Source organism: Brevundimonas sp. TWP2-3-4b2 (assembly GCF_049897345.1).
Taxonomy (GTDB): domain Bacteria; phylum Pseudomonadota; class Alphaproteobacteria; order Caulobacterales; family Caulobacteraceae; genus Brevundimonas.
In genome coordinates, this window is the sequence record NZ_JAFCWB010000001.1 from 339128 (window position 1) to 395149 (window position 56022).

General features: G+C 68.0%; 50 protein-coding genes and 1 tRNA gene (2 of these 51 only partly in view). 20 read left to right on the plus strand and 31 right to left on the minus strand.

Features of this window, described 5'->3' with window-relative positions:
• The 3 genes in view from ACP7AS_RS01580 to ACP7AS_RS01590 are tightly spaced (each overlapping or abutting the next) and all read left to right on the plus strand, a layout consistent with a single transcriptional unit that may run on beyond the window.
• Nucleotides 1-707: the 3' portion of a cytochrome b/b6 domain-containing protein gene (locus ACP7AS_RS01580; protein WP_426027071.1), read on the plus strand. 115 nt of this gene lie to the left of the window's left edge; only the last 707 of its 822 coding nucleotides appear in the window; its start codon lies off the left edge, out of view; its stop codon occupies nt 705-707.
• Entirely contained in the window at nt 704-1462 is a 759-nt protein-coding gene (locus ACP7AS_RS01585; RefSeq protein ID WP_426027072.1) for a molybdopterin-binding protein, read from the plus strand. Before ACP7AS_RS01580 ends, ACP7AS_RS01585 begins: the two co-directional genes overlap by 4 nt.
• Nucleotides 1444-3015 (plus strand): carboxylesterase/lipase family protein, encoded by a 1572-nt coding sequence (locus tag ACP7AS_RS01590; RefSeq protein ID WP_426027073.1) that lies wholly within the window; start codon nt 1444-1446, stop codon nt 3013-3015. Before ACP7AS_RS01585 ends, ACP7AS_RS01590 begins: the two co-directional genes overlap by 19 nt.
• Nucleotides 3016-3022: 7 nt before the next feature.
• On the opposite strand, the gene ACP7AS_RS01595 is transcribed toward ACP7AS_RS01590, so the two are convergent.
• The 4 genes from ACP7AS_RS01595 to ACP7AS_RS01610 all read right to left on the minus strand — a co-directional run bounded on the left by ACP7AS_RS01595 (nt 3023) and on the right by ACP7AS_RS01610 (nt 7812).
• Entirely contained in the window at nt 3023-4066 is a 1044-nt protein-coding gene (locus ACP7AS_RS01595; RefSeq protein ID WP_426027074.1) for a ribonucleotide-diphosphate reductase subunit beta, read from the minus strand.
• A gap of 255 nt (nt 4067-4321) precedes the next feature.
• A complete protein-coding gene (locus tag ACP7AS_RS01600; protein WP_426027075.1) occupies nt 4322-6445 on the minus strand; it encodes a response regulator in 2124 nt (707 codons plus the stop codon).
• Nucleotides 6446-6544: 99 nt separating this feature from the next.
• Nucleotides 6545-6964, minus strand: a complete 420-nt coding sequence (locus tag ACP7AS_RS01605) for a VanZ family protein (protein ID WP_426027076.1) — start codon at nt 6962-6964, stop codon at nt 6545-6547.
• 77 nt (nt 6965-7041) lie between these two features.
• Nucleotides 7042-7812, minus strand: a complete 771-nt coding sequence (locus tag ACP7AS_RS01610; RefSeq protein WP_426027077.1) for a phosphatase PAP2 family protein — start codon at nt 7810-7812, stop codon at nt 7042-7044.
• Between the two features lie 269 nt (nt 7813-8081).
• On the opposite strand from ACP7AS_RS01610, the gene ACP7AS_RS01615 reads away from it, so the two are divergent.
• Nucleotides 8082-9962, plus strand: coding sequence for a ribonucleoside-diphosphate reductase subunit alpha (locus ACP7AS_RS01615; RefSeq protein ID WP_426027078.1), 1881 nt, complete (start codon nt 8082-8084; stop codon nt 9960-9962).
• 158 nt (nt 9963-10120) lie between these two features.
• Nucleotides 10121-11002, plus strand: coding sequence for a lipid A-modifier LpxR family protein (locus ACP7AS_RS01620; RefSeq protein WP_426027079.1), 882 nt, complete (start codon nt 10121-10123; stop codon nt 11000-11002).
• 96 nt (nt 11003-11098) lie between these two features.
• Here ACP7AS_RS01620 and ACP7AS_RS01625 read toward each other — a convergent pair whose 3' ends face one another.
• A complete protein-coding gene (locus ACP7AS_RS01625) occupies nt 11099-12865 on the minus strand; it encodes a gamma-glutamyltransferase family protein (protein ID WP_426027080.1) in 1767 nt (588 codons plus the stop codon).
• A 195-nt stretch (nt 12866-13060) separates the two neighbouring features.
• On the opposite strand from ACP7AS_RS01625, the gene ACP7AS_RS01630 reads away from it, so the two are divergent.
• The 3 genes from ACP7AS_RS01630 to ACP7AS_RS01640 all read left to right on the plus strand — a co-directional run bounded on the left by ACP7AS_RS01630 (nt 13061) and on the right by ACP7AS_RS01640 (nt 14959).
• Nucleotides 13061-13137, plus strand: a tRNA-Arg gene (locus tag ACP7AS_RS01630).
• 140 nt (nt 13138-13277) lie between these two features.
• Nucleotides 13278-14450: a DNA cytosine methyltransferase gene (locus ACP7AS_RS01635; protein WP_426027081.1), complete on the plus strand. Its 1173-nt coding sequence runs from the start codon at nt 13278-13280 to the stop codon at nt 14448-14450.
• A 74-nt stretch (nt 14451-14524) separates the two neighbouring features.
• A complete protein-coding gene (locus ACP7AS_RS01640) occupies nt 14525-14959 on the plus strand; it encodes a surface-adhesin E family protein (RefSeq protein WP_426027082.1) in 435 nt (144 codons plus the stop codon).
• Nucleotides 14960-14974: 15 nt separating this feature from the next.
• On the opposite strand, the gene gyrB is transcribed toward ACP7AS_RS01640, so the two are convergent.
• The 12 genes from gyrB to ACP7AS_RS01700 form a co-directional block, all read right to left on the minus strand.
• Complete coding sequence (gene gyrB / locus ACP7AS_RS01645; RefSeq protein ID WP_426027083.1) at nt 14975-17425, minus strand: DNA topoisomerase (ATP-hydrolyzing) subunit B; 2451 nt, start codon at nt 17423-17425, stop codon at nt 14975-14977.
• Between the two features lie 927 nt (nt 17426-18352).
• Nucleotides 18353-19486 (minus strand): DNA replication/repair protein RecF, encoded by a 1134-nt coding sequence (recF, locus tag ACP7AS_RS01650; protein ID WP_426027084.1) that lies wholly within the window; start codon nt 19484-19486, stop codon nt 18353-18355.
• A gap of 69 nt (nt 19487-19555) precedes the next feature.
• Nucleotides 19556-19840 (minus strand): GIY-YIG nuclease family protein, encoded by a 285-nt coding sequence (locus tag ACP7AS_RS01655; RefSeq protein ID WP_426027085.1) that lies wholly within the window; start codon nt 19838-19840, stop codon nt 19556-19558.
• 69 nt (nt 19841-19909) lie between these two features.
• Nucleotides 19910-21028 carry a DNA polymerase III subunit beta gene (gene dnaN, locus ACP7AS_RS01660; RefSeq protein WP_426027086.1) on the minus strand — a complete coding sequence of 373 codons (1119 nt, stop codon included), beginning with the start codon at nt 21026-21028 and terminating at the stop codon, nt 19910-19912.
• Nucleotides 21029-21217: 189 nt separating this feature from the next.
• A complete protein-coding gene (dnaA, locus tag ACP7AS_RS01665; RefSeq protein WP_426027087.1) occupies nt 21218-22702 on the minus strand; it encodes a chromosomal replication initiator protein DnaA in 1485 nt (494 codons plus the stop codon).
• Between the two features lie 442 nt (nt 22703-23144).
• Nucleotides 23145-23414 carry a 30S ribosomal protein S20 gene (rpsT, locus tag ACP7AS_RS01670; protein WP_300469773.1) on the minus strand — a complete coding sequence of 90 codons (270 nt, stop codon included), beginning with the start codon at nt 23412-23414 and terminating at the stop codon, nt 23145-23147.
• A 94-nt stretch (nt 23415-23508) separates the two neighbouring features.
• Entirely contained in the window at nt 23509-24264 is a 756-nt protein-coding gene (locus ACP7AS_RS01675) for a DUF4241 domain-containing protein (RefSeq protein WP_426027088.1), read from the minus strand.
• 3 nt (nt 24265-24267) lie between these two features.
• Entirely contained in the window at nt 24268-25056 is a 789-nt protein-coding gene (locus ACP7AS_RS01680) for an enoyl-CoA hydratase-related protein (protein ID WP_426027089.1), read from the minus strand.
• 145 nt (nt 25057-25201) lie between these two features.
• Complete coding sequence (locus tag ACP7AS_RS01685) at nt 25202-25651, minus strand: hypothetical protein (protein WP_426027090.1); 450 nt, start codon at nt 25649-25651, stop codon at nt 25202-25204.
• Between the two features lie 10 nt (nt 25652-25661).
• Complete coding sequence (locus tag ACP7AS_RS01690; RefSeq protein ID WP_426027091.1) at nt 25662-26201, minus strand: DUF1697 domain-containing protein; 540 nt, start codon at nt 26199-26201, stop codon at nt 25662-25664.
• A 136-nt stretch (nt 26202-26337) separates the two neighbouring features.
• A complete protein-coding gene (gene mutM / locus ACP7AS_RS01695; RefSeq protein WP_426027092.1) occupies nt 26338-27201 on the minus strand; it encodes a bifunctional DNA-formamidopyrimidine glycosylase/DNA-(apurinic or apyrimidinic site) lyase in 864 nt (287 codons plus the stop codon).
• A 99-nt stretch (nt 27202-27300) separates the two neighbouring features.
• A complete protein-coding gene (locus tag ACP7AS_RS01700; RefSeq protein WP_426027093.1) occupies nt 27301-27753 on the minus strand; it encodes a cytochrome c in 453 nt (150 codons plus the stop codon).
• A gap of 172 nt (nt 27754-27925) precedes the next feature.
• Between ACP7AS_RS01700 and ACP7AS_RS01705 the strand changes: the two genes are divergently transcribed.
• The 3 genes from ACP7AS_RS01705 (at nt 27926) to ACP7AS_RS01715 (ending at nt 32787) form a co-directional block, all read left to right on the plus strand.
• Nucleotides 27926-29983: an OPT family oligopeptide transporter gene (locus tag ACP7AS_RS01705; protein WP_426027094.1), complete on the plus strand. Its 2058-nt coding sequence runs from the start codon at nt 27926-27928 to the stop codon at nt 29981-29983.
• Between the two features lie 172 nt (nt 29984-30155).
• Entirely contained in the window at nt 30156-31988 is a 1833-nt protein-coding gene (gene typA, locus ACP7AS_RS01710; protein ID WP_426027095.1) for a translational GTPase TypA, read from the plus strand.
• A gap of 280 nt (nt 31989-32268) precedes the next feature.
• Complete coding sequence (locus ACP7AS_RS01715) at nt 32269-32787, plus strand: superoxide dismutase (RefSeq protein ID WP_426027096.1); 519 nt, start codon at nt 32269-32271, stop codon at nt 32785-32787.
• A 72-nt stretch (nt 32788-32859) separates the two neighbouring features.
• On the opposite strand, the gene ACP7AS_RS01720 is transcribed toward ACP7AS_RS01715, so the two are convergent.
• Nucleotides 32860-33114 carry a GlsB/YeaQ/YmgE family stress response membrane protein gene (locus tag ACP7AS_RS01720; RefSeq protein WP_426027097.1) on the minus strand — a complete coding sequence of 85 codons (255 nt, stop codon included), beginning with the start codon at nt 33112-33114 and terminating at the stop codon, nt 32860-32862.
• A gap of 184 nt (nt 33115-33298) precedes the next feature.
• Between ACP7AS_RS01720 and ACP7AS_RS01725 the strand changes: the two genes are divergently transcribed.
• Both ACP7AS_RS01725 and hisN read left to right on the plus strand, forming a co-directional pair.
• Complete coding sequence (locus tag ACP7AS_RS01725; protein WP_055827004.1) at nt 33299-33676, plus strand: helix-turn-helix domain-containing protein; 378 nt, start codon at nt 33299-33301, stop codon at nt 33674-33676.
• Nucleotides 33677-33720: 44 nt separating this feature from the next.
• Nucleotides 33721-34506: a histidinol-phosphatase gene (gene hisN / locus ACP7AS_RS01730; RefSeq protein WP_426027491.1), complete on the plus strand. Its 786-nt coding sequence runs from the start codon at nt 33721-33723 to the stop codon at nt 34504-34506.
• Here hisN and ACP7AS_RS01735 read toward each other — a convergent pair.
• A complete protein-coding gene (locus tag ACP7AS_RS01735; protein WP_426027098.1) occupies nt 34503-35153 on the minus strand; it encodes a TetR/AcrR family transcriptional regulator in 651 nt (216 codons plus the stop codon). The two genes, hisN and ACP7AS_RS01735, sit on opposite strands and share 4 nt — an antisense overlap.
• A 75-nt stretch (nt 35154-35228) precedes the next feature.
• Between ACP7AS_RS01735 and ACP7AS_RS01740 the strand changes: the two genes are divergently transcribed.
• On the plus strand, nt 35229-36341 hold the full coding sequence (locus tag ACP7AS_RS01740) for an aldo/keto reductase (protein WP_426027099.1): 1113 nt from the start codon (nt 35229-35231) through the stop codon (nt 36339-36341).
• Between the two features lie 2 nt (nt 36342-36343).
• Here the strand turns inward: ACP7AS_RS01740 and ACP7AS_RS01745 are convergent, their stop codons facing one another.
• The 3 genes from ACP7AS_RS01745 to ACP7AS_RS01755 all read right to left on the minus strand — a co-directional run bounded on the left by ACP7AS_RS01745 (nt 36344) and on the right by ACP7AS_RS01755 (nt 39220).
• Nucleotides 36344-37378: an alpha/beta fold hydrolase gene (locus ACP7AS_RS01745; protein WP_426027100.1), complete on the minus strand. Its 1035-nt coding sequence runs from the start codon at nt 37376-37378 to the stop codon at nt 36344-36346.
• Nucleotides 37375-38286, minus strand: a complete 912-nt coding sequence (locus tag ACP7AS_RS01750) for a class I SAM-dependent methyltransferase (protein ID WP_426027101.1) — start codon at nt 38284-38286, stop codon at nt 37375-37377. The genes ACP7AS_RS01745 and ACP7AS_RS01750 overlap by 4 nt, the downstream gene beginning before the upstream one ends.
• 106 nt (nt 38287-38392) lie before the next feature.
• Nucleotides 38393-39220 (minus strand): class I SAM-dependent methyltransferase, encoded by an 828-nt coding sequence (locus ACP7AS_RS01755; RefSeq protein ID WP_426027102.1) that lies wholly within the window; start codon nt 39218-39220, stop codon nt 38393-38395.
• Between the two features lie 279 nt (nt 39221-39499).
• Here ACP7AS_RS01755 and ACP7AS_RS01760 point away from each other — a divergent pair, with 279 nt between their 5' ends.
• Complete coding sequence (locus ACP7AS_RS01760; RefSeq protein WP_426027103.1) at nt 39500-39967, plus strand: Hsp20 family protein; 468 nt, start codon at nt 39500-39502, stop codon at nt 39965-39967.
• A gap of 127 nt (nt 39968-40094) precedes the next feature.
• Here the strand turns inward: ACP7AS_RS01760 and ACP7AS_RS01765 are convergent, their stop codons facing one another.
• From ACP7AS_RS01765 to ACP7AS_RS01775, 3 genes are all read right to left on the minus strand, one after another.
• Nucleotides 40095-41354 carry a pentapeptide repeat-containing protein gene (locus tag ACP7AS_RS01765; protein ID WP_426027104.1) on the minus strand — a complete coding sequence of 420 codons (1260 nt, stop codon included), beginning with the start codon at nt 41352-41354 and terminating at the stop codon, nt 40095-40097.
• A gap of 74 nt (nt 41355-41428) precedes the next feature.
• Nucleotides 41429-42067 (minus strand): bifunctional diaminohydroxyphosphoribosylaminopyrimidine deaminase/5-amino-6-(5-phosphoribosylamino)uracil reductase RibD, encoded by a 639-nt coding sequence (ribD, locus tag ACP7AS_RS01770; RefSeq protein ID WP_426027105.1) that lies wholly within the window; start codon nt 42065-42067, stop codon nt 41429-41431.
• Entirely contained in the window at nt 42064-42789 is a 726-nt protein-coding gene (locus ACP7AS_RS01775; RefSeq protein WP_426027106.1) for a 2,3-bisphosphoglycerate-dependent phosphoglycerate mutase, read from the minus strand. The genes ribD and ACP7AS_RS01775 overlap by 4 nt, the downstream gene beginning before the upstream one ends.
• Nucleotides 42790-42960: 171 nt before the next feature.
• Here ACP7AS_RS01775 and ACP7AS_RS01780 point away from each other — a divergent pair, with 171 nt between their 5' ends.
• Nucleotides 42961-44460: a phosphomannomutase/phosphoglucomutase gene (locus ACP7AS_RS01780; RefSeq protein ID WP_426027107.1), complete on the plus strand. Its 1500-nt coding sequence runs from the start codon at nt 42961-42963 to the stop codon at nt 44458-44460.
• Between the two features lie 381 nt (nt 44461-44841).
• Here ACP7AS_RS01780 and ACP7AS_RS01785 read toward each other — a convergent pair whose 3' ends face one another.
• A complete protein-coding gene (locus ACP7AS_RS01785; protein WP_426027108.1) occupies nt 44842-45396 on the minus strand; it encodes an ActR/PrrA/RegA family redox response regulator transcription factor in 555 nt (184 codons plus the stop codon).
• Between the two features lie 71 nt (nt 45397-45467).
• Complete coding sequence (locus tag ACP7AS_RS01790; RefSeq protein ID WP_426027109.1) at nt 45468-46967, minus strand: ActS/PrrB/RegB family redox-sensitive histidine kinase; 1500 nt, start codon at nt 46965-46967, stop codon at nt 45468-45470.
• 53 nt (nt 46968-47020) lie between these two features.
• Here ACP7AS_RS01790 and ACP7AS_RS01795 point away from each other — a divergent pair, with 53 nt between their 5' ends.
• The 3 genes from ACP7AS_RS01795 (at nt 47021) to ACP7AS_RS01805 (ending at nt 49716) form a co-directional block, all read left to right on the plus strand.
• A complete protein-coding gene (locus tag ACP7AS_RS01795) occupies nt 47021-47641 on the plus strand; it encodes an SCO family protein (protein WP_426027110.1) in 621 nt (206 codons plus the stop codon).
• Nucleotides 47642-47759: 118 nt separating this feature from the next.
• Entirely contained in the window at nt 47760-49040 is a 1281-nt protein-coding gene (locus tag ACP7AS_RS01800; RefSeq protein WP_426027111.1) for a polyhydroxyalkanoate depolymerase, read from the plus strand.
• Nucleotides 49006-49716 carry a M48 family metallopeptidase gene (locus ACP7AS_RS01805; RefSeq protein ID WP_426027112.1) on the plus strand — a complete coding sequence of 237 codons (711 nt, stop codon included), beginning with the start codon at nt 49006-49008 and terminating at the stop codon, nt 49714-49716. The genes ACP7AS_RS01800 and ACP7AS_RS01805 overlap by 35 nt, the downstream gene beginning before the upstream one ends.
• A gap of 159 nt (nt 49717-49875) precedes the next feature.
• Here ACP7AS_RS01805 and ACP7AS_RS01810 read toward each other — a convergent pair whose 3' ends face one another.
• Both ACP7AS_RS01810 and ACP7AS_RS01815 read right to left on the minus strand, forming a co-directional pair.
• Complete coding sequence (locus ACP7AS_RS01810) at nt 49876-51978, minus strand: transglycosylase domain-containing protein (protein WP_426027113.1); 2103 nt, start codon at nt 51976-51978, stop codon at nt 49876-49878.
• A gap of 209 nt (nt 51979-52187) precedes the next feature.
• Entirely contained in the window at nt 52188-53144 is a 957-nt protein-coding gene (locus ACP7AS_RS01815) for an alpha/beta fold hydrolase (protein WP_426027114.1), read from the minus strand.
• Between the two features lie 117 nt (nt 53145-53261).
• On the opposite strand from ACP7AS_RS01815, the gene ACP7AS_RS01820 reads away from it, so the two are divergent.
• Nucleotides 53262-54383: a Rieske 2Fe-2S domain-containing protein gene (locus ACP7AS_RS01820; protein WP_426027115.1), complete on the plus strand. Its 1122-nt coding sequence runs from the start codon at nt 53262-53264 to the stop codon at nt 54381-54383.
• Between the two features lie 61 nt (nt 54384-54444).
• Here the strand turns inward: ACP7AS_RS01820 and ACP7AS_RS01825 are convergent, their stop codons facing one another.
• Together ACP7AS_RS01825 and ACP7AS_RS01830 are read right to left on the minus strand one after the other, a co-directional pair.
• On the minus strand, nt 54445-55110 hold the full coding sequence (locus ACP7AS_RS01825) for a TetR/AcrR family transcriptional regulator (RefSeq protein ID WP_426027116.1): 666 nt from the start codon (nt 55108-55110) through the stop codon (nt 54445-54447).
• A 215-nt stretch (nt 55111-55325) separates the two neighbouring features.
• A protein-coding gene (locus tag ACP7AS_RS01830) for a cation:proton antiporter (protein WP_426027117.1) crosses the window boundary here: on the minus strand, nt 55326-56022 show its final stretch. It continues 1136 nt past the right edge of the window; the window shows 697 of its 1833 coding nt (coding positions 1137-1833); the start codon falls outside the window, past its right edge — the gene reads right to left on this strand; the stop codon is at nt 55326-55328.

Here is a 56022-nt window from a genome sequence, read left to right on the forward strand (position 1 = left end):
GGCTCAGCCACTGGCTGAACGTGATTGCCGTAGTGGTTCTGATCATGAGCGGGCTGAACATCCTGCTGGCCCATCCGCATCTTTACTGGGGCGTGCGTTCGACCTTCGCCGATCCGTGGATCAGCATTCCGCGTCTGCCGGACTGGCTGCTCATCCCCCAGGGCCGCAACCTCGCCGAGGCCCGCAATTACCACTTCCTGTTCGCCTGGGTCTTCGTCATCAACGGCCTGATTTATCTGGCCTATGGCTTCCTGACGCGGCGGTTCGGTCGCCGCATCTGGCCGACCGTGACCGAGTTGAAGGGCTTCGGGCCGTCGGTGGTCGAGCACGCCCGTTTCCACTTCCCGACCGACGACCACGCCCGCACCTACAATGTCATCCAGAAGCTGACCTATGCGACGATGATCCTGGTCATCCTGCCGATGATGCTGATCACCGGGCTGTCGATGTCGCCGGGCTTCAATGCGATCGGCGGGATCCTTCTGGAGATCATGGGCGGGCGGCAGTCGGCGCGGACCCTGCATTTCATCTCGGCCGGCCTGATTGTCGGCTTCATCGCCATCCACGTCGGCCTGGTGATCTGGACCGGCCTGTTCAACAACATGCGGGCGATGATCACCGGCTGGTTCGTGATCGAGCCGGCGGGCTCGACCGCTGGACCCAGGCTCAGGCGCAAAGCGCCGACCGACGAGGGAGACGCCTCATGAACCGCCGCCGCTGGCTGACCGGCGCGTTTGCCACCGCCGCCACCGCCATGCTCTCCGCCTGCGGGCAGGCCGGGATCAGCCTGGCCGAACAGGCCCGGCGCATGGCCGAGGGCCTGACACGACGGGCCCAGCGCCTGGTCGTGCCGCGCGAGGCCCTGGCCCCGACCTACAGCCGGGCCGAGATCTCGCCGGACTTCAAGGCCAATGGCTCAATCGACCCGTCAGCGTCGGACTATCTGGCGCTCAAGGCCAACGATTTCGCCGATTATCGGCTGATCATCGACGGTCTGGTCGAGCGACCGCTGTCGCTCAGCCTGGCCGACCTGCGCGCCCGCCCGTCGCAGAGCCAGATCACCAAACACGACTGCGTCGAGGGCTGGACCTCGATCGGCGAATGGACCGGGGTGCGGCTGGAGACACTGCTGGACCAGGCGGGGCTGAAACCCGAGGCCCGCTACATCGTCTTCCACTGTTTCGACGCCCTGACCCAGACCGAGGACGGCGAGCGCTACTATGAGAGCATCGACCTGATCGACGCCCGACACCCGCAGACCATCCTGGCCTATGACATGAACCAGCAGGTCCTGCCGGTGCCCCACGGCGCGCCCCTGCGCCTGCGGGTCGAACGCCAGCTGGGCTACAAACACGCCAAATATATCCGGCGTATCGAGGCCGTCGAAAGCTTCGCCGACCTGGGCCAGGGCAAGGGCGGCTATTGGGAAGACCGGGGCTACGAGTGGTACGCGGGCATCTGACCCGACGGGGGCTGGGGCTGGCGGCGGGGGCGGCGCTTATCGCCCCGGCGATACCGGCCAGAGCCCGGTCGGACAGTGTGTTCGCGACGACCCGCCACGGCCCGGTCAGCGCCCGGTTCGATGGCCAGGTTCTGGCGTTCAAGGGTGTCCCGTACGGGGCGGACACGGGCCCGCGGCGTTTTCAGCCGCCGATCGTGCCGGCCTCATGGCGCGAGCCCCTTCCCGGCGGAGACTACGGGTCAGCCTCCCCCCAACGCGGGAACGAGCCGAACCAGTCCGAAGACTGCCTGCGGCTCAACGTCTGGACGCCGAAGCTGGACGCCGGGCGGCGACCGGTGATCGTCTACATCCACGGCGGGGCCTATGCGACCGGCTCCGGCTCCAGCCCGCTGACCAACGGGGCGCAGCTGGCGGCGAAGGGCGATGTCGTCGTGGTCACGGTCAATCACCGGCTGGGACCGCTGGGCTATGCCTCGCTGGCACGGCTGGCGCCGGGGTTTGAGGACAGCGGCAATCTGGGCCAGCTGGATCTGGTGCTGGCGCTGCAGTGGGTGCGGGACAATATCGCGGCCTTCGGCGGCGATCCCGGCTGCGTCACCGTGGTCGGCCAGTCGGGCGGCGGAGCCAAGATCGCCACCCTGATGGCCATGCCGGCCGCCGCCGGCCTGTTCCACCGCGCCGTGACCATGAGCGGGCAGCAGGTGACGGCCTCGGGGCCGATGAACGCCACGCGCCGGGCCGAGGTCTGGCTGGAGGCGCTGGGCCTGACGCCCGACCGGATCGAGGCGGTCCGCACAATGCCGGTCGAGCGGCTGATCGAGGCGGCTGGCGCGACCGACTCCATCCTCGGCGGCTCGCTGTATTTCGGGCCGGTGCTGGACGGGCGCAGCCTGGCGCGGCACCCGTTCTGGCCCGACGCCGCGCCGCAGTCGGCCCATGTCCCGACGATGATCGGCAACACCCGCGAGGAGACCCTGATGTTCCTCGGCGGCGATCCGGCCAATGCGGGCCTGACTTGGGACGCCCTGCCCGCCCGGCTGACGCCGTCGCAGATGCGGATCGATGTGGCCCCGGAGGAGGTCGTCGCCTGGTATCGGACGAACCACCCGGCGATGAGCCCCGACCAGGTCCTGATCCGGGCCACCACCGCCGCCCGCAGCTGGCGCGCCGCTGTGATCGAGGCCGAGATGCGGGCCGCGCAGGGGTCGCCCGCCTTCGTCTACCAGCTGGACTGGGCCAGCCGCCTGCCCAACGGCCGGACCGGCGCCTTCCACACCTCGGACATTCCGCTGATGCTGGACAATGTCGCCGCCGAGGGCTCGGGGGCCGTCGGCCCGGAGGCACAGACCATGGCCGACCGGATGAGCGACGCCCTGCTGGCCTTCGCCCGCACGGGCGACCCGAACCACGCCCGCCTGCCGCGCTGGACGCCCTATTCGCTGGAGCGGCGCGAAACCATGATCATGGACCTGCCGCCCCGGATGGAGGACGATCCGCGCGGGGACGAGCGGCGGTTCTTCGGGCGGATTCCGTACATCCAGCCGGGGACGTGAGGGCCGATCAGGCCTCCGCGCCCTCGGCCCGCTTCTGCATCATGGCGTCGAAACTGCCCCAGACGCCTTCGGCTCCATGCCAGGCACCGGTGGTGGCGGCCTTGGAATACTCCGTGGCGCGGGCCTCGAAGAAGTTGGCGTGTTCGACGCCTGACAGCAGCGACTGCAGCCACGGCAGGGGGTTTTCCTTGACCCCGTAGACCTCGGGCAGATGCAGCTGGCGCAGGCGCCAGTCGGCTATGAAGCGGATGTATTGCTTGATGTCGTCGGGAACCATGCCGTTGACCGGCCCCATCTCGAAGGCCAGGTCGATGAAGCGGTCCTCCATGTCGACCACCGTCTTGCAGCAGTCGACGATGTCGGCGGCGACCTCGGGCGTGACCGCCCCGGTCTCCTTGTTGAAGGCGTGGTACAGTTTGATGATCCCGTCGCAGTGCAGACTCTCGTCACGGACCGACCAGCTGACGATCTGGCCCATGCCCTTCATCTTGTTCTGGCGCGGGAAATTCATCAGCATCGCGAAGCTGGCGAACAGCTGGAGCCCTTCGGTGAAGCCGCCGAACATGGCCAGGGTGCGGGCGATGTCGCCGTTGGTCTCGACCCCGAATTTGCCCATGAAGTCATGCTTGTCGCGCATGGCCTCGTATTCCATGAAGGCCCCGAACTCGCTCTCGGGCATGCCGATGGTCTCAAGCAGAAGGGCATAGGCCGCGATATGGATGGTCTCCATGTTGGCGAAGGATGCCAGCATCATCTTGACCTCGGTCGGTTTGAACACCCGACTGTATCGCTCCATATAATTATCCTGGACCTCGATATCGGCCTGGGTGAAGAAGCGGAAGATCTGGGTCAGCAGGTTGCGTTCCGACGGCGTCAGATTGGCCGCCCAGTCCTTGCAGTCCTCGCCCAGCGGCACCTCTTCGGGCATCCAGTGGACCTGCTGCTGCTTCTTCCACATGTCGAACGCCCACGGATAGCGGAACGGCTTGTAGGCCGCCGACGGGGTCAACAGGCCGGGCGTGGTGGGTTTGATCGAGACGTGCGCGTTCATCGGTACCGGGCTCTGATGAGGACTCTGGCGGCGAGTCCGAAGGTGAAATCACCATGCCGTCGGACGCGCCCGGCGCCAAGCCGAAATGCGGCTATATTGCGATCACTTTTTCCGCGACCGCTACATGTAGTGTGTTGAAGAGTCGCGGTTGGGGACAAGCCAAGGCCGTCCTGATGGCTTGCGCGGCATTTCAGACATGCCCGGTGCAGGCCTGGCCGGATCCCGCACCATCGAGTCAGGGCAAGGGGTGAGACCTCAGGCCGCTTCGGCCTCAAGGGTCACGCGGGCTGCGGGGAGGTCGCCGGACAGGGCGCGGTTCACCACCGCCAGCAGACCGGCCTGATTGATCGGCTTGGGCATATGGGCGTTCATGCCCGCGGCAACACAGCGCACCACGTCCTCGGGCATGGCGTCGGCGGTCATGGCTACGACCGCCAGACCGGCCTCGGGTCCCGGCAGGGCGCGAATGCGTCGCGTGGCTTCCAGCCCGTCCATGTGCGGCATGCGGACGTCCATCAGAACCAGATCGAACGGCTGGCCAGCCACCGCATCGACGGCCTCCTGACCATCGCAGACCTCGACCACATCGCAGCCGAAGGCTTCAAGCATGATGCGGGCCACCTCGCGGTTGACCGGATGATCGTCGACGACCAGCACACGCGGGGCCCGGGCCTCGTCGAGGGCCGGATTCGGCGCGTCACGGGGGGCGAGCGGTGCCTCCGCGACCGCGGGCGCGGCATCCGCGGCGCGCCGGACCGGCAGGTTGAGACTGAAGGTCGAGCCCTCACCGAGCCGACTTTCGACCTCGATACGACCGTTCAGGCGCCGGACATGACGGGCGACCAGGGCGAGGCCGAGCCCCGCGCCGCTGTGGGTCCGGCGGATGGTGGCGTCGCCCTGGGCAAACGCTTCGAACAGACCCGGCAGAACCGCGGGCTCAATGCCGCAGCCGGTGTCGGAGACACGAATACAGACCCCGTCCGGCGAACGATCCAGCCGCACCACGACTGCGCCCTGATCGGTGAATTTCACGGCATTTGCGATCATGGGATGCAAGGCCTGACGCAGCGCCCGGCGATCGCACAGGTAGCGGGCGTTTCCGGGCAGGCGGTCGTCGATCGTCAGGCTGAGACCCCGGGCGGCGGCCGCGGTCCCGCTCGGTGCGGCCGCCTCACGAACGACGGCTCCGAGGTCCAGGGGTTCGGGCGAGACAGCGTCGTCGCCCCGGGCGAAGTCCAGGATATCCTCGACCAGCATCAGCAGGCCGTCGCTGGATTCGCGGATCTGGCGGGCCTGGCGCAGGGCCGTGGCGTCCATTCCCGGGCGGTTGGCCAGGACGTCGGCGAAGCCGGCGACCCCGTTCAAGGGGGTCCGCATCTCATGGCTCATCATGGCCAGGAAGCGCGAGCGTGAGGCGGCGGCATCCTCGGCCCTTCGCCGGGCCTCCTGGGCGGCCACGGTGCGGGCGAGCAACCGTGCCTCGAGCCGTCTGCGTTCCGTCATGATCGTGGAGATCGGAAGCATGGTGGCCAGCATGGCCAGCAGATAGAGATTGTAGACGCCCAGCCGCCGCAGCATGGGGGGGACGTCGGCGAGTCCCGGCGCGTCCATCAGACGGGTCAGGTGCACGGGGCCATGGCCGGTCAGGGTCGCAACACCGGTGATCACGGCCAACAGGACCACCGCGCAGGCGGTCCGGGTCGGCGACAGGCGCAGGCCGATCAGCAACATCGGCGGGAAGGTCAGGAAGGCAATGGGGGCGTCGTTCTGCCAGAAGGCGAACGTGGTCACGCCGAGCATGATGGCGAACAGGCCGAGAGCCTCAGGCGCGCGGGCCTGGGCCATACCTTCAAACCGGTGGGCGCGGGCGACCAGCAGCAGGATCGGCGTGACCAGCAGCAGGCCCAGCAGTTCGACGATGTAGAAGGAATAGATGCTGAACACGAGGCCGGTGCTCAGACCGGTCTGGCGGATCAGCATCACCAGGCCGAACCCGACGGCGGTGATCACAGCCACCGCGGGCACAGCCGCGAGGCCGGCAAAGGCCATCAGGCGTTTCGGCCGCCGCATGTCCAGCGCCGCGCCGCAGACGCGTCGAGCAAGGAAGGCGCACAGGGTCGCCTCGCCCAGATTCAGCAGGGCGTTGAGCCACAGCAGGACTCCTGGGTCTCCCCGAACGACGTTGCTGAAAAGATTGATGGTGAAACACGCCGTCAGTACGGCCACGGCGGGCCGGCGGCGCAGTTGCAGCAGGGCTGCCACCATGATGCCGTTGGACAGCCAGACCGCGATCGCGCCGAACGTGGCCACGCTCCAGTGGCCGATCAGCTGCGATGCCGCGAACAGCGCCACATAAGCCCAGGCGGGCGGACCCGCCACGCGGCCCGCTTCATGCCGGAATAAGCGCCAACGACCCGTCAACCGAACCCCCTTCGGCCCCCACCGAGTTTCCAGCGCTAAGGGGAATGCGTAAACAAATCAGCCTCTGCGGCGAGACGGAGTCGTGTCCCTGCCGGCGCGGGCCGGCGATACGCCCGGGGTATTCCAGGTCTGAAACGCCGTACGCGGCTCGAAACGTCGCCAGATGACCCAAAGCAGCAACGCCAGCAGAATGCCCAGACCGTCGGCCAGCAGATCGCCCCAGCTGGCGTCCCGACCGACCAGGCCCTGAATGATCTCCACCGCCCCGCCCACGACGAGCGCGGCCAGCGCGGCCAGCGTGCGCGGCAGGCGACGGAACAGGACGCCGATGCTCCAGAGGATCAGTCCGAAGGCGACGAAATGCGCCGCCTTGTCCCAGATGTTGGTGGCGGCTTCGACATTCTGGAACGGGCCGACCATGGCACCGACGATGACGACCAGCAGGACACCCGCCATAAGACGCATCAGGTATTTCATCGGGCAGGTACTCGAAAGCGACAGGATCAGGCTTGATATCAGCGCGCGGGCAGAACCCACACCCCGGTTCCCGGCCGCTAGGCCACCGTGTCGGGCGTGTCGGCATCGGGCGAGGGCTCGTCCCGCAGACGCGCGTGACGCACCATCTGGCGGCGCTCGATGGCATAGGCGACCAGCCATGTCGTCATGGCCCAGGCGGACCCGACGCTCCAGCCCGCCAGCACGTCCGTCGTCCAGTGCGCGCCGAGATAGATCCGGGTCAGCCCGACGATCAGGGTCAGGACGACGCCGACGCCCAGCACATAGACCTTGAACCTGCGCCGGGGGAATGCCCGCGTCAGCATGACCGCAATGCTCAGGTAGAAGACCGCTGACAGCAGGGCGTGGCCGGAAGGAAAACTGGCGTTGATGGTTGCGACGGCGCGGTAAATCTCGGGCGGACGATCCCGCTCGAACACCGATTTCAGACCCTCGCTCAACATCACGCCCCCACCCAGACCGACCAGCAGCAGAAGGCCCGAAAGCCGTTTGCGCTGCAGGAACAGGAACAGGATCACAATCGTGGCGAACAGCATCAGGACAGCGATACTGCCCAGCGACGTCAGGTCGCCTGCCCCCTCCTCGAGCCACCGGGGGCCCCAGGCGTCTGACGGGCTGGCGTGCGGTCGCAGCGCGGACAGGACCGCCTGATCGAACGCCTGGCCCTCGCCCTCCCGCATGTCCTCCGCCAAGTTGGCGAAGATCGCCAGCCCCGCTGCGACCACGAACAGGGCACTGACGGCCGCAAGCTCCGTCCTGGCGATGCGCAGGGCGCGGCGGAAAAAATTGATTGTGCGACTGGAGGTCATCGGCAGCTAACGGTCCCGCTTGTGGGACTGTTCCACTCACGCGTTCGTGATTCAACGACAAGTCTGCTGTCACGCCCGCGTCGCGGCCTGTCCACAGGCTCATCCCCCGCCTTGATGCCGATTCGGACAGAAAGTGATCGTCAACCCCGTTGACGGTTGGTTAGCCATCTGCGCCCCATATGTGGGCTTGGGGAGCGCTTCAGCCACTAGGTCTTGTGGTTTGGAGCGCGGGGATCACCATTCGAATTTTGTTCAGGGCGGCGAATACCATGGCTGGCGGCGAAGCGTTGAAGACGGTTGATTTCCTGTCGGCAGAGGGCGATGCGACCGCGCGTCCCCATCTGTCCGTCGTGCGCTCCCTCCAGCTCGACCGGTCCCGTGACGACCTGCTGACCGACTTCGGCAAGAAGACGCTCGAGGATCGCTATCTGCTGTCCGGCGAAAGCTATCAGGACATGTTCGCCCGCGTGGCGACGGCCTATGCCGACGACGCCGACCACGCCCAGCGCGTCTATGACTATATGTCCAAGCTGTGGTTCATGCCCTCGACGCCGGTGCTGTCGAACGGCGGCGCGGATCGCGGCCTGCCGATCAGCTGCTTCCTGAACGCGGTGAGCGACAGCCTGGACGGCATCCAGTCGGTCTGGAACGAGAATGTCTCCCTGGCCTCGAACGGCGGCGGCATCGGCACCTACTGGGGCGGCGTCCGGTCGATCGGCGAGAAGGTCAAGGGCGCGGGACAGACCTCGGGCATCATCCCCTTCATCCGCGTGATGGACTCGCTGACGCTGGCGATCAGCCAGGGTTCGCTGCGCCGCGGCTCGGCCGCCGTGTACCTGGACGTCCACCACCCGGAGATCGAGGAATTCCTCGAAATCCGGAAGCCCTCGGGCGACTTCAACCGCAAATCCCTGAACCTGCACCACGGCATCAACATCTCGGACGCCTTCATGGAGGCCGTCCGCGACGGCCGGACCTTCGACCTGCTGTCGCCCAAGGACCAGGCCGTGGTGAAGACCGTCGACGCCCGCGTCCTGTGGCAGAAAATCCTCGAGATCCGCCTGCAGACCGGCGAGCCCTATCTGATCTTTTCCGACACGGTGAACCGCCAGATGCCGCAGCATCAGCGCGACCTCGGTCTGTCGGTGAAACAGTCCAACCTGTGCTCGGAAATCACCCTGCACACCGGCCGCGACCACCTCGGCGTCGACCGCACCGCCGTCTGCTGCCTGTCATCGGTCAATGCCGAGAGCTTCCTGGAATGGCGCGAGGAGCCGCGCTTCATCGAGGACGTGATGCGCTTCCTCGACAATGTGCTGGAGGATTTCATCCGCCGCGCACCGCCGGCCATGGCCGCGGCCGTTTATTCGGCCAAGCGCGAGCGTTCGGTGGGTCTGGGCCTGATGGGCTTCCACTCCTTCCTGCAGGCCCAGGGCGTGGCCTTTGAATCCGCCATGGCCAAGTCGTGGAACATGCGCCTGTTCAAGCATCTGCGCCGCGAGGCCGACAAGGCCAGCCGCCTGCTGGCCGAGGAGAAGGGTGCCTGCGAGGACGCTGCCGAGCGTGGCGTGCTGGAACGGTTCAGCCACAAGCTGGCCATTGCTCCGACCGCCTCGATCTCGATCATCTGCGGCGGCACAAGCGCCGGCATCGAGCCGATCCCGGCCAACATCTATACGCACAAGACCCTGTCGGGCTCGTTCGCGGTCAAGAATCCCTATCTGGAACGCCTGCTGGGCGAGAAGGGCATCGACACGACCGAAGTCTGGTCCTCGATCCTCGAGCACGAGGGCTCGGTGCAGCACCTCGACGCGCTGAACGACGACGAGAAGGCCATTTTCAAGACCGCCTTCGAACTGGACCAGCGCTGGATCGTCGAACTGTCGGCGGACCGCTCGCCGGAAATCTGCCAGGCCCAGTCGATCAACCTGTTCATCCCAGGCGACGTCAACAAATGGGACTTGCACATGCTGCACTGGTCCGCTTGGGAGAAGGGCGTGAAATCGCTCTACTATCTGCGCTCCAAATCGATCCAGCGTGCGGCGTTCGCCGGTGCCGAGGACAAGGTCGAGGCAGAGATCGATCCCAACCAGCCGGACCTCTTCTCGGCGGCCCGCACCGACTATGATGAGTGTCTCGCCTGCCAGTAGGCCAGGCCTGAAACTCGCGCGAGAGGTTCGACCGATTGCAGAGCGTCTTGATCACATCCACTGCTGAACTCCTGGATAGCGACGCTGAATTCCTTGTTGGCGGTGCGGCCCGGATCGTGCAGGGTTGGATTCGTTAACGGATCAGGGAGGTCCGGTTGATGCGCAAGACGGCGTTCCTTGCAGGCATGTTGGCGACTGTGGCCCTTGTGGGCCCGGCGTTCGCAGCCGACTCCCGGGCCCTGCAATCCGCAGCCGCGGGCTCAGCCGATCCCTGGAGAGTCGCGCCCGAACGCCCCACCAATGTCGCAGATCTGCTGACACGCCTCGACCGCGACGATCGCTACGCCACTGAATCCGCCTGGGAGACGTCTGACGGCTGGACGGGATACGCTCCGGGCCACGACCGCTCTTCGCCATGGGCCGCATCCAGCCGGGACGTATGGTTCGAGTCCTCCGGGTACGACGACCGCCTGCGTCTGCGCACCGAAGGGCCGGTTCGCCGCCTGGACGGCTCGCCCCTGCCGCCCGGACCGCTGGATGCCGCGACCTGGGACACGGAACACTATGACCTGACCTATACGCGCGGCTGGACCGAGACCCTGGGCCAGACGGCGTCCGGTCTGGATGTCACACTGACACCGCACCTCGGCGTAGGTGTGGGATCGCGCGGCGGCACGACCGAAGCCGGAGCCACCCTGCGCATCGGACGGAACCTGAACGGGCTGGTCCCCGACGGCGGCGCGGAATTCGGCGAGCGCCCTCGCTGGTATCTGTATGCCGCCGGATCTGGCCGCTCCGTGGGCTATAATTTCGCCCGCAACCGCGACGGCGACTACGCCCGCTCCGGCGTCAGTCAGGATTCGGGCAATTTCCTCGGCGACGCCTCTCTGGGTCTGGCCATGCGCCGGGGGCCGGTGCACAGCGCGCTGAGTGTCGTCTATCGCGAGATTCAGACCGAAGGCCTTCGCGCCGGCCACGGCGTCGACACCGACGTGTCCGAAGGGCTGATCGCCTTCCAGCTGTCGATCAAGCCCGAGTAGGGAGCAGGGAGGAGGGCGTAATGATTGACGATCGCCGGTCGGGTCACCGGCATGGGCACTCCCCAGACCTTTTCCCTAAGCCCTAAGCCCTAAGCCCTAATCCCCCGTTCGGGCCACGCCCTCACGCCGGTCGTCCGCGCCACTGTCCCAGCGCCAGCCCGCGGCACCCTGACGCCAGATCGCGCCATGCAGACCCGAGTTTTCACTCGCATTGGGCCGGAGGACGATCCCGCGCGCCGCCAGCCCCGTACGCAGCGCCTCGGAGAACCGGTCCGTATCCGCGCCGAAGCCGTCGCCCTTGGCCACCAGATTGGGCAGGTTGAACGCCGCCTGCACCGGCAGCCCCCAGTCCAGCACGGCGATCAGGGCCTTGGCGTTATAGGCCAGGATCGACGGCCCGCCCGGCGAACCGAGGGCCCCCACCAGCCGGCCCTGACGGTCCAGAATGATCACCGGCGACATCGAAGAGCGGGGCCGTTTGCCCGCCGCCACGGCATTGGCCGCCGAACCGCCGTCTGAACGCGTGGGGGTGAAGGAAAAATCGGTCAGCTGATTGTTGAGGAAGAAGCCCGCCGCCATCCGGCCCGAGCCGAAGATGCTCTCGACCGTGGTGGTCATGCTGACCGCATTGCCCCGGGCGTCCACGACGACGAAATGCGACGTCCCCGCCGGCTCGCGGGTGGCGTCCGGCCCGGCCAGCACCCCGCCCGGCGGCGTGCCCGGCTCGGCAGCGCCGGTCAGCCCCGGAGCCAGGGCCGCGCGGCCGGCGACATAGTCCGGGTCCAGCAGGCCCTGCACCGGTACGCCGACAAAGCCGGGATCGCCGACGTAGCGGTCGCGGTCGGCGTACATCAGCCGTTGCAGCTGGGCGAAGGCCGTCCAGGCGGCCGCGCTGTCGGGGCCGGCGTCGATATCAGGCGTCTGCTCGGCCATGGCCAGAAGCTGGAGCAGGGCCACGCCGCTGGACGGCGGCGGCGGCACACAGACGACATAGATCCGGTAGGGCCGGCACAGGGCCCCACGCTCGATCGGGGCATAGGCGGCGAGGTCTTCGGTGCCGAGGGTCCCGGGCCGCGGCTCCTGGGCCACCACCGCGGCGATCTCGCGCGCGATCCGGCCCTGGTAGAAGACCTCGGCCCCGCCCGCCGCCAGCTCGGCCACGGTCTCGGCATAGGCCGGGTTTTTCAGCACGTCGCCGGCGACGTAACGCGTCCCGTCCGGCCTGGTGAAATAGGCATTGGCCCAGCGCGAGCGCGCCTGGCCCCGGGTCAGGGCGATCATCCCGGCCAGACGGGGGCTGACGACAAAGCCGTCGCGCGCCAGCCGCTCCGCATCACCGAACAGGCTGCTCCAGGCCAGAGTGCCATGGGCCTTCTGCGCCATCGCCAGCATGGCCACGGCACCGGGCGCGCCCGTCGACCGGCCGCTGAGGATCGCATCGCCCACGCCCAGGGGCCGGCCGTTCTCGTAGAACAGCTCGGGCGTCGCCGCCGCCGGTGCGGTCTCGCGCCCGTCATAGCCGGTGACCGCCCCGCTCGCCGCATCGAACACCATCATGAACGCCCCGCCGCCCAGACCGGACGACTGCGGCTCCACCAGACCGAGCACCGCTTGGATCGCCACCGCGGCGTCCACAGCCGAACCGCCCCGACGCAGCACTGCCAGCCCCGCCTCAACCGCCAGCGGATTGGCCGCCGCCACGAAGGGGCCGCGCGCCGCGGGAGCCTCGGCGACCGGGGTCGTCGCGGCACCGGCCGGGCCGAACGCGCCCCGGCCGGCCACCGCGCACCCCGACAGGCCCACGCTCGCCGCGGCGACAACGGCCGCAAGGGCGCGGATGGACCGGAACGGGAACAGCATCATGGGGACTCGCAGGCGACGTCGGGAGCGATTTCGGGTGGCGTGGCGCACCCTGCCCCGCCGCCCGCGCGAACGAAAGCCCCGTACGCGCGGTGTTCTGCGGGCCACCGGCGCAACAACGCCGAAAACCCGCCTTCAGGGCCTTGCTCCCTCGTCCCCTCTCCGCTAGATACCCGCCCTCGCCGTTCGCGGCCAAGCGCGCCCGTAGCTCAGCTGGATAGAGCATCAGACTACGAATCTGAGGGTCGGACGTTCGAATCGTTCCGGGCGCGCCATATTTTCTTCTTTCCAGTCTGCCGGGCCGGACTGCGGCGGGCCGCGGCTCGCAGGCGTCAGACGCTCTGGATTGAGCCCGGGAGGCCCTCATCTCCGCCTCTGGATGGACTTGGCGCTGCGGGAGCGTCAGCGTCGGGGCATGAGCGAATCGCCCGCCCAACCGCCTGATCGACGGCCCGGCTTCTACGAATTCTTCGCCGGCGGCGGCATGGTGCGGGCCGGGCTGGGCGAGGGCTGGCGCTGTCTGTTCGCCAATGACATCGATCCGGCCAAGGGGCAGGCCTATCGCGCCAACTGGGGCGGGGACGATTTCCAACTGGGCGACATCGGCCAGGTGGTGTCGGACGAGCTGCCGGGTACGGCGCACCTGATGTGGGGGTCGTTCCCGTGCCAGGACCTGTCCCTCGCCGGGGCCGGAGCGGGTCTGGGCGGACGCCGCTCGGGCACCTTCCACGCCTTCTGGGACGTGGCCCGGGCCCTGACGAGGCAGGGGCGGGCCCCGGCGATCGTGGCGGTCGAGAACGTCTGCGGCACGCTGACCTCGCGGGGCGGGCGCGATTTCGAGGCGGTGTGCCGGACCTATGTCGAGGCGGGATATCGCTGGGGCGCGCTGGTCATCAACGCGGACCGGTTCCTGCCCCAGTCCCGGCCGCGCCTGTTCGTGATCGGCCTGCGGGGCGACCTGCCCACACCGGCAGGCCTGACCACGCCGGGTCCGCTGGAGCCGTTCCATCCGAAAGCCCTGCGCCAGGCGGTCGACCGGTTCCCCGACGACCTGCGCGCCTCCATGGTCTGGTGGCGGCTGCCGGAACCGACGACCCGGCCGGTGACGCTGGCCTCGGTCATCGAGGCAGACCCTTCGGATACGCCGTGGAATACGGCCGAGCGGACCGCGCGGCTGCTGGGCCTGATGTCGCCGGTCAATCTGGCCAAGGTGGAACAGGCGCGCCTTGCCGGCGGCCTAAGCGTCGGAGCCCTGTTCCTGCGGACCCGGCAGGACGCCGACGGCGGCAAGCGCCAGCGCGCCGAGGTCCGGTTCGACGTCGCCGGATGTCTGCGCACGCCGGCCGGCGGATCCAGCCGCCAGACCGTGCTGGTCGTCGAACGGGGCGCGGTGCGGACGCGACTGATGTCGGCGCGTGAGACGGCGCGACTGATGGGACTGTCCGACGGCTACAACCTGCCCGTGACCTACAGCGGCGCGTGCCGGTTGACCGGGGACGGCGTGGCCGTTCCGGTCGTGCGGCATCTGGCCGAATGGCTGTTCGAGCCGATCCTCGAAGCCGCCGCCGGAACCCGAAGGGCGGCCTGAATCCGGTCGCCGGACCCTCTTGCCAAAGCCACACAGCGGCGCATCATATGGCTCAGGGGTCCGGGGAGATCATCATGAAATATCTGGTTTTGAGTGTGGTCGTTCTGGCAGCCGCGGCGACGCCCGCGGCGGCCGAAAGCTGGCATCCGTTCTCGCGCAGCCCGAACAACGTCTTCATGGCCGATGTCGACAGCATCACGGTCAATGGCGACATCACGAGCGTCCACGTCGCCACGGCCCCCAGGACCGGGGCTGCGGGCGACTACAGCTATTCGGTCGAGACCTATGAAATCCAGTGCGCCACCAGCCACTGGCGCACGGCCGGGGTCGTCGAATACGGTCCCGACGGGGCCGAGGCGGACCGCTACCCCGAAGAGGGCGCGGCCTGGGAGGAGGTGCGCCCGAACACCTCGCCCGAGTTCCTGAACAACATCGTCTGCAAGGGCTCGCGCGCCCAGCCCCCGATCTGGCCGACCATCAAGGACTTCATCGACGCCGGCCGGACCTAGACCCCGGACCTGAACCTAGGCGTCGACGGCCGCGTCGAGGGCGTTGGCCTGGATGAACTCGCGGCGCGGCTCGACCACGTCGCCCATCAGCTTGGCGAACAGGTCCGACGCGTCTTCCTGATGTTCGACCTGCACCTTCAGCAGGGTGCGGGCGTTGACGTCCAGCGTCGTCTCCCACAGCTGTTCGGGGTTCATTTCGCCCAGACCCTTGTAGCGCTGGATGGCGATGCCCTTCTTGCCGGCCTCCAGAACCGCTTCCAGCAGGTCGAGCGGGCCGCGAATGGTCACCGACCTGTCCTTGCGGCGGAAGATGGCGGGCCTGTCGAACAGGCCCTCGAACGCGGCGGAGCGCTCGGCCAGACGGCGGGCGTCCAGCGAGCGGATCAGCGCCTCTTCCAGCACGATGCGTTCGGTGACGGCGCGGCGCACGCGCTCGAAAGCCACGGCCCCCTGGGCCCCCGGCGCGCCGGTCCACGGACCATCGCCTTCCTCGGCGTAGAGGTTGAACCGCCCGGCGGCCTTTGTCGGATCGGCAGGATCTTCATCGAACAATCCGGCGAGGGCCGCCTGTTCGATGGCAAAGGTCGGCGCACGCTGGCTCAGGCGATCGACACCGGCCTTGAAGGCCTTGGCCTCGCGCACCAACGCCTGCAGGTCCATGCCCGTCCGGCGCTCGCCGGTCGGCAGGTCCAGCTCGGCCTCGGAGGACCCTTCCTCGATCAGGTAGGAGTCCATCTCGGACTGGTCCTTGAGGTAGCGGGACTGTTTGCCCTTGGAGACTTTGTAGAGCGGCGGCTGGGCGATGTAGACGTGGCCGCGCTCGATCAGCTCGGGCATCTGGCGATAGAAGAAGGTCAGCAGCAGGGTCCGGATGTGGGCGCCGTCGACGTCGGCGTCGGCCATCAGGATGATCTTGTGATAGCGCAGCTTGTCGGCGTTGAAGTCGTCGCGACCGATGCCGGTCCCCAGCGCCAGGATCAGGGTGCCGATCAGCTCCGACGACAGCATGCGGTCGAAGCGGGCGCGCTCGACGTTCAGGATCTTGCCGCGCAGGGGCAGGACGGCCTGGTTCTCGCGATTGCGGGCCTGTTTGGCCGAGCCGCCGGCGGAATCGCCCTCGACGATGAACAGTTCGGACTTGGCCGGATCGCGTTCCTGACAGTCGGCCAGCTTTCCGGGCAGGGAGCTGATTTCCATGGCCGATTTGCGCCGGGTCAGGTCGCGGGCCTTGCGCGCGGCCTCGCGGGCGGCGGCGGCCTCGATGATCTTGGCGACGACCATCTTCGCCTCGACCGGATGCTCCTCGAACCAGGTCGAGAGCCCTTCCGAGCACAGGCCCTCGACGGCGGGGCGCACCTCGGACGAGACCAGCTTGTCCTTGGTCTGTGACGAGAATTTCGGGTCCGGCACCTTGACCGACAGGACGCAGGTCAGGCCCTCGCGGGCGTCCTCGCCCGAGACCGAAACCTTCTCCTTCTTGGCGGCACCGGCGGCGTCGATATAGCCGCCCATGACGCGGGTCAGGCTGGCGCGGAAGGCCGAGAGGTGGGTGCCTCCATCCCGCTGGGGGATGTTGTTGGTGAAGCACAGCATGGTCTCGTGGTAGCTGTCGTTCCACCACAGAGCGAGATCGATCTCGATCCCCTCCTTCTTGCCGCGGATGACGATGACGTCCTTGAGGATGGGCGTCTTGGACTTGTCGAGGTGACGTACGAAGGCCTCGACGCCGCCCTCGTAGTGCAGGATTTCCTCGAATTTCTCGACGCCGCGGTGGTCCTGCAGCTTGATGACCACGCCCGAGTTCAGGAAGGCCAGCTCGCGCAGGCGATGCTCCAGCGTCTTCAGATCGAAGTCGATGTGGGCGAAGGTGGTGACCGAGGGGTAGAAGGTCACTTCGGTGCCGCTGAGGACGTTGCCGTTCTCGCGCAGGGGCGCATCACCCGTGACCTTCAGGCTTTCGACCGTGTCGCCGCGCGCGAACATCATCTCGTGACGCTTGCCGTTGCGGTAGATGACCAGCTTCAACCAGTCGCTGAGGGCGTTGACGACCGAGACGCCCACGCCGTGCAGGCCGCCCGAGACCTTGTAGGAATTCTGGTCGAACTTACCGCCGGCGTGCAGCTGGGTCATGATGACCTCGGCCGCCGAGACGCCTTCGCCCTCGTGGATGTCGGTGGGGATGCCGCGACCGTTGTCGGTGACGGTGACCGAGCCGTCGGCGTTGAGGATGACCTGGACCAGGTCGGCATGGCCGGCCAGGGCCTCGTCGATGGCGTTGTCGACCACCTCATAGACCATGTGGTGCAGGCCCGAGCCGTCGTCGGTGTCGCCGATATACATGCCGGGCCGTTTGCGGACCGCGTCGAGACCCTTGAGGACCTTGATGGAATCGGCGCCGTAGGCGGCCTCTTCGGCGGTGTCTTCGTTGCGCCCAAGATCGGCGGATGGCGGGGTTTGATCGGTCATATATTCGGTCGGTGAAACGCCCTGTCGCAGGGCCTGTGAAAGCGGCAGTCCAGCCGCCTTGAACGGACGGTTTTCAGGACGCGAATCCGATCCGCGCCGATGCTGTCAGCATATAGGGATTCAGGCCGGAATTGCGAGGAAAAGCGGCGCTGCGCGTGGCTCCGTGCAGCCTTCGGCACCGCGCTGTTTTCCCCGGATCGGCCTCACCCTTGCGGGCTCGTTGTCCCGGGATGACGAGGTCATGCGGTCTCGCCCCGCCGCGCAGGCGCGACAGGTCGAGCGGGAGGCCTGGCGGAGCGCCCGGGCCTTCGCCCGGAGAAGAGATTTGAATACCGTTTCGGCGAAAGACAGACGCTCCGCGCGGCTGGTTTTCGACGCGCCGGGGCCGTCGCCTGTTGTTGGCAGGTGACCCGGTCCGCGCGCCGCGGGCAGGGACGGCGACGACCGTCTCTTGGACCGGACGGGGGTTGTTCCCCGTCCCTTGACCTAGGGGCGTTGCAGCCTCCGGGCCTCCGCATCCGGATCGCTCCGTCACGGCCCGCTCCCTCCGCTCCCGCCGCCGCTTCGGTTCGCCGGCCGAGCGAGCCTCCCTGCGACGGGACGGGGAGGAGTGTGGCACGGGGCGTCGATGCGGCTGGGAGATGACGCTGGTTGTCGGACTATTGCATTTGAAAACGGCAGGTTAGTGGGGCGAAATCGTCTGGCTGGCGGTGAATCTCCAGCATTCGCAACACGACCCTTCTCCCCTTGCGGGAGAAGGTGGCAGCCGAAGGCTGACGGATGAGGGGTCTCACGAGCAGCGGGGGTCATCGACGGTCGTGGACCGATCATCGGAGAGACGGCCGTGACCCCTCATCCGACCTCGCTGCGCTCGGCCACCTTCTCCCGCAAGGGGAGAAGGGAAGCGAAGGGCTTCACTTCCGGGCTCTAGTCCTCGAGAGCGAACCCGCCGCCTTCCACGCGCACGAACTGCGCCCGGCCGCGCAGGGGTTCGAACAGTTCGGCCTCGGTGCCGGTCATGAAGGCCTGCAGGCCGAGGGCCTCGATCTCGTCGAACAGGGCGGCGCGGCGGGCCGTGTCGAGGTGGGCGGGGGCCTCGTCGAGCAACAGGACCGGCGGAGCCTGCTGACCGGATAGCCGCGTGATCTGGGCGAGGATCAGGTTGAGCACCAGGGCCTTCTGTTCGCCCGAGGAGCCCTCGGCGGCGGGGCGGTTTTTCTCGCGGTGCAGGGCGGTCAGGTCGGAGCGGTGCGGGCCGTAGAGCGAGCGACCGGCGGCGGCGTCGCGGCCACGCGAGCGGGCCATGCCGTCGCGGATGACGGCGGCGATGGCGGCCGCGTCGGCACCCGATGCGGCGAGCGTTTCCGCCTCGCCGGTCAGGCCGAGATCGGCCTGGGGGAAGGGGCGATCGGAACGGGCGTCGATGGCGGCCTGGAGGGTGGTCAGGGCCGCGGCGCGGGCATGGGCGGCGGCGGCCCCCGCCTCGCCCAGCCGGATCTCCAGCGCATCGAGCCAAAGGGGATCGGCGGCGCGGCCCTCGGCCCCCTCGGTCAGCAACCGCAGCCGCTCCCGCAGGGCCTTCTCATAGGCCGAGACCGAGGCGGCGTGGGACGGGTCGGCGGCGAAGACCAGCCGGTCGAAGAAGCGTAAGCGAGCGGCGCGGGCGTCAGAGAACAGCCGGTCCTGTTCGGGCGTGGCCCAGACGGGGCGCAGATGGTCCAGCAGCCGGCCGGGCTGGGCGGTCTCGCCGTCGATGCGGACGATGCGGCGGGCGGCGCCGGCGGACTGGACACCGGTGCCCAGTTTGGTCTCGCCCTCGCCGTCGGTCAGGACGGCGGCGACGGCCCAGGCGCGGCCGGTCGCCTCGCCCGGTTCGCGCCGGCCCATCTCGGGGGCCGTGGCCCCGCGCAGCCCCTTGCCGGGGGTGAACAGGCTGAGCGCCTCCAGCAGATTGGTCTTGCCCGCCCCGTTCGGCCCGTGAAGCACCACCGCCCCCGCACCGATGGGCAGGGTCGCGCTCGCATAGGAGCGGAAGTCGGTGAGGGTGAGGGCGGTGATCAAGGGGTGCGAAAAAATCCGTTCATCCCGGCGAAAGCCGGGACCCAGTTCTTTCGCAGGAACTCGGGCGGTTCAGAAGAGCGTTTCGAACAGGTCGTTCCAGCCCGGATTGGTCCGCTCGATCAGTTCCAGCTTCCAGGCGCGTTTCCATTCCTTGATCTGACGCTCGCGACGGAAGGCGGCGTCGCGGGTGTCATGCCATTCGTACCAGACGAGAAGAGTCACGCCGTGCCTGGTTGCGAACCCCCGGCGAACCTGGTCGCGATGCTCGGCCGTGCGTCTGGCCAGGTCGTCGGTTGAGCCGGTGTACAGCGTCCCGTTTCGACGGCTGGCGACGATGTCCGTGAAGAACGCCAACCGGAACCTCCGTACGCAACGAAAGCACTGGGTCCCGGCTTTCGCCGGGATGAGCGGAACAGGGTGTTGCTACACCCGCAGCGGCATCAGCACGTATTGCACGCCCGGATCGCCCGGATCGAGGACGAGCGTGGGCGAGGCCGGGTCAGCGAATTTGAAGTGGGCGGTTTCGCCGGTGATCTGGCCGGCGACGTCGAGCAGGTAGCGGGCGTTGAAGCCGATCTCGAAGGGCTCTTCGGAATAGCCGATCTCGACCTCCTCGACCCCCTGCCCGGCCTCCATGTTGCGCACCGTGAGGGTGACGCGGTCCAGCTCGAAGGCCAGTTTCACCGAGCGGCTCTTCTCGGCCGAGATGGTGGCGACGCGGTCGACGGCCTGGGCGAACAGGGTGTTGTCGATGTCGGCCTGTTTGTCGTTCCCCTTGGGGATGACCCGCATATAGTCGGGGAAGGCCCCGTCGATGACCTTGGACGTCAGGCTGGCCTGGCCGAATTCGAAGCGGATTTTCTGCGGGCTGACCATGACCTCGACCGGGCCGGAGCCATCGTCGAGCAGGCGGCGGACCTGGTCGATGGTCTTGCGCGGGACGATGACGCCGGGACCGCCGGCGGCACCCTCGGGAGCCGGGGTCTCAGCCAGGGCCAGGCGGTGACCGTCGGTGGCGACGGCGCGCAGCAGGGGAATGCCGTTCTCGGCGACGGTGTGCAGGTACAGGCCGTTCAGATAGTAGCGCGTCTCCTCGGTCGAGACGGCGAACCGGGTCTTGTCGATCAGCCGGGCGAGGTCTTCCTTGGGCATGGTGAAGCGGGTGCCCGAGGTGTCGGTCGACATGACCGGGAAGTCGCCGGCCGGCAGGACCGGCAGGTTGAATTTCGAGCGCCCGGCCTGGACCACCAGACGGGGGTCGTCGCCGTTGTAGGATAGCGACACCTCGGCCCCGTCGGGCAGTTTGCGCACGATCTCGTACAGGGTGTGGGCCGGGGCGGTGATCTGGCCCTCGACATTCACCTGGGCCTCGGCCTCGTCGACCATCTCCATGTCCAGATCGGTGGCGGCGAAGGCCAGCTTGTCGCGACCGGCCGACAGCAGGACGTTGGACAGGATCGGAATGGTGTTGCGGCGCTCGACGACGCTCTGCACGTGGCCGAGGGCCTTGAGGAGCGCGGATCGTTCGATGGTCAGTTGCATGTGGTCTCGCCCGGGGTGCGGCGACTCAAAGCGTCACCGCGACATAGAGGGCCTTGGACACTAGCGGATTGGCGGCGGGGGGCAAGGAAGGGGGTAGGGCTTAGGGCTTAGGTCTTGGGAAGAGCCAGCAGGCGCATGGGGATAACCGTGCGTATCAGCCCCGTTTCCCCAAGCCCCAAGCCCTATTCCCTAACCCCGCAGCTTGCGCGTCAGCGTCTCGACGTCCCGGGCAATCTGGTCGTCGAGGCCCATCAGTTCCTCGATCTTGCGCACGCCGTGCAGGACCGTGGTGTGATCCCGGCCGCCGAAGCGGCGACCGATGTCGGGATAGGACCGTGTCGTGTGCTGTTTGCACAGCCACATGGCGATCTGGCGCGGCCGGGCCACGGCGCGGGTGCGCCGCTCGGACAGCAGGTCGGCCTGTTTGAGGCTGAAGTGGTCGGCGACGGTCTTCTGGATCTCGTCGACGGTGATGCGGCGCTCGGGGCCTCCGCGCAGGGCCGAGCCGAGCAGGGCCTGGGTCTCGTCGACGCTCAGCGACGACAGGCGGGCCCCGGCGACGGCGGCCAAGGTGTTCACGGCCCCTTCCAGCTCGCGCATCGAGCCCGGCGTGCGGTCGACAAGGTGTTCCAGCACCTCGGCCTGGGCCTCGCCCGAGACGACGCCGAGGTTGGCCAGCGCCTGGATGCGGTTGCGGGCCACGGCCAGTTTCAGGGCGCGGTCGGCGGGCTCGACCGGGCAGGTCAGGCCCGAGGCCAGGTGGCTGCGCAGACGTGGCTCGACCTCGGTCAGGGCCATCGGCGGTCGATCGGCCGAGATGACGATCTTCTTGCCGTCCTCGATCAGGGCGGTCAGCGTCGACAGCAGTTCTTCCTGGGTGCCGGTCTTGCCGCCGACGAACTGGACGTCGTCGATCAGCAGCATGTCGGCGCTGCGCAGACTGTCCTTGAAGGCCGCCATGGTGCGATCCTGGGTGGCGCGCACAAAGGTCGACAGGAAGCGTTCGGCGGTCAGATACACCACCCGGGCATCCGGCCGCAGGCGCTGGGCCTCCCAGGCGATGGCATTGAGCAGGTGGGTCTTGCCGTAGCCATAGGGGCCGCAGAAGAAGATCGGGTTGAAATGGCCGTCGGCCCAGGCCGCGGCCTGACGGGCGATGGCCAGGGCGAAGGCATTGCCCTGCCCCTCGACGAAACTGTCGAAGGTCAGCCGCTCCTGCAGGCCGGCGGCGCGCACGGCGCGGGCCCCGTCGGCGACGGGCGGCACGGTGGCCATGGGCATCGGATAAGACTGGGCGTGCGACTGGGCGTGGGAATGGGGCGAGACCAGCGGCAGGACATTGGCACCCTCGGCGCGGCCGGCGGCGACCTGCGAGGCCGAAGGGGTCGAGCCCATTTCGGCGCGGCAGCGCACGTCGAGACGACGCGACAGGCCGTCCAGGCCCAGCCACAGCTCATTCATGCGACGCAGGGCGTTCTTGCGCACCCAGTCACGGGCATAGGCGGTCGGGGTGACCAGGATCAGCTGGCCCGAACCGTCGGCGCGCACGGCCGACGGTGCGATATAGGAGCTGAACGGCCCCTCGCCGATTTCCGTGCGAAGACGGCCCGCCGCCTCGGTCCAGATGTGATCCGGATCCGTCATCCCCGCCATCCCCGCGCTCCCCGTAACCATAACACCCGCCGTTCGAAACCATCACCGCGTCGCCCTTCTCAAGACGGCCTGCACGAGGGACGACTTCTCCTGTCCCGCGAGGCGAGGTGCCGCGCGGGTGGGGTCGAACTCTTGAACAGGCGTCTCACGCCGACCCGAAAACAGGTTCCGTGCCGTCTTCATCCGTGTGGGGATGGAAGTGCGTCAGCGCCCCAAACTTACGCCCGGCGGGGGGTGCGTCAACGCTGATTCGCGAGTCGAATCGCACTTAAAATTGTTGACTCCGCTAAAGCCAAACACCGTCAACGAAAATGTCTGTTTCGCCACAGAGGCGAGTGCCAATTCCTGCGGTGAAGCTTAGACGCAGACATGCAAGCGGCGAGGAAGCGTTAGCTTCCTCGCCGCTGATATCGTTAAAATTTACTATGACAGGCCTGTGAAAGGCCGTCAGAACGCCGCTGTGTCAGGCAGCGGACATTTTCTTCAGCTGGGCGGCCAGACGACCGACTTTCCGCGAACCCGTGTTCTTGTGAACCACGCCCTTGGAGACGGCGCGCATCAGCTCGGATTGAGCCTCGACGAACGCGGTCTTCGCGGCACCGGCGTCGCCGCCCATGACGGCTTCCTGGAACTTGCGCAGGAAGGTGCGGACACGCGTGCGGCGCGCCTTGTTCACTTCGGTGCGGGCCGCGATCTTGCGGATCGCTTTCTTGGCGCCGGCATTGTTGGCCATCAGTCAAACCTTACGAACGGAAACGCCGCGGAGCACGGTCCACGGCGGGGAAATCTTCAAGAGCGGGCGGCTATAGCGGAAAGGGGTTGGGGGGTCAACGAGAGTCCGCAGCCGTTGGAAAGTTCACCACGGTGATGACCGCAAAGTCCGTCACGATGACCACGGGACGGTCGTCGGAGCCGTAACCCACCCATGACGCATAGTGGCCATCGCCCCAGCCGGTCGAGAACATCGCCGCGCCTCCCGGCCCCAGGGATTCGACCAGGGCGAAGCCATAGGGGATGCCGAGAGGCCCGGCCGCCGCCTCGCCCCGCGCCTGCCAGTCGTCGACCAGCGCCCCGTACCGTTCGGTGTCCGACGCCGGGTATTCGGTCGCCAGCCAGGCCGGGACGGCGGCGTCGACGAAGGCACCGGTGCCCGAGTCGACCCCGTAGCCGAAGATGTCATCGCCCCTCAGCGTGGTCGGGTCCTGTTCGTCGGTGACCGCCAGCGCCCAGCGGACTGCGGGCGCGTCGGAGAGCAGCAGGCGGGCCAGGGCCACGCGCTGACCGCTCTCACCCGCGTCGGCCACCGCCAGGTCGACCGGATAGCGCCCCGGGCGCACGGTCAGGGCCAGGGGCATGTCGCGCGTGGACATCAGGAAGGGATCGACCAGCAGCACGCGGCCACTCGCGATCCCCACCTCGCCGAGACGGATGACGCGGACGGGGTAGCGCGCCTCATCGGCCTCACCGACAAAGCCGGGCTGGAAGGCCCCGGTCAGGACCTCGGAGCGCGGCGTGATCTGGCCCTGGGCCGCCGGAGCGATCGCCGAGAGGACGCCGACGGCGGCGAGAATCCTGCGGAACATCGGCTATTTCCCCGTGAACACCGGCTTCCGCTTTTCGACGAAGGCCGCCATGCCTTCCTTCTGGTCCTCAAAGGCGAACAGGCTGTGGAACAGGCGGCGTTCGAACTGGACGCCCTGGGTCAGGGTGGTCTCGAGGGCGGCGTTGACCATCTCCTTGTTGGCCATGACGGCCAGCGGGCTCTGGGCGGCGATCCGGGCGGCGATCTTGCGGACCTCGTCCAGCAGGGTGTCGTGCGGCACGATGCGGGAGGCGAGGCCGGCGCGTTCGGCCTCGGCGGCGTCCATCATGCGGGCGGTCAGGACCATGTCCATCGCTTTTGATTTGCCGACCAGACGGGTCAGGCGCTGGGAGCCGCCGATGCCGGGGGCGACGCCGAGGTTGATCTCGGGCTGGCCGAATTTCGCCTTGTCGCTGGCCACGATGAAGTCGCACAGCATGGCCAGTTCGCAGCCGCCGCCGAGGGCGAAACCGTTGACGGCGGCGATGATCGGCTTGCGGAAACGGGTGATGCGGTCGTGGCCGAGGGCGAAGAAATTGCCCGCATACATCTGGGCATAGGTCTGGTCCTGCATCTCCTTGATGTCAGCACCGGCGGCGAAGGCCTTGTCGCCCGAGCCGGTCAGGATGAGGCAGCGGACGCTGTCATCGTGCTCAACCGCGTCGAGGAAGTCCGACAGATCCTTGAACAGCGCCGAGTTGAGGGCGTTCAGCGCCTCGGGGCGGTTCAGGGTGACCACCGCATAGCCGTCGGCGTGGCGTTCGATCAGCAGTGTGGAGAAGGTGTCGGCCATGGGGCGGGCTCCCGAGGGGTGGCTGGTGGCTGGTCGCTAGTGGCTAGTGGCTAGTGAGCGGTGCGTCCAGATTTGCGCCCGGAATTATGGCGCGGAGCCAGGACGTGATCACCGGGCACCAGCCACTAGCCACCAGCCACTCAACTTATCGCCTCGGCAGCAGCGCCAGCGTCAACCCGGCGCGGAGAAGCTCGGCGATCACCACCATGGCCAGCAGGGCGTTGGCGGCGATGACCTGACCGCGCGCGCCGGACAGGTCCAGACTCCAGCCGAACAGCGAGGCGAAGGCGAGCCCGGCGGCGGCGGTCAGGGCCAGGACGATCAGCAGCATCAGGGCCACATGGCTGGCCTTCAGGGCCGCCTGCAGGGTGGGACCTTCGTCCAGCGTCCGGGCGCGACGGCGGAACAGCCAGGCGATGAGGCTGGTCGCCACGGTCTCGGCGACGACGATCACCGCCAGGGCCCCGAGAAACCACAGCGCCAGACCGCCGGTCTCGCCGCGGCGCATCTGCTGCAGGAAATGTGCGAAATAGGCGCCCCAGACGCCGAGGCTGACGACGAGGCTGATCCAGAGGTGGGTATGGCGATGGGTCATGCGCCGCTTCCTACGCCGTCAGCCCGACCATGTCCGCCAGCTTGAGGACGGTGTTCCAGTTTCGGCCGGTACCGAGGCCGATCAATCGCGGCTGGGCCCTGGCGGCCATCTTCGACGAGCCGATGCCCTCGGGATGCCAGAAGAACAGGGCACCCGCGGCCGCCTCGACCCGCTCTTCGCCGACAGCGAAACCGCGGACGGCCTCGAGACCGCCCGGCTTGATCCCGTCCTTCATGACCATGACCAGAAGCCGGCTGCCGTCGACGGAGGTCGCCTCCGGGAAGGGATTGGCGGCGATGAGAGCGGCCCATTGCGCGGGGGAGCGGACAATCGTTTCGATGCGGCGACCGAAGCGGCGTTCGGTTTCAGCCTCGACGGCGGCTTCCAGCTCCACAGGATCGCGATCGCTTTCGACGACCAGATTGCCGCTCGCCAGCAGGGTGAGCGGGTTCCGCAGTCCCCTGGCCTCCGCCATGGCGCGTTGCTCGCCGACCCGGGCGCGGACGCCGCCGGTGTTCATGCCGCGGAAGAGGATGATGCGATGGGTCATGGAGGAGGGATTAGGGATTAGGGATTAGGGAGTAGGGCATGTCGACAAGGTGATCGAGGTTCCTGAACTGGCCAACCTGCGCGGTGCGCGGTCTGCAGCCTTCCTCCCTAATCCCTAATCCCTAATCCCTGGTCCCTCATCGCTTCTGACAGGCCGGACACCAGAAGGTCGAGCGGCCGCCCTGGACGGTGCGTCGGATCACGCCGGAACATCCGCCGGCAAGACAGGGCTGGCCCTCGCGGCCATAGACGTCGAACCGGTGCTGGAAATAGCCCTGGCCGCCGTCAGCGTTGGCGAAATCCTTGAGCGTCGAGCCGCCGGCGAGGATGGCCTCGTTGAGGACGTCGCGGACCACGGCGGCGAGGGTTTCGAGGCGCGGCTTCGAGATCTTGCCGGCGGCGACCAGCGGCGAGATGCGGGCGCGGAACAGGGCCTCGCAGACATAGATGTTGCCCAGGCCGGCGACGTTGCGCTGGTCCAGCAGGCTGACCTTGATGTTCTGTTTCCGGCCCGCAAAGGCCTCGGCCAGATGGGCCCCCGAAAAGCCGTTGCCGAGCGGTTCGGGGCCGAGGGCGGCAAACCACGGATGGGCCGCGACCCCGTCGGTGGGGATCAGCCCCATGAAACCGAACCGGCGGGCGTCGGCGAAGCCCAGCCGGGTGGTGATCCCGCCCTTCACGGCAGACAGGCTGACGTGCTCATGCTTGCCGACGATCGGCGCGGCCTGCTCGAACTCGCCCAGCGGGTCGCCGTCCAAGGTGAAGCGGCCGGTCATGCCCAGATGGCTGACCCAGGTCTCGCCGGTCGACAACGGCATCAACAGGTATTTGGCACGGCGGTCGATGCGCTCGACCGTCGCCCCCTCCAGCCGCGCGACAAAGCGATCGGGAAAGGGAAAGCGCAGGTCGGGCCGGTTCTGGCGCACGCTCGCCAGACGCGCGCCGGTCAGGACGGGCTCAAGGCCGCGACGGACGGTTTCGACCTCGGGAAGTTCGGGCATTTTTTGAGGGACTAGGGATTAGGGATTGAGGGCGAGGGAGGTGACTGGGCGCAGGTGGGGGCAGGTAAGGCCGTTCCCTAGTCCCTAACCCCTAATCCCTCACTCAGCCTTGTAAGGCGTGTGACAGGCCTGACAGCTGGCGCGGACGACGGTCCACTGGGCCGCGAAGGCAGCGGCGTCGTCGCCGGCAGCCAGTTCAGCCAGGCGGTCAGCGGCGGCGGCATAGTCCGCGGCCCTGGCCTCGAAGCCGGCACGGTCGCTCCAGATCTCGGGTTTGGCATGGGTCGGAACGCCGGCTTCGGCCCCGCTTCCGGCCGGGAACAGGCCCGGGACGGCGCGGGCCCAGCGCGCCAGGGCGCGGCTGTTGAAACGCTGGGTCGATGGGGCCTGCTGGGCGTCGATCGAGGCCTTGATGGCCCCCATCGCCACGCTCGAGAGCATCATCCCGGCCTGGCGGCCCTGGACGATCCCCGCCGCACCCTCGCCCTGGGCATTGGCGGCACCGCCGACACACATCAGGCCCAGCACCGCCGCCGTGATCCACTTCCGCATGGTCGCCTCTCTCTTTCCGGTGAAGCTCCGCCCGGATGATCGGTCTGTCAATGCGCGCCGGAACCGGCTGGCGGGGGTCTGCAGGGTCTTCGATCGCCCCGGCTCCATCCGTCGCCACTGGTCACCGGCCGCGTTTCCGGCTTAGGTCCGGCCAAAGAGGGAGAGGAACCCCATGACCGACACACCCGCGAGCCCGCCCGTCAGCGGCGGCAAGCGTATCGAACTGACGCTGCGCGCCCTCGTTCTGGGCTGCCTCCTGGCGGTGATCTTCACCGCCGCGAACACCTATCTGGGACTGAAGGTCGGGCTGACCTTCGCCTCGGCCATCCCGGCGGCGGTCATCTCCATGGCCATCCTGCGGCTGTTCAAGGATTCGACCATCTGGGAAAACATGACGGTGCAGACGGTCGCGTCGGTGGGCGGGGCCATGAGCTCCATCATCTTCGTCCTGCCGGGCCTGGTCATGGTCGGCTGGTGGCTGGAGTTCCCGTTCTGGGAGTCGGTGCTGATCTGCGTCTTCGGCGGCATACTGGGGGTGACCTTCTCCATTCCCTTGCGCCGCGCGCTCGTGGTCGACGCCGGCCTGCCCTATCCCGAGGGCGTCGCCGCGGCCGAGGTTCTGACCGTCGGCTCGCGCGGAGCCGAACAGACCGAGAGCGCGGTGCGCGAGAATGCATCGGGCCTGTGGGTCGTGATCTGGGGCTCCATCGTTTCCGCCGGCTACGCCTTGCTGGTCGCCGGACGCGTGTTCGCCGGCGAGGCGGCAAGGTTCATCAAACTGCCCGCGTCGCTGGGCGGCGGGGCCACGGGCCTCGGCTTCGGCATGCAGTTCGCCCTGCTGGGCGCCGGCCATCTGATCGGCCTCAGCGTGGGTCTGGCCCAACTGTTCGGCCTGATCCTGGCCTGGGGGATCGCCGTGCCGGTCCTGACCTCGCCCGAGACCATCGCCTGGCTGACCGCCCACGGCATCCCCTCCATCGCGACGACCCTGCCCGCGGGCGTGGACGCAGAAGAACTGGCCAGCACCGTCTGGCGGCGCGAGGTCCGGTTCATGGGGGCCGGCGTCATCGGCGTCGCGGCCATCTGGACCCTGATCAAGCTGTCCGGCCCGCTGATCGGCGGCCTGACCTCGGCCCTGGCCGCCAACCGCCGCCGGCAGAGCGGCGAGGTGCTGGACCGCACCGAGCAGGACATTCCGATCAATATCGTCGCCGGCCTGTCGGTCGCCTGCCTGATCGGCATCGGCTTCATCCTGGCCTGGTTCGCCCAGGGCAATCCGACACTCGCCAGTTCGACCCCCCTGCTGGTCGGCGGCGGCCTGATCTATGTGGTGCTCATCGGCTTCGCCGTGGCGGCTATCTGCGGCTATATGGCCGGACTGATCGGCTCGTCGAACAGCCCGGTGTCGGGCGTGGGCATCCTCGCCGTCGTCATCGCCTCGGTGCTGATGCTGGGCGTGCTGGCGCTGGCCGGCCTGCCCGCCGATCCGTCGGTCGTGGCCTTCGCCCTGATCGTGACGGCGATTGTCTTCGCCGTGGCGGTGATCGCCAACGACAACCTGCAGGACCTCAAGACCGGCCAGCTGGTGCAGGCCACGCCGTGGCGGCAGCAGACGGCCCTGATCGTCGGGGTCTTCGCCGGTGCCCTCGTCATCCCGCTGATCCTGAACCTGCTGAACAAGGCCTTCGGCTTCGAGGGCGGGCCGGCCGGCATCGCCGACGAGCCGCTGGCGGCACCGCAGGCGACGCTGATCTCGGCCCTCGCCAGAGGGGTGATCGGCGGTGATCTGCGCTGGGACCTGATCGGCCTCGGCGCGGTGATCGGCGTGGTCATCATCGTGCTGGATGCGGTGCTGAACGGTGCCACCAAGGGCAAGATGAAGCTGCCGCCGCTGGCTGTGGGCATCGGCTTCTACCTGCCGGCCGCCGTGACCACGATGCTGGTGGTCGGGGCGATCTGTGGCTGGGTCTATGACAAGGCGATCAAGACCACCCGGTTCGCCGATGTCGGCCGCCGCATGGGCGTGCTGCTGGCCTCGGGCCTGATCGTCGGCGAGAGCCTGTTCCTGGTCATGACGGCCGGCGTGATCGTGTCGACCGGCAATGACGCGCCGTTCGCCATGCTGCCCGAGGGCTCGACCTGGCCGGCCATGCTGGCGGGGATCGCGGCCTTCGTGGTGCTGACGCTGATGCTCTACAGCTGGGTACGGAACCGATCGGCGAAGGTCTGACCGCCCTCACCCTGCCCTTTTCCTGAGGGATAGGGGCTGCGTTAAGCCAGTGCGTGTTCGACACGCACTGGCGTTTCCGCGTGTGTCCCTGTAAGAGGCGCGCGCTCCCCGCACCGTCGCCAAAATCCAGCGGTCCGCTCTCGTCCGGCCGCCTTGCACGTCTGATAGTCAAATGAATCTGCGCAACGTCGCCATTATCGCCCACGTCGACCACGGCAAGACCACGCTGGTGGACCAGCTTCTGGCCCAGTCGGGCGTGTTCCGAGCCAATGAGGCCCAGTCCGAGCGGGCGATGGACTCCAACGACCAGGAAAAAGAACGCGGCATCACCATCCTGGCCAAATGCACCTCGGTGCTCTGGCACGGCGAGACCGGCGACACCCGGATCAACATCATCGACACCCCGGGCCACGCCGACTTCGGCGGCGAGGTCGAGCGCATCCTGGGCATGGTCGACGGCTGCGTCCTGCTGGTCGACGCCGAAGAGGGCGTCATGCCCCAGACCAAATTCGTGCTGACCAAGGCGCTGAAGATGGGCCTGAAGCCGATCCTCTGCATCAACAAGGTCGATCGGCCCCACGCCGATCCGGACAAGGTTCACAACGCCGCCTTCGACCTGTTCGCCGCCATCGGCGCGACGGACGAGCAGCTGGACTTCCCCCACATCTACGCCTCGGGCCGGTCCGGCTGGGCGACGATGGATCTGAACCAGCCCAGCGACAATCTGAACGCGTTGTTTGAGCTGATCGTCAAACACGTGCCCGAGCCCAAGGTCGTCGAGAACAAGGACAAGCCGTTCCAGATCCTGAACGTGCTGATCGAGAGCGATCCCTTCCTCGGCCGCCTGCTGACCGGCCGTATCGAAAGCGGCAAGGCCGTCCCGGGCATGTCGATCAAGGCCCTGTCGCGCGACGGCAAGACCATCGAACAGGGCCGGATCACCAAGGTTCTGGCCTTCCGCGGCCTGAAGCGCCAGCCGGTGGACGAGGCCGAGGCGGGCGACATCGTCGCCATCGCCGGCATGTCCAAGGCCACGGTGGCCGACACCCTGTGCGCCCTGGAAGTCACCGAGGCCCTGCCGGCCCAGCCCATCGATCCGCCCACCATCTCCATGACCGTCTCGGTCAACGACAGCCCGCTGGCCGGTCGCGAAGGCGACAAGGTCCAGTCGCGGGTCATCCGCGACCGCCTGCTGAAAGAGGCCGAGGCCAACGTCGCCATCCGCGTCACCGAGACCGGCGGCAAGGACGCCTTCGAGGTGGCCGGCCGCGGCGAACTGCAGCTGGGCGTGCTGATCGAGAACATGCGCCGCGAAGGCTTCGAGCTGTCGATCTCGCGTCCCCGCGTGGTCTATCAGACCGGCGAGAACGGCGAGCGGATGGAGCCGATCGAGGACGTCGTCATCGACGTCGACGATGAATACACCGGCGTGGTCATCGAGAAGCTGTCGGCCCGCAAGGCCGAGCTGAAGGACATGGGCCCGTCGGGTGCCGGCAAGACGCGTCTGACGCTGAAGTCACCGTCGCGTTCGCTGATCGGCTACCAGGGCGAGTTCCTGACCGACACGCGCGGTTCGGGCGTGCTGAACCGCGTGTTCAGCCACTATGAGCCGCACAAGGGTGCCATCGAGGGCCGCCTGAAGGGCGTGCTGGTCTCGAACGGCGACGGCGAGACCGCCGCCTTCGCCCTGTGGAACCTCGAGGACCGCGGCATCATGTTCGTGGGCGGCGGCGAGAAGACCTACCAGGGCATGATCATCGGCGAGAACGCCCGTTGGGACGACCTGGACGTCAATCCGATGAAGGCCAAGGCGCTGAACAACATCCGCGCCTCGGGCAAGGATGAGGCCGTGCGCCTGACCCCGCCGCGCCGTCCGTCGCTGGAACAGGCCATCGCCTATATCGAGGAAGACGAACTGGTCGAGGTCACGCCCAAGTCGATCCGCCTGCGCAAGGCCGTGCTGAACCCCTCCTTCCGCAAGAAGCGCGTCCGCGAGGACGTCTAGCCGCCGTCCGCGAGGACCGGAATTCCAGAGGGGCGGGCCGGTTGGTCCGCCCCTTTTCCGTTGAGCCCCGGCATGGCGGGCCATCCGCCGCTGGTCAGCCGGGCGACGTCCAGCAGCGCCAGGGCCGCCCATCCTGCCCCAACCATGGCCCGGTCAGACCCGGAATCGGCCAATCAGGGCAAGCCAGAGGTCATTTCGGGGCGGTCGAAACAAAGCGTCATCGGCCGTGTTAGCCAATCGGTGCGAGCGCCTCCCCGCTCGTTTTGACAAGGCAGACATCATGCGAAAGACAGCGCTTCTTACCGGCGTCGCCGGCCTGTTCCTCATGACCGCTCCCGCGTTCGCCCAGGACGCGATGGCCCCGCAAACCCCGCCGGTCGCCGCGACCGCGGAAGCCCCGACCGCCGCGCCGGCGACCCAGAACCTGACGCTTCAGCCCGGCTCCGACGTCAAGGGTGCCGACGGTGCGGTGCTGGGCAGGCTCGAAGGGGCCCGCAACACAGAGAGCGGCCAGGAACTGACCGTTCGTGGCACCGACGGCGCGCTGCGCGGCATTCCGGTCTCAGGCGGCGTGCGCCAGGACGGTGCCGGTGTGGCCGTGGGCTGGACCAGCGCCCAGTTTTCCGCAGCTGCGGCGATCGAGGCGGACGCCACCCCGGCCTCGGAAACTGCGGCCCCGGCTGAAGAATCGGCAGTGCGGTCTGAGGCGACCATGCCGACCGAGCCCGGCTCGACTGAAGCCACGCCCGTGACCCCGGCTCCCGACGCCGAAAAAACCCCGGACAAGCCCAACGCCTGAGGCGTTGTCGCGGCATAGAAAAAGGGCGGCTCCGCGCGGAGCCGCCCTTTGTCGTTTCAGATAGCGACGCGTTTAGCCGCGACGCTTGACCAGACCCACCAGAAACAGCAGCAGGCAGGCACCGAGGAAGGCCACCAGCAGCGTAACCAGGTTGAATCCGCCGACGGGAATGTTCAGCAGGCTGCCGGCGATGAAACCGCCCAGCAGGGCGCCGACGACGCCGACGATCAGGTTCGTCAGCAGGCCGTGACTGCGGCCCATGACCTTTTCAGCCAGCCAGCCGGCGACGATGCCGATGACGATCCAGCCAATGATACCTAGGCCCATGTGTAATCTCCTTCCAAGCTGATTGCTCTGTCGCCTTAATGCGCGTGAACCGTAACGGTTGCCGGAGGTCCCGCAGAACACGGCTCACCGACATTCTCCCGTCACGCGAGCGCGGCACGGTGTTTGCCGCGTCGATGGTGCGCCGTCCCGCTTCGGGACAGCCTGCCAAAAGGGGAAATGGGCCATGGCCACCGATATCGACCTGCACTTGGGCCGCCGCCTGCGCCGTCGCCGGCGCCTGCTCGGTCTGACGCAACAACAGCTGGCCAATCAGGTCGGCATCCGCTTCCAGCAGATCCAGAAATACGAATGCGGTGCGAACCGAATCTCGGCCGCCCGTCTGTGGCAGCTGTCCGAGGCGCTGGAATCGCCGGTCAGCTATTTCTATGACGGGCTGGAAGAAGCCATCGAGCGCCGCGAGGTCGCCAACCAGGGCGGCGAGATGTTTTCCCGCAAGGAAACGCTCGACCTGATCCAGGCCTATTACCAGCTCGACGAAAAACCGCGCCGGCGCCTGCTGGACCTGGCCAAGTCGCTGCACGTCGAGGCCGACGCGGCCTGAATCATCCGGTGACATGACGGCGGGGCGTGGGTATTCCGCCTGTCATGACCGAGTTTGAACTGTTCGCCGTCGAGCTGGCCCATGAGGCCGCGCGGGTGTCACTGCCCTATTTCCGGGGCGACTATGCGCAGTCCGACAAGGGCGGCCCGGGCGCGTTCGACCCCGTCACCCAGGCCGATCAGGAGGCCGAGGCCGCGCTTCGCCGGCTGATCGCGGCCCGCTATCCCGACCACGGCGTGATCGGCGAAGAGTATGGCGAGGACCGGCCTGACGCAGAGCACGTCTGGATTCTCGATCCGATCGACGGCACCCGGGCCTTCATCGCCGGCCTGCCCGTCTGGACCAATCTGATCGCCCTCAGCACCGAAGGCCGGCCCTCCGTCGGCGTGATCGGCCAGCCCTATCTGGATGAAATCTTCGTCGGGGGGCCGTCGGGGGCGCGACTGCTGCGCGGCGACGCGGAAACGACGCTGTCGGTGCGGTCCTGCCCGCGCCTGAACGACGCCCTGATCGCCACGACCGATCCCGACCTCTTCACCGGCGCGGAGCTCGGTGCCTGGACCCAGGTCCGGGCCGCCGCCCGTCTGGCCCGGCTGGGTTGCGACGGCTACGCCTACGCCATGCTGGCGGCCGGGCGGATCGATCTGGTTGCCGAAAGCGGCCTGAAGCTCTGGGACTGGTCGGCCCTGGTTCCGGTCATCGAGGCGGCCGGCGGCGCGGTCAGCAACTGGCGCGGCGAGACGCCGGACGGAACCGGCCAGATCCTCGCCGTCGGCGACATCGGCATCCGCGAACAGGCCCTGGTGACGCTGAGGCGCGCGGCGCTCTAGCCGACGAAGGGCAGGCGCGGCCCGTCCGCGGCGACCGAGGGCCAGGCCCGCATGGCCATGGTGGCGACGCGCAGCAATTTCTCCCGGTCGGCGCCGTCGCGCGCGAGGGTCGACATACCCTGGATAACCGCGGTGACGTGTCCGGCCAGGGCTTCGGCGTCCGTATCCCCGGCCAGCTCGCCGGCTTCCATGCCCGTGATGATCCGGGCCTTCAGCGCGGCCTCGACACCGTTCCGGATGTCCGACAATTCCTGCTGCACATCCGCCGCAGAGGCCGAGCCGCTGATCGCAGAGGTGGCCAGCATGCAGCCGGCGGGCGTGTCCTGCCCGGTGAAGGCGTCCACGGCACCGGCCAGGAGGGCCCATGCGGACTCGCGCGCGGTGGCCCCGCCTTCGATGATGGCCCAAGGCGACGAGGGCCCGGAGAGATAGAGCGACACGGCCTCGAGGAACAACCGCTTCTTGTCGCCAAAGGCGGCATAGATGCTGGGCGGCGTCACACCCATGGCGGCGGTCAGATCACTCAGCGACGTGGTTTCGTAGCCGTGCCGCCAGAACATCAGCATGGCCGTGTGGAGCACGGCGTCGCGATCAAACGACAGGGGCCGGCCAGACCGGCGGGGACGCTGTTCCGCGAGAACTTCCATAGCGATCAGTATGAAATGATTGACCCGGACACACAAGGTCGGATATTGATTTCATAGCATTCACTAGGAAATCGTATGCCCCTCTCCGACTATCGCACGCTGGGCCGGTCGGGTCTGGCCGTGAGCCCACTTTGCCTCGGCACCATGACCTTCGGCACGGCCCGGTGGGGCATGGACGGGGAGGCCTCACGCGCCGTGTTCGACGCGTATGTCGAGGCGGGCGGCAATTTCATCGATACCGCGGATGTCTATTCCGGTGGGCGCAGTGAGGAGATGATCGGCAGCTTCATGGCCGGGCGCAACCTGCGCCAACGCCTGGTGCTGGCCACCAAATCAGGCTTTGCCACCGGCGAGGCTGCCTTGTCCGGAGGCAACGGTGCCGTGCATGTGAACGCGTCGCTGGAGGGGTCGATGCGGCGGCTCGGTACGGACTATGTCGATCTGTACTGGATCCACGTCTGGGACGGCGTCACTCCGGCTGAGGAACTGCTGGAGACGATGACCCAGCTGATCCGCAGCGGCCGGGTGCGGTACTGGGGGATGTCGAACGCGCCGGCCTGGTACATCGCGAAACTGGCGACGCTGGCGGCCGTCAGAGGGCAGCCCGGACCGATCGCCCTGCAATTCTTCTATTCGCTGGTGAACCGCGACATCGAGGACGAACACCTGCCTCTGGCGGCGGCGTTCGGCATGGGCGTGCTGCCGTGGAGCCCGCTGGCCTACGGACTTCTGGCGGGCAGGTACGACCGGGCGACCGTCGAGGCATCGGCTCCGCGGGCCGGCGGCCTGCCCCGCGACGCGGCGGCGACCGGCGCGGCCCGTCCGGCAGACGACAAGCGACTGGACGGCAGCAATCCGTTTGGCGACAGCCTGTTTACCGACCGGAACTGGACCATCGTCGACACGCTGCGCCAGATCGCGAAAGAGGCCGGGGAAAGCCCGGCCCGGATCGCACTGGCCTGGGTCAACGGGCGACCGGGAGTCACATCGACGCTGATGAGCGTGAGCCGGGTTGAACAGGTGGCGGACAATGTCGCGTCCCTGAAGGTCGTTCTGTCACCGGCCCATCGCGCGGCCCTCGACGCCGTCAGCGCGGTTGAGCCCCGCTTGATCTACAGCCTGTCGCGACCGGGCATGCGGCGTCAGGTCGTATTCGGCGGCGGGTCCGTGCGCGGGTGGGCCGACTGACGTCAGGCGACAGCGGTGCTGTCCGTCCGGTCACCCGGCAACGGAGACAGGTCCTCAATGGGCGAGACATAGGCGGCCATGGCGTCGAACTCTTTGAGGAAAACACCGCGCAGTGCGTCGGTTTCCATGATGATTTCGTGCTTGGCACCCGCGACCTCGACGTAGCGCCCACGGCCCAGCCGTTTGGCGGCCCATTTGCTGGTCTGTTTCCAGACACGGTCGTCCTCGCTCGACTGAACGATGGCGACAGGAATCTGCACCGCCTTCAGGGCCTTGGGCTTGAGCGCGCGTTCACCGGCGTCAAGGCCCACGGCCAGCCAGCCCCAGGTCGGGCCACCGACGGCCAGGTGGGGGCAAGCGAACAGCTGTTGCCGCCACTGCTCGTAACGGCTTTCGTCCGTCGTCAGGGCGTCCTTTTCGAAGGTGTGGTCGAACGGATCATCGGCGTCGTCCAGCACATAGTCGCCCGCCTTGCCGTGCCGCAGGTTCCAGCGGACGGCCAGTTTGACCGACCACATCGACCGTTTGCCGGTCTTGATACGCAACATGGGACTGGTCAGGACCGCGCCGGAAAACCGGCTTTCGCCGCCCTCCAGCGTCATCAGATTGAGAACCCCGCCCATCGAATGGCCGACCATGACCCACGGCTTGGGCGCGCGGGCCTCCCAGGTGTCGAGCAGGCGGGCATAGTCATCGAGAAATTCCTCGACCGCGCGGGCGTGGCCCTTGAGGCGATCCGGCAGCAGACGGGCGGACAGGCCCTGACCGCGCCAGTCGTGAGCCAGAACGCACCAGCCGCGGGCGAGGAAATTGCCGATGACCTCGAAATATTTCTCGATCGGCTCGGTACGGCCCGGGCTGACGATGACCGTGCCGCGCGGCTTCTTCGCGACCAGCGTGGACGGGGTCCAGAAGGCGGCGCGCAGGCGCAGGCCTCCGGCCCCCCGGAACCATTCGCCCGTCCCGCCCGGGGGGGCCGAGGCACCCGGAACCCCCATCAGGGGCGCGTTGGCGGCATAGGCTGCGGCTCGGTTCACTCTGGCTTCCTGAATCTCAAGGTCATGCGGTCACTCTCTCCGATCCGGTCATACTTCGACCGGTCGAAGGCCGGGTTCGGCGCCGAGCCGCGCTCGGCGGTCAAGGACATCGGCGGCAGGGTCTCGACCCCGAACGGATGATCCTTCGTATCCCTTTCATTCGCGTTGATTTCCGAAGCGGCGACGAAGGCGAAGCCCGCTTCTGCCGCGAGCTGTTTCACGAACGCTTCCTGGACGTATCCGTTCGCCGCGGCGGGGTCCTGATCTTCCTCGGGACCGAGGCGGTGCTGTTCGACGCCCAGGATTCCGCCCGGACGCAGCGCGGCCCATGCGTCGGCGAAGGCCTTTTCCGCGATACCGGCGGCCATCCACGCCTGGATGTTGCGCATGAACAGGGCCATGTCCGCCGTGCCCGGTGCCGTGACGGGGCCCGAGGTCGGACCGAAGGCGCTGAGCTCGATCTCGCCGTACAGTCGTTTGTCGGTCGTGAACCGCTGCTGGAAGGCGGCCATAAGGGCGACCTGCGACGGGTCAGCCCCCGGGCCGGTCTGGAACCCGGCGGCGACGTATTTGCCCGCACCCTCGGCCAGATAGGGGGCGAGGATTTCGGTATACCAGCCGCTGCCGGGCCAGAACTCAACCACCGTCATGCGCGGCTGCAGGCCGAAGAAGCGCAGGGTTTCCATCGGATGGCGGGCCGCGTCGCGCGCCTTGTCCTGGGCGCGCCAGGGACCGGCGACCGCCCATTCCAGGGTCCCCTTGGGGGGACCGTCGGGTGTGGGAGGCGGTTCGGCGGTCTTTTCCTTGCGGCCGCAGGCTGCGAGACCGCCGACAGCGACGCAGGCGACACCGGAAAGCAGATTCCGGCGCGACAGCGACCCTCGACGGCTTTCTCTGAATTCAGCCATTCGCGCTCCCCGCAGGCCGGCCCTGTCCGATCAGAAGCCGCCCCGGCCCGCAGGCCTTAACCGTGTTCCCCGACCCCGTCAAAACGGTTCGCGGTATCGCGCTGTGTCAGGCTGGCTTGCGGAAACGCAGGGTCATGCGGTCGCTTTCGCCGATGGCATCGTACTCGGCCCGTTCAGCCTCCGTCAGGGGCGTGGGGCGGTCGGTGGCCACGTTCTGGCGCGGCGCGGACACACGGGTCGGCGGCAGGGTCCAGACGCCATAGGGGTGGTCGTGATCATCCTTGGGGTTGGCGTTCAGCTCGCTGCGGCCCTCGAGCACGAAACCCGCCGCCTGGGCGGCGTGAATGACGAAGCTCTCGGAGACATAGCCGGTGGGGGCTGTCACATCCGCGTTCAGACCCTCGGCACTGCGGTGCTGCTCGACGGCGAGGATGCCGCCGGGCTTCAGCGCCTTGAAGAAGGACGCCAGAAAGGCATCGGTCCGGCCGCCACGGTGCCAGTTGTGGAAGGCGCGGGCGACCACGACCATGTCGGCCGTGCCGTCGGCGATGCCCATACCGTCCTGCGGGCGGTTGACGGCCACATAGGTTCCACCGGTGGCCTCCGCATAGGGACGCAGGATGGCGCTCCACCAGCCGCCGGCACCGGGCTGGATTTCGACGACAGTCGATCCCGGCGTCAGGCCCCAGAAGGTCAGGGTCTCGAACGGATGGCGCGCGCCGTCGCGGGCGATGTCGGCGGCAGGACGGGCGTCGGATCCGATGGCGGCCTGAAGCGCGGCGTCCTCCTGCAGCACCGGCGGAGTCATGGCGGCGCGGCGAACGGTGCGCTGGGCCGCCGTCTCGTTCAGGGCCGGCAGCGCGGGCAGGGCCTGGGCCGCGGCGATCGCGGGCAGGGCAAGGGCGGTCGTCATGACAAGGGCGAGCAGGCGCATGAGGGTCTCTCCACGAGGGATGGCGGGAATGTCGGTGAACCCTACGGCCTCTGCGTTCAGGGGCAAGCCTCGACACCGCCGGGGCGACAGATGGGCGCGGTCTTGACGCGGGGTCCAGGCTCCCCACATCGGAAACGAGGCCGCCGATTTCGGGGCCTCCAGCCCGGACGGGGCCGATTTCGGGCCGTCGGGGCTGACCTTCCACCGCCGTCCCGGGCAAAACCCCAAGTCGGGGTTTTGGGGGCGGTTCAACCTTGCTGATCCTCAGGAGGATGACCCATGCGTACCTATGATTTCACCCCGCTCTACCGCTCTGCCGTCGGTTTCGACCGTCTGGCCGGCCTGCTCGAAACCGCCGCGCGCACCAGCCAGGAGAACGGCTGGCCGCCCTACAACATCGAGACGACGGGCGAGAATGCCTATCGCATCGAGATCGCGGTCGCCGGCTTCAAGCCCGACGAACTGACCCTCGAGGTCAAGGAAAACCTGCTGACCGTGACCGGTCGCAAGACCGCCAACGATGAAGCGGGCACAGAGCGGACCTATCTGCATCGTGGCCTCGCCGAGCGCGATTTCGAGCGCCGGTTCCAGCTGGCCGACTATGTCGTGGTCAAGGGCGCCGACCTTGCCGACGGCCTGCTGTCCATCGAACTGAACCGCGAACTGCCGGAAGCGCTGAAGCCCCGCCGGATCGAGATCGGCTCGGGCAAACGCCTGATCGAGGGCAAGAAGGCCAAGGCGGCCTGAGCCGCCACGCCGGCTGAATGAGGAGGGCGGCTCGCAAGGGCCGCCCTTTTTTGTCGGCGGCTTGTTGGCCCCGTCATCCGCGGCCTGTTTCGGGGTGTGGACCCCGGGGCACCGGTGCGGACGTCGGCTAGGGCAACCCACGCGCCCCGTGAACATTGGCGTCGGCCAGGTCGGCCTGGGTCAGGATCGCGCCGTGCAGCAGGGCACGGCTGAGATCAGCTCCGACGAGCACGGCGCGGTTCAGGTCCGCCCCCGACAGGTCTGCACCGCGCAGGATCGTGCCGGTCAGGTCCGCGGGCAGCAGCCGGTCGGCCGCGATCAACAGCGGCCCCAGCTTGGCCCCGCGCAGGTCCGACCCGTTCAGCCGCGCCCCGGCCAGCCGTGCGCCACGCAGATCGGCACCCTTCAGATTGACCGAACGCAGGTCCGCGCCCTCGAGGTGCGCGCCCTGGAGCTGCACCCCCTCCATGTCCAGGCCGTAAAAGACCGCGCCCTTGGCGGACAGGGCGGTCAGGTTGTAGCCGTGGATGGATCGCAGGGCTCTCAGGTCTACGCCGTCGAAGACCGAGGGCCGGCCCTGGGTGCCGCCCGTCTCGCACCACTGGGCGTGCTCGGCCAGCATCTCGGCCGCGGGCATCTTGCCGACCGGGGCACCGGACGAGCGGTCGTCGGTCAGGCAGCCGGTCATATTGGCCCCGTCGGTCCGCCACATGGCCATCTTCACGCCGATCAGCACGGCGTCACGCATGTCGGCACCCGACAGGTCTGCACCCGACAGATCAGCGCCGGCCAGATCCGCGCCGCGGAAGCTGGCCTGTTTCAGATTGGCCCGGACCATCTTGCAGTCCTTCATGATGGCGTCTGAAAAGTCGGCCGACACAGCGACGATTCCGGTCAGCTTGGACCGCTCCAGATTGGCCCCCGCCAAGCAGGCGCCCTGGGCCTGGGTGTCCTTGCGCGACTTGGCCTCAACCACCTTGAAGCCCAGCTTGGCGTCGGCGGCGGCCATGGTGCCCTCGCGCAGGTCGGCCTCGAACAGATCGGCCCCGCTGAGGTCGGCACCCCGCAGGCAGGCCCCCCGCAGGTCCGCGCGGCGCATGCTGGCGTCGATCAGGATGCAGTCCTGCATGTCGGCGCCGAAGAAGGTGGCGTTGTCGAGACTCGTCCCGGTCATGTCCGTGCCGTGCAGCGAGGCGGCGGAGAAGTCTGCGTCGGCCAGGTTGCGGCCTGCCAGGGTCAGGCCGGACAGATCCATCCAGGCGAAGACGGCACGGGCCCCACCCGGCTTGGCCTGCCACAGACGGTCGTGCCGGGCGCAGATCGCGTCCAGCTCGGCCTGGTCGAGGCGCCTTTTGGCACCGGAAGTAGCGGTAGGGGCAGGCGACATGGTCCCGATATGGCACGGCGGCGCTTAAGGAAGACTGAAATGCCCGGCGACGGCGTGGCCCAAACCGTCCGCCGTCAGACCGTCAGCAGCCCTTGCGCCGCCAGCGCCTCGGCCAGTTCGCCGGGCCCGACCCAGACCCGCGTATAGCCCGCCTCGCCCAGACGCTGCAGTTCGGTCGTCAGGTCCGCCTTGGCCGAAGCGGCGAAGCGGGCGTCGAAGCCGGTCCCGTCCTCGCTGATGCGAACCATTGGCCGCCCCGTCTCGACCCGGTGCAGATAGCCCTCGTAGAGAACCGCCGCCTCCTGGGCCAGCAGACCGGTTTCGACCTCGAGCCCCGCCTTCAGCAGGCGCTCGACGCCCCGGCCCGAGGCGAAGGGCGACGGGTCGACGGCCGCGACGACGATCCGGCTGATGCCGGCGTCAATCAGGAAGTGCGAACAGGAGGTGCGGCCCGATGACCGGGCACCGCACGGCTCCATGGTGACATAGGCCGTGGCCCCACGTGCCCTGTCGCCGGCGGCGGGCGCGGCCTGTTCCTCGGCGTGCGGCCGGCCACCGGGGGCCGTCGCGGCCTCGGAGACCACCTCACCGTCCTTGACGATGACGCAGCCGACGGCGGGGTTGGGCCAGGTTTCGCCCATGCGCGCCTTGGCCAGCTCGATGGCCCGGCCCATAAAGCGGATGTCGTCCGAAGCCTGCTGCGCGGTGCTCATGCGCCGGCTCCCGGCAGCGACGGCAGGGCGGCGGCCCGGGCTTCGTCCAGATAGCGCGCCGCCACAGGGCGCAGGTCCGCGTCGAGGTCGACCTCGAGCGGATTTCCGGTCGGAATCTCGACATCGACGATGGCACGGTCCGGCACATCGAACAGATGTTTGACGATGGCGCGCAGCGAATTGCCGTGGGCGGCGATCAGCACGTCATCGCCGGCCCCCAAGCGCGGCGCGATGGCCTCGTTCCAGTAGGGCAGCACCCGGTCGAGCGTGGTCTTCAGGCTTTCGGTATCGGGAATGGTCTTGCCGGCGTAGCGGGGATCGTTCGCGAAATCCCATTCCCCGCCCGGGGCCAATGGAGGCGGCGGAATGTCGTAGCTCCGGCGCCAGATCTTGACCTGGGCCTCGCCGTGCAGGGCCGCTGTGCCGGCCTTGTCCAGCCCGGTCAGACCGCCGTAGTGGCGCTCGTTCAGCCGCCAGTCCTCGACCACCGGCACATCCTTCAGCCCGGCGGAGTCCAGCGCCAGCGCGCCCGTGCGCTTCGCCCGCTTCAGCACCGAGGTGAACATGACGGCGGGTTTGAAGCCCGCCCCGGCGAGCAGTTCGCCGCCGCGCCGCGCCTGGGCCTCACCCTCGGCCGTGAGATCGACGTCGACCCAGCCGGTGAAGCGGTTATCGAGGTTCCACTGGCTCTGGCCATGGCGCAGCAGGATCAGGCGGGGCATTCGGGTCTCCGGAGGTCCGGGCTTGGGTAGGCCCGGGGTCGGGACCGGTCAAGGTTCTGCCGTTCTTGCCCAACGTGGTGCCGAAAGCGTCGTTCCCGCGTTGTTGTGGCCCGTTGTTGTGACGGGAGGGCCGCCTGCTATACCGGGCCCGCTTCTGAACAGGACCCGATCATGATCAAGCCCCGCCAGGACCTTCGCCCCAACACGGCCGACTATGAGACCGTGCCGCTGGTGAAGCCGACGGGCTTCCGCGAATACGATGCGCGCTGGATTCTCGAGAAGGAGATCAACCTGCTCGGCATCCAGGCCCTTGGGCTCGGCCTGGCCACCTATGTTCACGAGATCGCCCAGACGCCGCGGATCGTGGTGGGTCACGATTACCGCTCCTATTCCCTGTCGGTGAAACAGGCCCTGATCCTGGGCCTGATGGAAGGCGGGATGGAGGTGCTGGACATCGGCCTGGCGCTGTCGCCGACGGCCTATTTCGCCCAGTTCGAGCTCGACGCGCCGTGCGTGGCCATGGTCACCGCCAGCCACAACGAGAACGGCTGGACCGGCGTCAAGATGGGAGCCCAGCCGCCCCTGACCTTCGGCCCCGACGAGATCGGGCGGCTGAAGGATATCGTGCTGAACGGCGAGGGCGTGGGCCGCAAGGGCGGGTCGCTGACCCGGGTCGAGGGCTTCCGCGAGGCCTATCTGGCCGACATCGTCTCGAAGGTGAAACTGACCCGGCCGCTCAAGGTCGTGGCGGCCTGCGGCAACGGCACGGCCGGCGCCTTCGCCCCCGAGGCCCTGCGCCGGATGGGGGCCGAGGTGATCGAGATGGACACCGAGCTCGACTACAATTTCCCCAAATACAATCCGAACCCCGAAGACCACGCCATGCTGATGCAGATGGCGGCCCGGGTACGCGAGACCGGTGCCGACCTGGCCCTGGGCTTTGACGGCGACGGCGACCGCTGCGGCGTGGTGGACGACACGGGCGAGGAGATCTTCGCCGACAAGATCGGATTGATGCTGGGCCGTGACCTCTCGGCCCTGCACCCCAACGCCACCTTCGTCGTCGATGTGAAATCGACCGGCCTGTACAAGACCGACGCGGTGCTCAAGGCCAATGGCGCGACCACCGTCTACTGGAAGACCGGCCACAGCTACATCAAGCGCAAGACCGCCGAACTGGGCGCTTTGGCGGGCTTCGAGAAGTCCGGCCATTTCTTCTTCAACGCGCCCCTGGGCCACGGCTATGACGACGGCATCGTCGCCGCCGGCGCGGTGCTGGCGATGCTCGATCGCAATCCCGGCAAGAAGCTCAGCGAGCTGAAGGCCGCCCTGCCCGACGCCTGGACCAGCCTGACCATGTCGCCGCATTGCGACGACGAGCTGAAATACGAGGTGCTCGAGCGGATCGTGGCCGAATATCAGGCCCTCGCCGACGCGGGCGGATCGATCCTCGGCCGCAGGATCGTCGAGGCCATCACCGTCAACGGCGTGCGCGTGCACCTCGAGGACGGGTCATGGGTTCTGGTCCGCGCCTCGTCCAACAAGCCCGAGCTGGTGGTCGTGGTCGAGAGCATGCGCTCGGCCGACGACATGCGCGCCCTGTTCCACGAAGAGGTGAAGCCCCGGCTGGCGAAATACGCCGAGATCGGGGCGTATAATCAGGAGATCTGAGGCGACCGCGTTCCGTGCATCCCCGCGAAGGCGGGGACCCAGGGTTGAGCGGCGGCAGACCGGTTGAGCCAGGTTCAATCGACATTCAGCGGACCCGCTGATCGTCCACCAAACCCCGTCTTTCCGGGGCCGCGGAGCGGAACCCGGAACCCAGGAGACTGGGCTCGACATTGGGGCGTGAGGCCGACGGCGGCGTCCAGACGCCTGGATTCCGGGTTCTTGTCCCGGCTACGCCGGTCCCAGCCCCGGAATGACGGGGGAGGGAGAACGGGTACCGACGTCTGAATGTCGATTGAACCTGGCCGACGCTCGATCAAGCGCCGGCGGCGGGGCCAAAGCCTGGGTCCCCGCCGTCGCGGGGATGCACGGTGTTTTTGCTGTCTACCGCGGGGCGCGCTTGGCCAGGATGCGCTGCAGGGTCCGCCGGTGCATGCCCAGCCGCCGTGCCGTTTCCGAGACATTGTGGTCGCACAGTTCGTAGACGCGCTGGATGTGTTCCCAGCGCACCCGGTCGGCGCTCATGGGGTTGTCCGGCGGCTCGGGTGACTCGCCGGTCGACAGCAGGGACTTGACCACGTCGTCGGCGTCGGCGGGCTTCTGCAGATAGTCGACCGCCCCGGCCTTGACCGCGGCGACGGCCGTGGCGATGGCACCATAGCCGGTCAGCATGATGATGCGGGCGTCATCGCGCCGCTCACGGATGGCCTCGACCACCTTCAGACCGTTGCCGTCCTCGAGCCGCATATCCAGCACGGCGAAGGCGGGGACAGAGGTCTTCAGCGCCTCATGCGCCTCAGCCAGGGACGCGGCGAGGGTGACCACGAAGCCGCGGCTCTCCAGCGCGCGACCCATACGGGTGCGCAGGGCGTTGTCATCGTCGAGCAACAGCAGGGTCTTGTCCGGAAGGGCGGCGATCCGGTCTTCAGCGTCGGGCATATGCGGTCTCCTGCGAGGTCAAGTCGGTAACAGTACGGCTGCGGTCAAGGTTCAGCCGCAGGGGTGCGACATCACGACGGAACTTCCAGTGCGGGCCGGGGCCAGCGAACCGCCACGCGGGCACCCTTCGGCTGGCCTTTTCCGCCGTCGCCGGCACCGACGAACACCTTGCCGCCGGTCCGTTCGAGCAGGGTCCGGGCGATGAAGAAGCCCAGCCCCATCCCGCCCTGGCTGGGAGAAATAGCCTCGGGCTCCACGGGAGCCGCCGCGCCCTTGCGGCCCTTGCGGCCCGGCGTGGCGGCAGCCACCGAAGAGGCGATCTGGGCCGCAAGGGCCCGGCGCGCCTTGCCCTGCGGCCGGCTGGTCACATAGGGCTCGCCGAGGCGGGGCAGGATGTCGGCCGGGAAACCCGGGCCGTCGTCCACCACCTCGATCTCGATGAAGCCCGCGTCCACCAGGGCCCGCACCCGCACCTTTGAACCGGCGAAATCGGCGGCATTCTCGACCAGGGTCGACAAACCGTGGATCACCTCGGGCAGGCGACGGACGAGAGGAACGGGCTCGCCCGAGGCGGTGCGCACCTCGATCTGGAAATCGAGGTCGAAGCCACGGTGGGGTTCGATCACCTCTTCGAGCAAGGCCTTCAACCCGACCTCGGCGAAGGCGCTGTCGCCCTCCTCCGGCTGCTGGGACAGGCGTTTCAGGATCTCGCGGCAGCGTTCGGCCTGTTGCAGGATCAGGGCGGCGTCCTCGGCCGCCGGTCCCCCCTTGGCCGAGGCGCGCAGCAGCTCCTTGGCCACGACCTGGATGGTCGCCAGCGGCGTGCCCAGTTCATGCGCCGCCGCCGCCGCCAGCCCGCCCAGCGCCGCCAGCCTCTGCTCGCGCTGCAGCACGTCCTGGGTGGTGGCCAGCGCCAGTTCCAGCTTCTCGGCCTCGGCCGCGACCCGCCAGGCGTACGCGGAGGTGAAGATCACGCCGGTGATCAGGGCCAGGCCGGTACCGAAGCGATACAGGGGCGGCAGGTTCAGCTCTGTCCCGGCCTGCCAGGGCAGGGGCAGGGAGAAGAAGAACAGGCTGGTGGTCGCGACCAGCACCAACAGGCCCATCAGCGCCGCCTGACGCCCCGGCAGCGAGGCGGCGGCGACCGTCACCGGTGCCACCAGCAGCAGGCAGAACGGGTTTTGCAGGCCCCCCGTCAGGGCCAGCAGGACGGACAGCTGCAGAATGTCGAACCCCAGATGCGCCGCCGTCATCCGCCCGTCCGGCAAGGAGCCGTCGATGCGCTTCAGCCGGGCCGTGGCGTTGAGGTTCATGATCACGCTGACCGCGATCACGGCCAGACAGCCCCACAGCGGCAGCTCGAAATGGAAATAGAGGGTCGCCGTGGCGACCGTTGCGCTCTGCCCCGCAATGGCCATCCAGCGCAGGATGACGAGCGTGCGCAGCGACAGGCCCCGGCTGCGCCGCGGCAGGTTTCGCCAGCCGCTGGAACGGTCCGGGTCCCGCGCCCCTTCGGAGGACGCGAACGGCGGCGCAAACTGCGACGAGAGGGGGTCTTGGGACAGGCTCACCGGTCTTCTATAGACCGGCAACGCGCGCGGTGCGCGTTTTCGAGGAGGCCTTGATGCCGCGCCGTTCCATTCTGCTGTTCGCCGGCGTCTGCATCGCCATCGCCGCGGCCGTGGCCGTCACCACCGTGGTCATGGTCAACCAGCGCGACGGGACCATCCCGCCGATGGAGACCTCGACCGGCCAGCCGAGCGTCGGCGGTCCGTTCCAGCTGGTCAACCAGGACGGACAGGCGGTCGACCAGACCCTGCTGGACGGCAAATGGTCCCTGGTCTTCTTCGGCTTTACCTACTGCCCCGACTACTGCCCCACGACCCTGACCGCCCTCGAGGCCACCAAGCAGCAGATGGGCGACCGGGCAAAGGACATCCAGATCGTCTTCGTCACGGTTGATCCCGAGCGGGACACGCCGCAGGCGCTGAAAGACTATCTGTCCTCCGACGGCTTCCCGCGCGGCGTGATCGGGCTCACCGGCACGCCGGCACAGATCAGGACCGCTGCCGACGCCTATCGCGCCTTCTACCAGAAGGTCGGAGAGGGCGACGCCTATACGATGAACCACTCCCTGACCGTCTATCTGATGGGCCCGGACGGCAGGTTCCGCAGCGCCATCGCCCACGATCTGGGACCCGAACGGGCCGCGCAGGTCATCGAACGGGCCATGGCGCGGGGGTAGTGCGTTCTCCCTCCCCCTTGTGGGGAGGGAGAAAACACGTTGCATCGCTAATCTTTTTGCAGTGCGATGCGTTCTATGGTGCTCTGCCGCGTAACGGCGGGGCCGTCTCAAGGATTCCATGCTCTATTCGCTTCACGAGCTCGCCTATCACTCGGCGACGCCGTTCCGGTTCGGGGCCCATATGGCCCGCCAGTTCTGGAGTTCTCCGTTCAATCCTGCGTCCCAGACCGCGGTCGGCCGCACGGCCCTGGCCTCGGCCGGGCTGTTCGAGAGCGTGACGCGCCGCTACGGCAAGCCCGCCTGGGGTCTGGAGACCATCGACATCGGCGGCAAGCCGGTCCGGACGACCGAACAGGTCATCTGGTCCTCGCCCTGGTGCCGCCTGGTGCGGTTCGCGCGCAATATCGGCGACCTGAAGCGGGCGAAGAAGCCGACGGCCGCGCCGGCGGTGCTGATCGTCGCCCCGCTGTCCGGCCACTACGCCACCCTGCTGCGCGGCACGGTCGAGGGCTTCCTTCAGGACCACGACGTCTATGTCACCGACTGGGTCAACGCCCGTCAGGTGCCGATGCTGGAAGGCCGGTTCGACTTCTTCGACTATATCGACCACGTCCGCACCATGCTGGGCGTCATCGGCCCGCGCGCCCATGTCGTCGGCGTCTGCCAGCCGGGACCGCCGGTGCTGGCCGCCTGCGCCCTCATGGCCGAGGACAACGATCCGAACCGGCCCGCCTCGATGACCTTCATGGGCTCGCCGATCGACGCCCGCCTGTCGCCGACCGTGACCAACCAGCTGGCCGAGGCCAAGCCGTTCACCTGGTTCAAATCCAACATGATCCACACAGCGCCCTGGCCCTATCCGGGCTTCGGGCGGCGGGTCTATCCGGGCTTCGTCCAGCTCTACAGCTTCATGTCGATGAACGAGGACAAGCACGTCGACGCCCACCGCTGCTATTTCGATGACCTGGTCTCGGGGGACGGCGACGCGACCGACAAGCACGAGGAATTCTACAACGAATACCTGTCGGTGCTGGACCTGTCGGAGGAGTTCTATCTGCAGACCATCGACATCGTCTTCCAGCAGCACCTGCTGCCGCGCGGCCTGCTGGAGCACCGCGGGCGCCCGGTGGATGTGACGAAGATCTCCGACATCGGCCTGATGACGGTCGAGGGGGCAAAGGACGACATCTCGGGGGTGGGCCAGACCCAGGCGGCGCATACGCTGTGCACCGGACTGCCGGACGACCTGCGCAAACTGTATGTCCACCCCGAGGTCGGCCACTACGGCGTGTTCAACGGCCGGCGGTTCCACGACGACATCTATCCGGCGGTCCGCGACTTCATCGCCCAACACGAGGCCCTCTGTGCAGTACCGGAACGGCCAGCGGCTGCCGCTTGACGGCATAGCCGCGAGGCTGTCGGTCAATCCGCGTGCCCGGCGGCTGTCGATCCGCATCGACGCGCGTGCCGGCGAGGCGGTGCTGATCGCCCCGTCCGAACGCCGGCTGGCCGACGTCGTCGCCTTCGCCCGCACCAAGGCGTCGTGGATGCGCGAGCGCCTGGCCGAACAGCCGCACGGGACGCCGCTGGAACCCGGGGCCGTGATCGAACTGTTCGGCCAGCCGACGCGGCTGGTGGCCACGGGCGGAGCCGGGGCGGCGCGGCTGACGGAAGACGCCGGGGGTCCGGTGATCGCCTCGGGCGGCGAGGGCGAGGCCTATGCCCGGCGGGTCGAGAACCTGTTCAAGCGGGTGGCGCGCGACACGCTCCAGACCCGCACCGATGTCCATCTTCGCACCCTCGGCCAGCGGCCGGTGAAGATGTCGATCGCCGATCCCAAGTCCCGCTGGGGCTCATGCAGTCCGCACAATCGCAGCATCCGCTACAGCTGGCGCGTGGTCATGGCCCCGCCGGCGGTGATCGACTATCTGGCCGCCCACGAAGTGGCCCATCTGGTCCACGCCGACCACAGCCCGGCCTACTGGTCGGTGGTGCAGCGGCTGGTCGGCGACCACCGCCCGTTCCGCAAATGGCTGCGCGACAACGGGCCCGCCCTGCACGCGGTGGGGCGGTAGGTTCGCCCACGATCCGCTCATCCCGGCGAAAGCCGGGACCCAGTGCTTTGGACGATCCGGTGAGTCCGGAGCACGCCTCCGTCAATCCCGGCCGCCCTGCCTCGCGAAAGAACTGGGTCCCGGCTTTCGCCGGGATGAGCGGTTTGCAGGTTGCCACCCTCAGAAGAACAGCGGGTCGGCCTTCTTTTCGGGGGGCGGGGCCGGTTCAGGGCGCTGGTCCGGTGCCTCCCGTTGCGGCTGGGGCGCCGTCGGGCGGACGACGGGCGGGCCGGGCTCGGGACGGCGCGGCTCCAGCGTCGGCTGGTCTTCAGGCGGAATGGCCTCGTCGGCCGGGGGCGCGTCGCCGAACAGGTCGCCGATCTGGCCGATCAGGTTCTCGACCGGATTGGGCGGCTGCCAGCCCTCGGGCATGGCCGGGCCGTTGGGGATGGCCGGGGCGTTCAGGCGCGGCAGGGCCGCCTCCATGAAACCGCGCCAGATGGCCGCCGGGGACGAGCCCCCGGTCACGCCGCGCATGGGCGTATTGTCGTCCTTGCCGACCCAGACGGCGGTGACGAAGCCGCCGGTGTAGCCGACGAACCAGGCGTCCTTGTAATCCGAGGTCGTGCCCGTCTTGCCGGCGATGTCGCGCCCGGCGATGGCGGCGGAACGCCCTGTGCCGCCGGTCATGACACCGCGCAGCATCTGGTTCTGGTAATAGAGGAAGGGGTTGGAAATGGCCTGGACCGCGCCGTCGGCCCGGGCCGAGCGCTGGTAGATGACCCGGCCCTGGGGGGTGCGGATGCGGCTGATGCCATAGGCCTTCACGCGCTTGCCGCCGTTGGCGAAGGCATCGAAGGCCTGCGCCATCTCGATCGGCGAGACCTCGACGGCCCCCAGCGCCATGGCCGGCTCCAGCCCGATGCGGCTGGTGATGCCGAGGCGGCGCGCGGTGCGGGCGACGTTGTCGCGGCCGATCTGGTCGGCCAGGCCGGCGGCGACGGTGTTGGTCGACTGCGCCACGGCGTTGGCCAGCGACATCTCGCCGGCAAAGGTCCCCGAATAGTTGCGCGGCGACCAGTTGCCGATGCGGATCGGCGCGTCATTGACCCGCGTCTCGGGCGTATAGCCGCTTTCCAGGGCCGTCAGATAGACGAACGGCTTGAAGGCCGAGCCGGCCTGGCGTCGGGCGTCGACGGCGCGGTTGAACTGGCTGTCGGCATAGGAGGCGCCGCCGATCATGGCGCGGACCCGGCCGTCGCCGTCCAGCGCGACCAGGGCCGCCTGCTGCACGCCCTTGGATCTGTCGCGCGTCAGAATCCGGTTCACAGACCGCTCGGCCTGGGTTTGCAGGGTCAGGTCCATGGTGGTCTCGACGACCATGTCCTCGGTCGGTTCGCCGACCAGTTCGCGGATCTGCTTGTCCAGCCAGTCAATGAAATACTGCGCGTGCTGGCTCGACAGGGTACGCGACACCCGCACCGGAGAGGCGGCGGCCTGGGCGCGCTGCTCGGGCGTAATCACCCCGGCGTCGACCATTTCGTTCAGCACCACGGTGGCGCGGATCCCGGCCCGTTCGCTCTCGGACACCGGCGAATAGCGCGACGGGGCCTTCAGAAGACCCGCCAGAAGCGCGGCCTCGCCGACCGTCAGCTGTTTGGCGCTCTTGTCGAAATAGCGCTGCGACGCGGCCTCGATGCCATAGGCCCCGGCGCCGAAATAGACGCGGTTCAGATAGAGGGCGAGGATCTCGTCCTTGGAGAATTTCATCTCCAGCCACACGGCCAGCATCAGCTCCTGGACCTTGCGCTTCATGTTCTGGTCGGGGCTCAGGAACAGGTTCTTGGCCAGCTGCTGGGTCAGGGTCGAGCCGCCCTGGACCACCCGGCCGGCGCGCATGTTCGCGGCCATGGCCCGGGTCATGCCGACGGGGTCGAACCCGGGGTGGTGATAGAAGCGCCGGTCCTCGATGGCGATGAAGGCCGCGGGGACATAGTCGGGCAGGGATTTCAGGTCGGCGGGCGGGGCCTGCTGGGTGCCGCGCACGGCGATCAGGGCCCCGTTGCGATCCAGATAGGTGATCGAGGGCTGGCGATCGACATTGTACAGCGTCGAGGTGTCGGGCAGGTCGCGAGCGAACACCGCGAAGAAGACCACCATGAAGATGGCGCCCCAGACCGCAAGGACCGCAGCCCAGTAGATCAGGCGCTGCACCGGCGTGCGCACGGGCCGGGGCCCGCCCGCATTGCCGCCACGACCGAAGCTGAAGCCGTTACCCGCCATGAAAACCCTCACCTGATCCTGACCGGTCCTAGCCGATCGGGCCGCGTACGGAAACGCCCCCCAGGGATTGTCGGCTCGCCGACAATCCCGTCGGAATTAAAGTTAGCGCGCGACTGAGTCCGAAAACCGGGAATCCACTTTTCGGGTCGCGCTTGTCCTTCACAGGACCGTGAGGGACGTTTCCGCCGAAACCATGACGCTTTGGGCCGCTATTCTAAAAACGCGTTCACCTCGGCGGCGAACCGCGCCGGCTGGTCCAGCATGATGAAGTGGGCGCTGTCGTCGATCCGCTTCAGCTGCGCGGACGGCAGGGTGGCGAAGGACATGCGGTAGATGCCGTCTACCATCTCGTCGGTCATGCGCGGGTCGTTGAACTTGATGTACAGCACCGTGGTCGGCGCCGTGATGCGCGGCAGCTCGGGCCGCAAATCGGTGACGATCAGCTCGCGGAAGGCCGAGGCCGAAACGGCGCGGTCGCTTGTAGCCGAGTCCTCCAAGGGGCCCCTGCGAGCCGCTTCTGTGTTGATCATGCTGGCGACCATCGCCGCACTCTGCTGACGATACGGTTCCTCCGGACCGGTGGTCATGCCGGCATAAAACTGGTCCGCCATCGGGACGACGCTTTCCGCCGTGGCTCCAGGCCCGCCGTACATGCCGCCCACAAAGGGGATCATATCGACCACCATCAGCCGGCCGACGCTGTCGGGGTGACGGGCCGCCAGCATCATGCCGATGGTCCCGCCCATCGAGTGACCGATCACCGCCGGCTTGTTCAGACGCTGCTCGGCGATATAGCGGGCCAGGTCCTCGGCGACGGGGGCCGAGACATTGCCGCTGGCATTGTCCTCGGCGGCGGCACCGGCGAAGCCTTGGATGTGGATACGGTGAACGCGATAACGGCCCTTGAGGCTGTCGGTCAGGCCGTCCCAGACCTCGGGCGAGGACGACAGGCCCGGGATCAGGATGACGTCGCCGACCGGATGCTCCGGGCCGTCGACCCGCACATGGAACCGGCCGGATTCGAAATCGGCGTGCTGGTGACCGTGCGCCGCGACGGGCGCGGGCGCGGGCGCGGGCTGATGGTGGCTGTGATCCTGCGCCAGGACCGGCGCAGCGATCAGGCAAAGGGCCCCGGCGAGGGCGGCGGCGGCGGTCATGGTCGTCATGGCGTTATCCCCGGATGGACGGGCGATACGCCCGTGTCTGTCCTCTAGTCGTCGCAGAGGGCGTGAATGGATGCGGCCGGTCAAGACTTCCCGTCGCCATCCCGCTAGACTGACGCCATGAGCCCAGCCGACAGCGCCGCCGTTTCCGCCGCCTCGCCCGAGGCCAAGGCCCCACCGGCCGCCTTCGGCAAGGGGTTCGTGCTGGACGCCTGGTATTTTGTCGCCCTGTCGCGCGACGTCGCCCCGGCCTCGCTGAAGCGTCATGACCTGCTGGGCGAGCCGGTGCTGATCGGCCGGACCCGCGCGGGTCAGGTCTATGCCATGCGCGACATCTGCCCCCACCGCGCCGCGCCCCTGTCGGCCGGTCGGCTGGTGGAAAAACCCGGCGAGGGCGAGACGATCGAGTGCTGCTATCACGGCTGGCGTTTCCGGCCCGACGGCGTCTGCGCCGCCATCCCCTCGCTGGTCGAGGATCAGGCGTTCGAGACGGATCGCATCCGGGTGCGGTCTTACCCGGTGCGCGAAAGTCAGGGGATGGTGTTCGTCTGGGCCACGTCCGACCCGCGCAATCCCGCCGAACCGGATCATGAGCCGCCGCAGTTTCCCGGCGTCGTCGGCGGCGAGGCCAAACTGGTCGAATGGATGGATTTCGACGCCCATATCGATCATGCGGTCGTCGGCCTGATGGACCCCGCCCACGGCCCTTATGTCCATCAGCAGTGGTGGTGGCGGTCCGAGATTTCGATGCATGAAAAGGCCAAGGCCTTCGAGCCGCGCGAGCAGGGCTTCGCCATGGTGCGGCACGCGCCGTCGTCGAACAGCCGGGCCTATAAAATCCTGGGCGGGGCACCCGCCACCGAGATCACCTTCCGCCTGCCCGGCTATCGCTGGGAACATATCCAAGTGGGCGCAAAACAGGTGCTGGCCCTGACCTGCCTGACCCCGATCAGCGAGACGAAGACCCGGATCACCCAGATTTTCTGGTCCGACCACTGGGTCTTCGGCATTGCCAAACCCTTCCTGCGCATGGGCGTCGTCGCCTTCCTGAAACAGGACGGCGGCATGGTGAACCTGCAGAACGAGGGCCTGCGCTATGATCCCGCGCTGATCTGGATCGACGACGCCGACAAACAGGCGAAATGGTACCAGCAGCTGAAGCGCGAATGGATCAAGTCCCGCGCCGAGGGCCGGCCGTTCGCCAACCCCGTGAAATCCACGACATTGCGCTGGAAGAGTTGAGGGCTCCTGCCTGACCCTGTCTCCTCCCCCTTCGCAACGCTCATGGGGAGGAGACGGGATTTTACTGCCGGCTGAGCGCGCCGGCCAGGATGATGTCGATCTGTTTGCCGATCTGGACGGTCAGCTGTTCCATGGTCCAGCTGTCGTAGGCGGCGCGGCGATAGTTCGACAGCCAGGCCTCGTAGATCATCTCGCTGAGCAGCCGCACATCGGCGTCCTGAGTCAGTTCGCGCTCGCGCACACCCGCCTGGAGGGCGTCAGTGACGACCGAGATCAGGGGCTTGATCGCAGCGCGGGTGCCCATTTCGGAGGCGACCGGCTGGAACCACGAGCGCGCGATGACGGCCTGGACCAGCGGCAGCTGCTCCAGAGAGGCATGATAACCGGCAGTCAGGGCGGCCAGCAGACGGCCCCGAACCGTGGTCTCGACCGCCGCGGCCGCCTTCAGCGTCTCGGCCAGCTGGACCAGATCGGTGGACAGCACGGCCTCGAAAAGTTCGGCCTTGTCCTGGAAATTGGCGAAGACCGCGCCGGTCGACATCCCCGCGCCCTTGGCGATGTCGCGGATGGTGGCGGGCTCATAGCCGCGCTCGGCGAACAGCGTGCGGGCCGCCTCCAGCACCTTCTGACGGGTGCGGACCTTGGCGGTCTGGCGCCGGTTCAGCCGGGGGGCTTCGCCATCGACGTCGGTTGATTGAGCGGCCGAAGCCGGGATGGAATCTCGCATAAATCGATTACTCACTCAGCGACGGCTGACATCCGCCGGTAAAACTGATCGCCGAAGCGATGGTTCATTCAGGACGCGCTAGCACCCACAGACACGCCCGTAAGGCGAGGCCGGGCAATCATCACGCAACGATGACCAAAATGGGGTAGCGGGATTAATGAGGTCATTCGTGTGGGGGTTAACGCGCCACACGCACGATTTCCGTCGCCTGCGTCTCAGCGCCGCAGTTTGGATCTGAGCGCCCGGGGCCGGCGCGGGGCGGCACTGTCGGGCATCGCTTCCTGGAAGACCTTGCGGAACTGGTCCCGACGTTCGTGAATCGAGGCCAGGACCAGGCCCATGGGCACGCCCAGGTCGATCAGCGTATTCTCGGCCAGCTGAAGACTGGCCTCGGTGGTTTCCGGCACGGCGTCCGTGACGCCCAGACGGTAGAGCCGCACCGCATGCCGGTCGTCGCGGGCCCGGGCGATCAGGATCAGGTCGGGACGCATCGCCCGGACCGCCTGGACCACCGCGTCGACCCTGGCCGGAGCGTCCATGGTGACCACGACGGCCCTCGCCGTCTCGATGCCGCACAGGACCAGCATGTCCGGACGGGCCGCGTCGCCATAGAAGACATTGGAGCCCTCGGCCCGGCCCTTGCCCACGGTCGAGGCGTCGGCGTCGATGGCCAGGAACCGCTGATCGTGGGTCAGCAGGATTTCGCCGACCAGACGGCCGACGCGGCCGAAGCCGACGATCAGCACCTGGCCCTGCTCGGGCAGGGGCTCGAGCGCCTCGGCCGGCAGGTCGGGGCGGGTCGCCTCGACGCGGCGGACCAGTCGGGATGCGATCATGGCCATCAGCGGAATGCTGAAGATGCTGATGGTCGCCGCCAGCAGGACCTGTTGCGTGAACGCCGGCGAGGCGATG

What these genes read in the sequence shown, in the direction of transcription:
- ACP7AS_RS01725 (WP_055827004.1), top strand. Translation starts at nt 33,299, where the DNA reads ATGGCCACCGATATCGACCTGCACTTGGGCCGCCGCCTGCGCCGTCGC.
- ACP7AS_RS01795 (WP_426027110.1), top strand. Translation starts at nt 47,021, where the DNA reads ATGCCGCGCCGTTCCATTCTGCTGTTCGCCGGCGTCTGCATCGCCATC.
- ACP7AS_RS01815 (WP_426027114.1), bottom strand. Translation starts at nt 53,144, where the DNA reads ATGACGACCATGACCGCCGCCGCCGCCCTCGCCGGGGCCCTTTGCCTG.
- ribD (WP_426027105.1), bottom strand. Translation starts at nt 42,067, where the DNA reads ATGAGCACCGCGCAGCAGGCTTCGGACGACATCCGCTTTATGGGCCGG.
- ACP7AS_RS01755 (WP_426027102.1), bottom strand. Translation starts at nt 39,220, where the DNA reads ATGCGCCTGCTCGCCCTTGTCATGACGACCGCCCTTGCCCTGCCCGCG.
- ACP7AS_RS01610 (WP_426027077.1), bottom strand. Translation starts at nt 7,812, where the DNA reads ATGACCTCCAGTCGCACAATCAATTTTTTCCGCCGCGCCCTGCGCATC.
- ACP7AS_RS01765 (WP_426027104.1), bottom strand. Translation starts at nt 41,354, where the DNA reads ATGTCGCCTGCCCCTACCGCTACTTCCGGTGCCAAAAGGCGCCTCGAC.
- ACP7AS_RS01715 (WP_426027096.1), top strand. Translation starts at nt 32,269, where the DNA reads ATGCGAAAGACAGCGCTTCTTACCGGCGTCGCCGGCCTGTTCCTCATG.
- ACP7AS_RS01620 (WP_426027079.1), top strand. Translation starts at nt 10,121, where the DNA reads ATGCGCAAGACGGCGTTCCTTGCAGGCATGTTGGCGACTGTGGCCCTT.
- ACP7AS_RS01640 (WP_426027082.1), top strand. Translation starts at nt 14,525, where the DNA reads ATGAAATATCTGGTTTTGAGTGTGGTCGTTCTGGCAGCCGCGGCGACG.
- ACP7AS_RS01775 (WP_426027106.1), bottom strand. Translation starts at nt 42,789, where the DNA reads ATGCCCCGCCTGATCCTGCTGCGCCATGGCCAGAGCCAGTGGAACCTC.
- gyrB (WP_426027083.1), bottom strand. Translation starts at nt 17,425, where the DNA reads ATGACCGATCAAACCCCGCCATCCGCCGATCTTGGGCGCAACGAAGAC.
- ACP7AS_RS01760 (WP_426027103.1), top strand. Translation starts at nt 39,500, where the DNA reads ATGCGTACCTATGATTTCACCCCGCTCTACCGCTCTGCCGTCGGTTTC.
- ACP7AS_RS01720 (WP_426027097.1), bottom strand. Translation starts at nt 33,114, where the DNA reads ATGGGCCTAGGTATCATTGGCTGGATCGTCATCGGCATCGTCGCCGGC.
- rpsT (WP_300469773.1), bottom strand. Translation starts at nt 23,414, where the DNA reads ATGGCCAACAATGCCGGCGCCAAGAAAGCGATCCGCAAGATCGCGGCC.
- ACP7AS_RS01780 (WP_426027107.1), top strand. Translation starts at nt 42,961, where the DNA reads ATGATCAAGCCCCGCCAGGACCTTCGCCCCAACACGGCCGACTATGAG.
- ACP7AS_RS01820 (WP_426027115.1), top strand. Translation starts at nt 53,262, where the DNA reads ATGAGCCCAGCCGACAGCGCCGCCGTTTCCGCCGCCTCGCCCGAGGCC.
- ACP7AS_RS01595 (WP_426027074.1), bottom strand. Translation starts at nt 4,066, where the DNA reads ATGAACGCGCACGTCTCGATCAAACCCACCACGCCCGGCCTGTTGACC.
- ACP7AS_RS01605 (WP_426027076.1), bottom strand. Translation starts at nt 6,964, where the DNA reads ATGAAATACCTGATGCGTCTTATGGCGGGTGTCCTGCTGGTCGTCATC.
- ACP7AS_RS01810 (WP_426027113.1), bottom strand. Translation starts at nt 51,978, where the DNA reads ATGGCGGGTAACGGCTTCAGCTTCGGTCGTGGCGGCAATGCGGGCGGG.
- ACP7AS_RS01615 (WP_426027078.1), top strand. Translation starts at nt 8,082, where the DNA reads ATGGCTGGCGGCGAAGCGTTGAAGACGGTTGATTTCCTGTCGGCAGAG.
- ACP7AS_RS01625 (WP_426027080.1), bottom strand. Translation starts at nt 12,865, where the DNA reads ATGATGCTGTTCCCGTTCCGGTCCATCCGCGCCCTTGCGGCCGTTGTC.
- ACP7AS_RS01680 (WP_426027089.1), bottom strand. Translation starts at nt 25,056, where the DNA reads ATGGCCGACACCTTCTCCACACTGCTGATCGAACGCCACGCCGACGGC.
- dnaA (WP_426027087.1), bottom strand. Translation starts at nt 22,702, where the DNA reads ATGGTTACGGGGAGCGCGGGGATGGCGGGGATGACGGATCCGGATCAC.
- typA (WP_426027095.1), top strand. Translation starts at nt 30,156, where the DNA reads ATGAATCTGCGCAACGTCGCCATTATCGCCCACGTCGACCACGGCAAG.
- ACP7AS_RS01690 (WP_426027091.1), bottom strand. Translation starts at nt 26,201, where the DNA reads ATGACCCATCGCATCATCCTCTTCCGCGGCATGAACACCGGCGGCGTC.
- ACP7AS_RS01785 (WP_426027108.1), bottom strand. Translation starts at nt 45,396, where the DNA reads ATGCCCGACGCTGAAGACCGGATCGCCGCCCTTCCGGACAAGACCCTG.
- ACP7AS_RS01635 (WP_426027081.1), top strand. Translation starts at nt 13,278, where the DNA reads ATGAGCGAATCGCCCGCCCAACCGCCTGATCGACGGCCCGGCTTCTAC.
- ACP7AS_RS01685 (WP_426027090.1), bottom strand. Translation starts at nt 25,651, where the DNA reads ATGACCCATCGCCATACCCACCTCTGGATCAGCCTCGTCGTCAGCCTC.
- hisN (WP_426027491.1), top strand. Translation starts at nt 33,721, where the DNA reads ATGACCGAGTTTGAACTGTTCGCCGTCGAGCTGGCCCATGAGGCCGCG.
- ACP7AS_RS01740 (WP_426027099.1), top strand. Translation starts at nt 35,229, where the DNA reads ATGCCCCTCTCCGACTATCGCACGCTGGGCCGGTCGGGTCTGGCCGTG.
- ACP7AS_RS01585 (WP_426027072.1), top strand. Translation starts at nt 704, where the DNA reads ATGAACCGCCGCCGCTGGCTGACCGGCGCGTTTGCCACCGCCGCCACC.
- ACP7AS_RS01705 (WP_426027094.1), top strand. Translation starts at nt 27,926, where the DNA reads ATGACCGACACACCCGCGAGCCCGCCCGTCAGCGGCGGCAAGCGTATC.
- ACP7AS_RS01700 (WP_426027093.1), bottom strand. Translation starts at nt 27,753, where the DNA reads ATGCGGAAGTGGATCACGGCGGCGGTGCTGGGCCTGATGTGTGTCGGC.
- dnaN (WP_426027086.1), bottom strand. Translation starts at nt 21,028, where the DNA reads ATGCAACTGACCATCGAACGATCCGCGCTCCTCAAGGCCCTCGGCCAC.
- ACP7AS_RS01750 (WP_426027101.1), bottom strand. Translation starts at nt 38,286, where the DNA reads ATGGCTGAATTCAGAGAAAGCCGTCGAGGGTCGCTGTCGCGCCGGAAT.
- ACP7AS_RS01675 (WP_426027088.1), bottom strand. Translation starts at nt 24,264, where the DNA reads ATGTTCCGCAGGATTCTCGCCGCCGTCGGCGTCCTCTCGGCGATCGCT.
- mutM (WP_426027092.1), bottom strand. Translation starts at nt 27,201, where the DNA reads ATGCCCGAACTTCCCGAGGTCGAAACCGTCCGTCGCGGCCTTGAGCCC.
- ACP7AS_RS01735 (WP_426027098.1), bottom strand. Translation starts at nt 35,153, where the DNA reads ATGGAAGTTCTCGCGGAACAGCGTCCCCGCCGGTCTGGCCGGCCCCTG.
- ACP7AS_RS01825 (WP_426027116.1), bottom strand. Translation starts at nt 55,110, where the DNA reads ATGCGAGATTCCATCCCGGCTTCGGCCGCTCAATCAACCGACGTCGAT.
- ACP7AS_RS01800 (WP_426027111.1), top strand. Translation starts at nt 47,760, where the DNA reads ATGCTCTATTCGCTTCACGAGCTCGCCTATCACTCGGCGACGCCGTTC.